At 65.1% G+C, this 57,671-nt stretch carries 45 protein-coding genes, 3 tRNA genes and 1 pseudogene (2 of these 49 cut by a window edge); 19 read left to right on the forward strand and 30 right to left on the reverse strand.

Features of this window, described 5'->3' with window-relative positions; all coding sequences use genetic code 11:
* On the reverse strand, positions 1-904 hold the beginning of the coding sequence (locus ACOGI7_RS01515) for a glycoside hydrolase family 2 TIM barrel-domain containing protein (RefSeq protein WP_419850169.1). It extends 1,589 nt beyond the left edge of the window; 904 of the gene's 2,493 nt are visible here — the first part of the coding sequence; the start codon lies at positions 902-904; the stop codon falls past the left edge of the window.
* Positions 905-983: 79 nt separating this feature from the next.
* On the opposite strand from ACOGI7_RS01515, the gene ACOGI7_RS01520 reads away from it, so the two are divergent.
* Positions 984-1,958, forward strand: a complete 975-nt coding sequence (locus tag ACOGI7_RS01520; RefSeq protein WP_419850170.1) for a Gfo/Idh/MocA family protein — start codon at positions 984-986, stop codon at positions 1,956-1,958.
* 23 nt (positions 1,959-1,981) lie between these two features.
* Here ACOGI7_RS01520 and ACOGI7_RS01525 read toward each other — a convergent pair whose 3' ends face one another.
* The 7 genes from ACOGI7_RS01525 to ACOGI7_RS01555 are packed head-to-tail and all read right to left on the reverse strand — an operon-like array spanning position 1,982 to position 7,858.
* Positions 1,982-3,001 (reverse strand): cyclase family protein, encoded by a 1,020-nt coding sequence (locus ACOGI7_RS01525; RefSeq protein WP_419850171.1) that lies wholly within the window; start codon positions 2,999-3,001, stop codon positions 1,982-1,984.
* Positions 3,002-3,009: 8 nt separating this feature from the next.
* Positions 3,010-4,011, reverse strand: coding sequence for an acyl-CoA dehydrogenase family protein (locus ACOGI7_RS01530; protein WP_419850172.1), 1,002 nt, complete (start codon positions 4,009-4,011; stop codon positions 3,010-3,012).
* Entirely contained in the window at positions 4,008-5,150 is a 1,143-nt protein-coding gene (locus tag ACOGI7_RS01535; RefSeq protein WP_419850173.1) for an acyl-CoA dehydrogenase family protein, read from the reverse strand. Before ACOGI7_RS01535 ends, ACOGI7_RS01530 begins: the two co-directional genes overlap by 4 nt.
* 11 nt (positions 5,151-5,161) lie before the next feature.
* Positions 5,162-5,434, reverse strand: a complete 273-nt coding sequence (locus ACOGI7_RS01540; protein WP_419851439.1) for a 2Fe-2S iron-sulfur cluster-binding protein — start codon at positions 5,432-5,434, stop codon at positions 5,162-5,164.
* Between the two features lie 34 nt (positions 5,435-5,468).
* Entirely contained in the window at positions 5,469-5,957 is a 489-nt protein-coding gene (locus tag ACOGI7_RS01545) for a VOC family protein (RefSeq protein WP_419850174.1), read from the reverse strand.
* Positions 5,958-5,964: 7 nt separating this feature from the next.
* On the reverse strand, positions 5,965-6,456 hold the full coding sequence (locus ACOGI7_RS01550) for a VOC family protein (protein WP_419850175.1): 492 nt from the start codon (positions 6,454-6,456) through the stop codon (positions 5,965-5,967).
* A gap of 28 nt (positions 6,457-6,484) precedes the next feature.
* A complete protein-coding gene (locus tag ACOGI7_RS01555; RefSeq protein ID WP_419850176.1) occupies positions 6,485-7,858 on the reverse strand; it encodes an amidohydrolase family protein in 1,374 nt (457 codons plus the stop codon).
* Positions 7,859-7,923: 65 nt separating this feature from the next.
* On the opposite strand from ACOGI7_RS01555, the gene ACOGI7_RS01560 reads away from it, so the two are divergent.
* Both ACOGI7_RS01560 and ACOGI7_RS01565 read left to right on the forward strand, forming a co-directional pair.
* Positions 7,924-8,949 carry a Rieske 2Fe-2S domain-containing protein gene (locus tag ACOGI7_RS01560; protein ID WP_419850177.1) on the forward strand — a complete coding sequence of 342 codons (1,026 nt, stop codon included), beginning with the start codon at positions 7,924-7,926 and terminating at the stop codon, positions 8,947-8,949.
* Between the two features lie 23 nt (positions 8,950-8,972).
* Positions 8,973-9,500: a hypothetical protein gene (locus ACOGI7_RS01565; RefSeq protein WP_419850178.1), complete on the forward strand. Its 528-nt coding sequence runs from the start codon at positions 8,973-8,975 to the stop codon at positions 9,498-9,500.
* 20 nt (positions 9,501-9,520) lie between these two features.
* Here the strand turns inward: ACOGI7_RS01565 and ACOGI7_RS01570 are convergent, their stop codons facing one another.
* Positions 9,521-10,798, reverse strand: coding sequence for an ATP-binding protein (locus ACOGI7_RS01570; RefSeq protein WP_419850179.1), 1,278 nt, complete (start codon positions 10,796-10,798; stop codon positions 9,521-9,523).
* Positions 10,799-11,015: 217 nt separating this feature from the next.
* The gene (locus ACOGI7_RS01575; protein ID WP_419850180.1) at positions 11,016-11,900 is read right to left on the reverse strand and encodes a methylenetetrahydrofolate reductase; all 885 of its coding nucleotides are present in this window, start codon (positions 11,898-11,900) and stop codon (positions 11,016-11,018) included.
* 96 nt (positions 11,901-11,996) lie between these two features.
* Here ACOGI7_RS01575 and ACOGI7_RS01580 point away from each other — a divergent pair, with 96 nt between their 5' ends.
* The 3 genes from ACOGI7_RS01580 to ACOGI7_RS01590 are packed head-to-tail and all read left to right on the forward strand — an operon-like array spanning position 11,997 to position 16,297.
* Positions 11,997-14,528 (forward strand): GcvT family protein, encoded by a 2,532-nt coding sequence (locus ACOGI7_RS01580; protein ID WP_419850181.1) that lies wholly within the window; start codon positions 11,997-11,999, stop codon positions 14,526-14,528.
* 15 nt (positions 14,529-14,543) lie between these two features.
* Positions 14,544-15,320: an electron transfer flavoprotein subunit beta/FixA family protein gene (locus tag ACOGI7_RS01585; protein ID WP_419850182.1), complete on the forward strand. Its 777-nt coding sequence runs from the start codon at positions 14,544-14,546 to the stop codon at positions 15,318-15,320.
* Complete coding sequence (locus ACOGI7_RS01590; RefSeq protein WP_419850183.1) at positions 15,320-16,297, forward strand: electron transfer flavoprotein subunit alpha/FixB family protein; 978 nt, start codon at positions 15,320-15,322, stop codon at positions 16,295-16,297. The genes ACOGI7_RS01585 and ACOGI7_RS01590 overlap by 1 nt, the downstream gene beginning before the upstream one ends.
* Before the next feature lie 19 nt (positions 16,298-16,316).
* On the opposite strand, the gene ACOGI7_RS01595 is transcribed toward ACOGI7_RS01590, so the two are convergent.
* From ACOGI7_RS01595 to ACOGI7_RS01645, 11 genes are all read right to left on the reverse strand, one after another.
* Positions 16,317-17,060 (reverse strand): IclR family transcriptional regulator, encoded by a 744-nt coding sequence (locus ACOGI7_RS01595; protein WP_419850184.1) that lies wholly within the window; start codon positions 17,058-17,060, stop codon positions 16,317-16,319.
* 65 nt (positions 17,061-17,125) lie between these two features.
* Complete coding sequence (locus ACOGI7_RS01600; protein WP_419850185.1) at positions 17,126-17,551, reverse strand: GFA family protein; 426 nt, start codon at positions 17,549-17,551, stop codon at positions 17,126-17,128.
* Positions 17,552-17,585: 34 nt separating this feature from the next.
* Positions 17,586-19,121, reverse strand: coding sequence for a trimethylamine methyltransferase family protein (locus tag ACOGI7_RS01605; RefSeq protein ID WP_419850186.1), 1,536 nt, complete (start codon positions 19,119-19,121; stop codon positions 17,586-17,588).
* A complete protein-coding gene (locus tag ACOGI7_RS01610; protein ID WP_419850187.1) occupies positions 19,118-21,187 on the reverse strand; it encodes an ASKHA domain-containing protein in 2,070 nt (689 codons plus the stop codon). The genes ACOGI7_RS01605 and ACOGI7_RS01610 overlap by 4 nt, the downstream gene beginning before the upstream one ends.
* Positions 21,184-22,086: a dihydropteroate synthase gene (locus ACOGI7_RS01615; protein ID WP_419850188.1), complete on the reverse strand. Its 903-nt coding sequence runs from the start codon at positions 22,084-22,086 to the stop codon at positions 21,184-21,186. The genes ACOGI7_RS01610 and ACOGI7_RS01615 overlap by 4 nt, the downstream gene beginning before the upstream one ends.
* Positions 22,083-22,406, reverse strand: a complete 324-nt coding sequence (locus ACOGI7_RS01620; protein WP_419850189.1) for a virulence factor — start codon at positions 22,404-22,406, stop codon at positions 22,083-22,085. The genes ACOGI7_RS01615 and ACOGI7_RS01620 overlap by 4 nt, the downstream gene beginning before the upstream one ends.
* A gap of 29 nt (positions 22,407-22,435) precedes the next feature.
* A complete protein-coding gene (locus ACOGI7_RS01625; RefSeq protein ID WP_419850190.1) occupies positions 22,436-23,044 on the reverse strand; it encodes a DUF1638 domain-containing protein in 609 nt (202 codons plus the stop codon).
* 2 nt (positions 23,045-23,046) lie between these two features.
* On the reverse strand, positions 23,047-23,748 hold the full coding sequence (locus ACOGI7_RS01630; RefSeq protein ID WP_419850191.1) for a corrinoid protein: 702 nt from the start codon (positions 23,746-23,748) through the stop codon (positions 23,047-23,049).
* A gap of 114 nt (positions 23,749-23,862) precedes the next feature.
* Positions 23,863-23,936: transfer RNA gene (locus tag ACOGI7_RS01635), tRNA-Lys, on the reverse strand.
* Between the two features lie 4 nt (positions 23,937-23,940).
* A tRNA-His gene (locus ACOGI7_RS01640) sits at positions 23,941-24,018 on the reverse strand.
* 72 nt (positions 24,019-24,090) lie between these two features.
* Positions 24,091-25,032: a haloalkane dehalogenase gene (locus tag ACOGI7_RS01645; RefSeq protein ID WP_419850192.1), complete on the reverse strand. Its 942-nt coding sequence runs from the start codon at positions 25,030-25,032 to the stop codon at positions 24,091-24,093.
* Between the two features lie 85 nt (positions 25,033-25,117).
* Between ACOGI7_RS01645 and ACOGI7_RS01650 the strand changes: the two genes are divergently transcribed.
* The 5 genes from ACOGI7_RS01650 (at position 25,118) to ACOGI7_RS01670 (ending at position 29,232) form a co-directional block, all read left to right on the forward strand.
* Positions 25,118-25,192 (forward strand) — tRNA-Arg (locus ACOGI7_RS01650).
* A 56-nt stretch (positions 25,193-25,248) separates the two neighbouring features.
* Positions 25,249-26,427: an ATP-binding protein gene (locus ACOGI7_RS01655; protein ID WP_419850193.1), complete on the forward strand. Its 1,179-nt coding sequence runs from the start codon at positions 25,249-25,251 to the stop codon at positions 26,425-26,427.
* A 346-nt stretch (positions 26,428-26,773) separates the two neighbouring features.
* Positions 26,774-27,490 (forward strand): hypothetical protein, encoded by a 717-nt coding sequence (locus ACOGI7_RS01660; RefSeq protein WP_419850194.1) that lies wholly within the window; start codon positions 26,774-26,776, stop codon positions 27,488-27,490.
* Between the two features lie 45 nt (positions 27,491-27,535).
* Positions 27,536-28,360, forward strand: coding sequence for a hypothetical protein (locus tag ACOGI7_RS01665; RefSeq protein WP_419850195.1), 825 nt, complete (start codon positions 27,536-27,538; stop codon positions 28,358-28,360).
* A gap of 17 nt (positions 28,361-28,377) precedes the next feature.
* Positions 28,378-29,232, forward strand: coding sequence for a hypothetical protein (locus ACOGI7_RS01670; RefSeq protein WP_419850196.1), 855 nt, complete (start codon positions 28,378-28,380; stop codon positions 29,230-29,232).
* 50 nt (positions 29,233-29,282) lie between these two features.
* Here the strand turns inward: ACOGI7_RS01670 and ACOGI7_RS01675 are convergent, their stop codons facing one another.
* From ACOGI7_RS01675 to ACOGI7_RS01685, 3 genes are all read right to left on the reverse strand, one after another.
* Positions 29,283-31,016: a fibronectin type III domain-containing protein gene (locus tag ACOGI7_RS01675; RefSeq protein ID WP_419850197.1), complete on the reverse strand. Its 1,734-nt coding sequence runs from the start codon at positions 31,014-31,016 to the stop codon at positions 29,283-29,285.
* 346 nt (positions 31,017-31,362) lie between these two features.
* Positions 31,363-31,689, reverse strand: coding sequence for a hypothetical protein (locus ACOGI7_RS01680; RefSeq protein ID WP_419850198.1), 327 nt, complete (start codon positions 31,687-31,689; stop codon positions 31,363-31,365).
* Between the two features lie 99 nt (positions 31,690-31,788).
* Positions 31,789-34,791 (reverse strand): fibronectin type III domain-containing protein, encoded by a 3,003-nt coding sequence (locus ACOGI7_RS01685; protein ID WP_419850199.1) that lies wholly within the window; start codon positions 34,789-34,791, stop codon positions 31,789-31,791.
* Positions 34,792-35,146: 355 nt separating this feature from the next.
* Here ACOGI7_RS01685 and ACOGI7_RS01690 point away from each other — a divergent pair, with 355 nt between their 5' ends.
* Both ACOGI7_RS01690 and ACOGI7_RS01695 read left to right on the forward strand, forming a co-directional pair.
* Positions 35,147-35,521, forward strand: a complete 375-nt coding sequence (locus ACOGI7_RS01690; protein WP_419850200.1) for a hypothetical protein — start codon at positions 35,147-35,149, stop codon at positions 35,519-35,521.
* On the forward strand, positions 35,518-36,204 hold the full coding sequence (locus ACOGI7_RS01695; protein WP_419850201.1) for a hypothetical protein: 687 nt from the start codon (positions 35,518-35,520) through the stop codon (positions 36,202-36,204). Before ACOGI7_RS01690 ends, ACOGI7_RS01695 begins: the two co-directional genes overlap by 4 nt.
* 39 nt (positions 36,205-36,243) lie before the next feature.
* On the opposite strand, the gene ACOGI7_RS01700 is transcribed toward ACOGI7_RS01695, so the two are convergent.
* The 4 genes and pseudogenes from ACOGI7_RS01700 to ACOGI7_RS01715 form a co-directional block, all read right to left on the reverse strand.
* Complete coding sequence (locus ACOGI7_RS01700) at positions 36,244-38,487, reverse strand: choice-of-anchor R domain-containing protein (protein ID WP_419850202.1); 2,244 nt, start codon at positions 38,485-38,487, stop codon at positions 36,244-36,246.
* A gap of 317 nt (positions 38,488-38,804) precedes the next feature.
* Positions 38,805-40,553 carry a fibronectin type III domain-containing protein gene (locus tag ACOGI7_RS01705; RefSeq protein ID WP_419850203.1) on the reverse strand — a complete coding sequence of 583 codons (1,749 nt, stop codon included), beginning with the start codon at positions 40,551-40,553 and terminating at the stop codon, positions 38,805-38,807.
* Positions 40,554-40,586: 33 nt separating this feature from the next.
* Positions 40,587-47,663, reverse strand: coding sequence for a Calx-beta domain-containing protein (locus ACOGI7_RS01710; protein ID WP_419851440.1), 7,077 nt, complete (start codon positions 47,661-47,663; stop codon positions 40,587-40,589).
* Between the two features lie 6 nt (positions 47,664-47,669).
* Positions 47,670-48,068: pseudogene (locus ACOGI7_RS01715) on the reverse strand (fibronectin type III domain-containing protein); the annotation flags it as partial.
* Between the two features lie 571 nt (positions 48,069-48,639).
* On the opposite strand from ACOGI7_RS01715, the gene ACOGI7_RS01720 reads away from it, so the two are divergent.
* Positions 48,640-48,936, forward strand: coding sequence for a hypothetical protein (locus tag ACOGI7_RS01720; RefSeq protein ID WP_419850204.1), 297 nt, complete (start codon positions 48,640-48,642; stop codon positions 48,934-48,936).
* Positions 48,937-49,128: 192 nt separating this feature from the next.
* Here ACOGI7_RS01720 and ACOGI7_RS01725 read toward each other — a convergent pair whose 3' ends face one another.
* Positions 49,129-49,356, reverse strand: a complete 228-nt coding sequence (locus tag ACOGI7_RS01725) for a hypothetical protein (protein ID WP_419850205.1) — start codon at positions 49,354-49,356, stop codon at positions 49,129-49,131.
* A 5-nt stretch (positions 49,357-49,361) separates the two neighbouring features.
* On the reverse strand, positions 49,362-49,532 hold the full coding sequence (locus tag ACOGI7_RS01730) for a type II toxin-antitoxin system HicA family toxin (RefSeq protein ID WP_419851441.1): 171 nt from the start codon (positions 49,530-49,532) through the stop codon (positions 49,362-49,364).
* An 89-nt stretch (positions 49,533-49,621) separates the two neighbouring features.
* Between ACOGI7_RS01730 and ACOGI7_RS01735 the strand changes: the two genes are divergently transcribed.
* From ACOGI7_RS01735 to ACOGI7_RS01755, 5 genes are all read left to right on the forward strand, one after another.
* On the forward strand, positions 49,622-50,467 hold the full coding sequence (locus ACOGI7_RS01735; protein WP_419850206.1) for a type IV toxin-antitoxin system AbiEi family antitoxin: 846 nt from the start codon (positions 49,622-49,624) through the stop codon (positions 50,465-50,467).
* Between the two features lie 89 nt (positions 50,468-50,556).
* Complete coding sequence (locus ACOGI7_RS01740) at positions 50,557-51,435, forward strand: nucleotidyl transferase AbiEii/AbiGii toxin family protein (RefSeq protein WP_419850207.1); 879 nt, start codon at positions 50,557-50,559, stop codon at positions 51,433-51,435.
* 27 nt (positions 51,436-51,462) lie between these two features.
* Positions 51,463-51,879 carry a hypothetical protein gene (locus ACOGI7_RS01745; protein WP_419850208.1) on the forward strand — a complete coding sequence of 139 codons (417 nt, stop codon included), beginning with the start codon at positions 51,463-51,465 and terminating at the stop codon, positions 51,877-51,879.
* Between the two features lie 501 nt (positions 51,880-52,380).
* Entirely contained in the window at positions 52,381-53,637 is a 1,257-nt protein-coding gene (locus ACOGI7_RS01750) for an ATP-binding protein (RefSeq protein ID WP_419850209.1), read from the forward strand.
* On the forward strand, positions 53,634-57,671 hold the 5' portion of the coding sequence (locus ACOGI7_RS01755) for an NACHT domain-containing protein (RefSeq protein WP_419850210.1). The gene runs 114 nt beyond the window's last position; only the first 4,038 of its 4,152 coding nucleotides appear in the window; it begins with the start codon at positions 53,634-53,636; the stop codon falls past the right edge of the window. Before ACOGI7_RS01750 ends, ACOGI7_RS01755 begins: the two co-directional genes overlap by 4 nt.

The raw sequence follows: 57,671 nt of genomic DNA on the forward strand, positions 1-57,671 counted from the left end.
TGGTGGCGGCGCCGATGGGACCGTTGTCATGGTGGACGCAGGCGCCCCGCAGCTTCACCGTCTCGCCATTGATCCGCAGGCCGTGGGCGGGGTCGAGCTGAAGCGACCGAATGCCGAAGGCGGTGACATCGCGGTCCAGCTCGGCAGATCCATCGTCGGTCTCAGCCAGGGTGGTGGTGCAGGAGTAGAGGTCGGGTTGGTCGGTGCTCCACCGGGCCGGGTTGGACACCGCCAGCCGCTGGCGGGCGATCACCGTGGTGTGGGGACGCAAGGTCACCGGGATGTCTCCCCGGGCCACCGTTTCGCCAGCCGCGTCGCGTACTTCGCAGGCCATTCGCACCGTCATCGTGTGGGCGGTGTCGTTTTGCACCTCGGCGGCCACCTCCACCACCGCGCCTTGGTCGTCGATCTCCGGGGTGGTGATCCATACGCCGTCGATGGCCAGGTGTACCGGGTTCTGCACCCAAAGGTGCACGGGCCGGTAGATGCCCGCCCCGGAATACCACCGGGAATCCTCGCCGGCCCGGCAATCCACTTTGATGGTGTTCTCCTCGCCGTAGCGCAAGAACGGGTTGAGGTCGACGATGAACTCGGCGTAGCCATTGGGCTCGGAGGCCGCGAAGTCGTCGTTCACATAGACCATGGCGTCGCGGTACACGCCCTCGAACTGAAGGGCGACCCGGCGATCGCGCCACTCGGCCGGGGCTTCAAACCGCCTGGAGTACTCCCACACCCCGCCGGGGAAATAGGCGATGTCGTGGGAAGCGGAGGGATCGCGCTGGGTGCCGATCATCGCGTCGTGAGGCAGCGTCACCGGCTCGGGCGCGCTCTTTGCGCCCGTCAGCTCCGAGAACGGGTTCTGTTTGGGTCGCACTGCCCAGCCCGCGTTGAACGACGATCTCATCGGTACCTCCAGTCGGCACAGAGTAGGGGAAGGCCCCTCCAAAGAGCGTGCCCGCCGCTGGCAGAAGTAGCGTCCGGCCATGACCATTCGATGGGGAATCGCCGGGCCAGGAGGCATCGCCGTTGGGTTTGCCAACGGGCTCCAGTTGCTGGACGACGCCGAGATCTACGCCATTGGCTCGCGCTCGGTCGACCGGGCCAGGGACTTCGCCGCCAAATATGAGGCCCCAGCGGCCTACGGCAGCTACGAGGATCTGGCTGCCGACCCAGACGTGGACGCCGTGTATGTGGCCACACCCCAGTCTCGTCATGAGCAGGACACGCTCATGTTCTTGGAGGCCGGCAAGCCCGTGCTGTGCGAAAAGCCGTTCGCCCTCAACCAGGCCCAGAGCCAACGGATGATTGATGCCGCCCGAGAGCGGGGCCTGCTCTTGGTGGAGGCCATGTGGAGCCGGTTCCTCCCTGCCTATCGGGTGTTGGTCGATCTGCTGGGTGAGCAGGCCATCGGCCAGCCCCAACTAGTCGAGGCCGACTTCGGGTTCCACCAGCCGTTCGACCCCGACCACCGGCTCTACGACCCCGAGCGAGGCGGCGGGGGGATTCTCGATCTGGGGGTGTATCCCGTGCAGTTCGCTTCGCTGGTGCTGGGCACCCCCACCACCGTGGCGGCCCAAGGCCGAATCGGCGAGACCGGGGTGGATGAACAGGTGGCCGCTGTACTCGGCCACGCCGGCGGCGAGCTCGCAGTGGTGAAGGCGGCCATCGCCACTAACCTGGGCTGCACCGCTCGCATCGCCGGAACTGAGGGCACAATTGAGATCCCCGCGTTCATGCACTGCCCCGGATCGCTCACGGTCGTGCGGGGGTTTGAGCGAGAGGAAATCGACGGCTCGTGGGAGGGGGACGGCCTCCGCTTCCAGGTGGAGGAGTTCCACCGCTGCTTGGCCGCCGGTGAGCTGGAGAGCCCGGTGATCTCCCACGCCGAGACACTGTCGATCATGGGCACCCTCGACCAGATCCGCGACCAGATCGGTATGCGGTTCCCGGGGGAGTGAAGTGCGAAGCGTCTGTTTGGCGCCTACTTGATAGCGATCGGATTGAGGGGTGATCCGACCGCGCCGGGGATATTGAGCGGCGGGGCAACCAGCATGAATTCATAGCGGCCGTCGGCGGCGCAGTCGGCGGCCAGCTCGTCCAGCACCCAGAACTCGCCCAGGGGGAGCCCCCGATCCACCAGCGCCCCGCAGTGGACGGGATGTTTGCGGTCCTCGGGGTCTTCGGGCACCAGCACCTCCACGCCAATGGTGTCGGCCGCCACCGCGGAGATGTCGTTGCGGTCACACCAGTTGAGGGCATCCACTCCGAAACCCGGAGACCCGTTGAAATACTCCATCTGCTGCTCGGGGGTAAACGCCGGATCCCACAACGCGAGGTGTCCGGTGCGGATCAAAGCGATGTCCCCGGCTTCAACTGAGCTTTCCTGGCGTTCGACACAGCGATCCAGCATGGCCGAGTCGATGACCGTAACCGGGGCCAGCGGGTCGCAGCCCTCAGAGCGAGGCAAGTCCAACAGCACCGCTCGGCCCACAAAGCTCTCCCGGTGGTTCTCGATACCCAGCACCGATGCGCCCCCGAAAGCGGTGACATTGCCGGCCCAATAACCGTTGTACATCGTGTCCCGGTAGATCACATGGCCGAAGCCGTCCCACTGGGTTGAGCCCTGGAGGGGCATCTGGAACATGTCGTCGTTCCACTGGAAGTCGGGATCGGCGGCGCTATACGGGGAGCCCACCACCTGGTCGGACCCGGCCATCATGAACCAGTGCAGCGGGGCCGGCCGGGTATGGAACCGGGGGCCGCTGGCGTCGATAGGAAGGGCCAGCGAGAACACCTTGCCCGACTGGATCAGCGAGGCGGCCCGAACTCGCTGCTCGGGGCCGATCAGATTCTGGGTGCCGATCTGGTCGTCGTCGCCCCAGCGTCCCCAGTTGTTGGGCCCTTCGGGCTCATAGCCGCCGACCACCTTGCCGTTGTCGTCCACGGAGTAGTCGGGCGCCGACCAGCTCGTGGCGTATCGGGCGTAGTCTTCTCGACCCATGGGTCCTCCTAGAGCTGGATGAGACGGGGCACGGTCCCATGAATCAACAGATCGCGGCCGATCTCGGTTGAGAGGTACCTGGCGGAGTCGAACAGCGCATCGAGCACCAGCATCCGCTTGAGCCACAGGTGGAACCGGTGCTCGGCGGTGAAGCCGATCCCGCCCAGCACCTGCTGGGCGTGGGCCGCCGTGGTGAGGGCGGCCTGGCCAGCCAGCGCCTTGGCCAGCGCGGCCAGCATCGGGTCGGGGTCGCGCAGGCACGCTTCGGCCACCGATGCCGCCCCCTCGATCAGCACCAGCGAATCGGCCAGCTTGTGACGGATGGCCTGGAACGACGCCACCGGGCGGCCGAACTGCTCCCGGTCTAGGGCGTGCTGGCGCGCCTCGGCCAGCATCCTTCGGGCCCCCGCAATGAGCTGGTGGGCCAAGGCCATCCGGGCGGTGGCCATTGCCGCGTCCCAATTGCCATTGTTCTCTATCGGTGTCATCAACTCGGTCCGGATTCGGGTCGACAGATGGCGATAGGCGTGGGCGGGGTCGACTCCTGTCGCCTCCCAATTTCGAAGGAAGCCAGCCTCGAACGCTCCCAGCACTGGGCCGGAGCCGTCATCCAAGGCCACAACCACTGCGGCTGCCTGGTTGATCCGCGACGACACCAGACCATTGACAACAAAAGGGTCTTCCTGGAGGAGGATCTTGGGATCGTCTGGATGCGGGTCCGCCGGGTTGTTGTGGAGGGTGGCGGGAAACAACATGCAGATTTCAGGGGTTATGGGAAGGCCGAGGGCATGTGCCACCACGTCGTCGAGCAGGGTGGCAGCCGAGCCGGTGGTGCCGAGAGCAGTGAACGCCATCGCCGCCGCCGGGCCGGGAGCCGCGTCCAACAGGTCGGCCCAGCCCAAGTCGTGGAGCGCCCGGTCGGCCTCGCCTGGACCGGGCGCGTCGGCCATAACGGCTTCGAAACTGGCAGAGAGCAGCGCTAGGTCGTCGGCGTTGATGGACTCGCTCATGACTCCGGCCCCAGATCAAGCAATCGTCGGGCGACGATGTTGCGCTGAATCTCGGCGGTGCCCCCGTAGATGGAGGCCGCCTTGGAGTACAGGTAGTCGGTGCGCCACATTTCCGCATCGCGACCCTCGTCGAACTCGATGACACCGGGCAGCAGGTCGCGGGCTGTCTCAAACAGCTTCTGCTCAGCCGATGTGATGAGGATCTTGTCGATCGACGTCTCCACGCCGAGCTGCTGTCCCTCAGCAAGCCGATATTGGGTATCGCGGGATCGGCTGCGGAAGGCAAGGATCGACAGGAGTACCTGGCCAACCGCCTGGGCTGAGGAGTCACTGAAATCGCCCGCATCCGCCACCTGGGCGACCAGGTCGGAGAAGCGCCGGTGCAATAGGGCGCCCCGGTGCCAGAACGTGGTGGACCGCTCGTAGGGAAGGATGTCCATGGCCACCTGCCAGCCACCGTCTTCCTCTCCGAGTAGCCGGTCTTCGGGGACGAACACGTCGTCGTAGTGGACCTCGGCGAAGTCGAGGCGACCGTGCATGGTCTCGATCGGGCTGTAGGTGATGCCCGGTGAGTCCACATCCACCAGCAGGGCGGTAATGCCCCGGTGGGCGCTGTCCGGCTCGCCGGTGCGGGTGAGCAGCACGCAGCGCTGGGAGTATTGAATGAAGCTGGTCCAAACCTTCTGGCCGCTGACCACCCAGCCGCCGTCGGTCTTGACCGCCCGGCACGACAGCGAAGCCAAGTCGCTGCCCGCGTCGGGCTCGGAGAATCCCTGGCACCACATCTCGTCGCCCCGCAAAAACGGCGGCACAAGACGGGCGGACAATTCCGGTGGGGCCAAGTCGATCACGGTGGGGGCCAGCACTTCGATCATCGTCCAGGCGTTGGGATCGGCAAGCCCTCGGAAGTTGATCTCTTCGCCCACGATGGCCCGCAGCAGCGGCGAGCCGCCGAGCCCACCCACCGACTCCGGCCATCCATAACGGCCAAACCCGGCATCGAACAGGGCCCGCTTCACTTTGGAGTAGTGCGCCATCTGCTCGTCCATCGAGGCGATGCCCGCATATGGCGGGGTGAGCTCGCCAGCGTTGGCGTCGAGCCACACCCCCAAATCGCGGCGGAAGGTCTCAGGATCCATCACAGTGTGGATTACAGACTGTCGTAGTCCACGACGGAGTCACAGTCGGGGACCGACTGGCAAGTAAGGATGAATCCCTCCTCCACCTCGTCGGGCTCCAACGCCTCGTTGGCCCGCATGGTGACGCTGCCCTCTTGGAGAAAGGCCATGCAGGTGGCGCAGTTCCCCGCCTCACAGGAAAACGGCGGGTTGAGCCCGGCTCGCCGGGCCGATTCGAGCACCGTGTCGCCCTCGACGTAGTCCATCGTGCGGCGCTGGCCTCTGAAGATGATCGTCAAGCTGATTGGGCTGCTCACTGGAAGGGAAAAGGCAGGTGCTTCAGCTTTGCTGCTGGGCGAGTTGGCGGGCGAGGGCGTAGACGCCCTGGTCGTAGGAGAACTCAACCATGTTCCCGTCGGGGTCGGTGAGCATGCAGATGTAGCCGATGGGGGGCGGCATGTCGGTGGGGGGCATGGCCAGACATCCTTCGGCGCTGCCCCTGGCTGCGGTTTCCTCCACCGCCTCTCGGCTGGTCAGCTCGATGCCCAGATGGGCGAAGGGGGCCAGCTTGGCCATGGGCGAGTCCTTGAACGGATCGGTCTCGGGGAAGAACTGGGCCAGCACCAGGATGAACGGCGAGTCGGCGGAATCGCCGTGGCCCAACCAGGCCCCGTAGCCCATGTGGTCTTCTCGCCGGTCGAGCAGCCGCATCGGGGTGTGGGTGGTGTACCAGTCGATGGTGGCGTCCATGTCGGCCACCCGCAGGGCGATGTGGGTCCAGCGGGGGCCCGGGGGGTGGACGTCGTAGACGGGGTCGTGATCGGCCACGGCAGCCTTACTCGTCGGTCCAGCCGTCGGGGATCTGGGGGTCGTCGCCGCCCTTGGTCCACAGGATGAGCGTGTTGCCCCACGGGTCTTTGAATGCGGCGTTGAACCCGTTGAACTCGGCCCAGTAGTGGTCGCGCCACAGCTCGGTGGCCCCTCGGGCTGTGGCCCGGCCCATGATGGCGTCGGAGGAGTCGTCGTCGCTCACCAGGATCCAGATCCGCACGGTGCGCCCGTCTTCGGACAGGCCCCGGGGCTCCACGCCGGCGGGGTCGGGGTGGGGACGGGCGTTGGCCGCGTTGTGGATCCCCATGTGCAGGTTGCCGATTTCGCTCTGGGAGCCGTCGTCGAGTTGGAAGTTCTGGCCGGGGACGATGCGGTGGAACACGCCGGCGGGGCGGGGCTCCACCTCCCAGCCGAATACCTCGTGGTAGAAGACGGCTGACGCCTCGGGATCATCGGAGGGGAAGTCAACGAAGATGAGAGTGTTTGGGTAGGTCATCGCTTCTATTTCTAGTTGATGTTGTTGGCTATCGCATGGGCCAGCGGGAACGGGGGTGGATGCCGGAGCGCTCAATGAGAGACTGTGCGGCCTGGCGGGCCTCGGAGCGCAGCGAATCGGCGTCCACTGTGGTGCAGCGGCCGTCGGCAATCACGAGTTGGCCGGCGACGAAGACGTCGGTGACCGAGCGGCCTCCGCCCGCCCACACCAGCTGCAGGATCGGGTCGGGACTGGGCGGCTGCCATTGGATGCCGGATCGGTCGATCACCACGATGTCGGCGGCTTTGCCCGCTTCCAGAGAGCCGATTTGGTCGGCCATACCTACCGCCTCGGCGCCCGCGATGGTCAGCAACTCGAAGGCGTGATGGGCGCCAAACTCGGTGGGGTTGGCGGCGGTGTCTTTGGCCAAACCGGCGAACAGAGCGGCGGCCCGCAGCCCGTCGATGGCATCGCTAGCGTTCTCGGTATCACAACCCAGCGCCAATCGCCCGCCCTGCCGCCACAACTCCAGGTGGGCGAAGCGCTCGGTGAGCCCCTGGCCGAGGCGCAGGTAGGCCCACGGGCAGGAGGCCACTGCGGTACCGGTGCGTACCAGGGTTTCCACTTCGGCGTCGTCGACGTGTACGGCGTGGCCCACCAGCACATTGGGGCCGAGCACCCCCAAACGGTCGAGGTGTAACAGCGGGCGCATCCCGGTGCGCTCCAAATAGCTGGCTGAGTCGTCGGGGGTGGGGGAGATGTGGAAGCTCAGCCGCCGCCCGGAGGAGCGGGCCAGATCGGCGGCCGCCACCACCAGGCCGTCGGACATCAAGTCGTGGCCCACCAGCGTGACCGACGCCTCCACCAGGCCGCCGGGGGGATATCGCTCGATGAGATCCCGCTGGGCGTCGATCACCTCGTTTACCGGACCTGACTGGGGCAGGCCGTCGGCGTCCGACCCCCAGCGGGCGACGGCGCCCCGTACGCCCACTGCGTCCATGGCCTGGGCCACCCGGTCGGGGTGGGCCACCGTGCCGGCGTCGATGGTGGTGGTGATCCCGTTGGCCGCGGCCTCCACCAAACCCAGGGTGGCGGATAGCTCATCATCGTCGCCGGTGACGTGCTCGTGGACGGGCACGATCCACTCGAAGATGGCCGCGCCGGGGGGCAGGTCGTCGGGGATGGCCGAGGCCACCAGCCGGTCGGCGGTCAGATGCTGATGGGCATTGACGAATCCGGGTACCACCAGTGAATCAGCGGAGCCCCGTTCAGGAGCATCCGGGTACCGCGCCCTGATGGTGTCAGCCTTGCCCACCGCGGCGATCTTGCCGTCGGCCACCGCCACCGCGCCGCCCGAGATGATGGCGCGCTCGGCGTCCATGGTCACGATGTCGCCGGTGATCACCCAGTCGGCTGTTGACACGTCAGTTGACGTTACCGGCGCTGTGTCTGGGAAACAGGAAAAGGGTTAGGCGGTATCATCGGCCCATGAGTGGGAACGGCGCCTCCAACCAGCTCGTCGGCCAGCCCGCACTGGACCACCACTGGTATCCGATCGCTCTTGTCGAAGACATCGCACCGGGCCCAGTCGGGATACAAGTGCTGGGTCGCCGCTATGTGCTGTGGCGTTCCGACGACGGATCGCTTACCGCGGCTCCCGACCGCTGCCCCCACCGCGAGGCCCCGCTGTCAGAAGGGCGCATGGTGGACGGCTGCTTGGAATGCCCCTACCACGGGTGGCGGTTCGGCGCCGGGGGCCGTTGCCAGCTGGTGCCCTCGTCCCCGCCGGGAACCCCGGTACCGCCCAAGGCCCACTTGGAGTTAGTCAACGTCGAGGAGCGCTATGGCCTGGTTTGGCTGTGCCCGGGCAAGCCCTTAGGTCAGATCCCGGAAATCCCCCAGGAGGACAACCCCGAGTTCCGCCGGCTCAATACGCCGTTCCAGCAGTGGGCGGTTTCATCCACCCGGATCACCGACAACTTCATGGACTTCTCCCACTTCCCCTTCGTCCACACCGCCACCTTCGGTTTGGCCCAGGAGACAGTGATACCGCCGCTGGAGATGGGCGACCTGCCCGATGGCTATCGGGGCTACGTGTACGAAGTGAACGCCAACAACACCAGCGACGCGGGCCAGACCACCACCGGTCAAGACGATGATGTGCTGCACCGCCGGATGACCACCGGATACGTGCTGCCGTTCTCAGTGCGCAGCACCATCGCCTACGAGTCCGGCCTCGAGCACATATTGCTGCTGTTGACCACTCCGATGGACGACGTGAACTCGCTGTTCAACTTTGTGGTGTGGCGCAACGACGACTTCTCGGTGTCCGCCGAAGAGATCATGCAGTTCGACCTGGCCATCGGCGCCGAAGACAAAGCCATGCTCGAGAAGCTCGAAGGCGTCCTCCCCATGGACCTAACCGCCACCGTCAGCGTCCAATCCGACCGCCCCTCAGTAGAATGGCGCCGCAGCCTCGCCGCCCTCCTCGCCGAAGGGGCTTCGGGGGGCTAAGAGCAAGGACAATCAGCGTTGAGATGTTCGCTGAGTTGAGAGCGATTTCTGCCGTCAGTGCCATAGTGATCTGTACAGCCATGCTTCTGTCATGCGGCTCTGATTTGAACGGAGGCGACGATAGAGCCAATCAGGCCGAAGAACAGCCAGCTCTTGCCGGTCATCAAGCCCCTGAAGTGACTGACGTCGAGTCCATTGACAGGGCAATTCGAGCGAATAGTGAAGTTGAGGCAGTGCTAGACGAAGCTCAGTTCACCATCGAAGGTCACCGCTTGGCATACGTCGAGAACGAGCTGTGGGGCGTCAGCGCCACGCTCAGGCTTGATGAAGCAACGAGCCTTGATGGGCCATGGATCACTGTTGATGATGAAGCGCTTGCAGAAACTGATGAGGTAACTGCTGCCAGCTATTCCACTCGTACCGATATGTACGAGATCAATACAGAACTCATCCTCGTGACGATCCAGCCGGAATCCGGGAAGATACTCACTCTTGTCCCCTTTGAAGAGCCGCCCAGTCCATTGCCAGCGGGCCCGAGTGGTCGACCATGACCTTGGGCAGTTCATCGGGATTATGGGCCGAGGGTGGTGAGGGGAATGACGGCTACTCCGTCGGGGCGCATGTGGGCGGTTTTGGTGGCTGTGACTACCGCCATTAGCGCGAGCTGATTGGCGCGCCGCTTGTGGGCTTTGTCTCGGAGTCGCTTCAGGGCGGTGGCGGCTTCCTCGATTTGCCGGGGACCTGAGTTCAGCTTGACTTCCAATGCCGCCCAGGTGCCGTCCAGGCCCTGTATCACGATGTCGGTTTCCAGCTCGTCTGAGTCGTGGTAGTGGAACGTGTCGAAGCCCAGCGGCTGGGCGTACACGCGCAGGTCCCGCACGGCGAGCGACTCGAACAGGCTGCCGAACATGGAGAAGTCGGCCATCAGGCCGTCTGGGGACGCTCCGACCAAGGCGGCAGCGAGCGACGGGTCTACCAGATGCCGCTTCGGGGCTTTCCTCACGGTGGCTTTCGACCGCAGTGCTGGTGACCAGGCGGGGAGGTCTTCCAATACGAAGATGCGGTGCAGCGCATCCAGATATGAGGCGAGGGTCGGGGTGGCGGGTGGCGACGCCGGGTTCATGTCTCTTCCCAGTTTGGCGGCCGACACCGGCGAGGCCAGGTTGTGGGCGATGAGCCGCAGGAGGCTTTCGAGGGCGTCGGGGTTGTGGCGGACGCCCACCGCGTCTTCGATGTCGGTTCGGACAGCCTCTTGGATGTAGTCGCGCACGGCGGCCACTGCTGCGTCTTGAGGGAGGTCAAGGCCGGCTGGCCACCCGCCGCGGCAGACAGCGTTGGCCACGTCCAGCAAGGTGGCGCGACTCTCCGCCGCGGGCCTTGCGTTCCCAGCTAGCACATCGCGTAGCGACACCTCTCCGGTGGACACTCCCGTTTCAAACAGCGTCATCGGTCTCATCCTCAACCGGGTGATGCGCCCGGTGCCGGTGTGGCGAGTGATGCTGTCTGTGGGTCGGGCAGAGCCGGTGAGGATGAAGTGGCCGGTGCCGGGCCGGTCGTCGCACGCTCGGCGTATGCGGTCCCACAAGGCGGGGGCGTGCTGCCACTCGTCAATCAGGAGCGGAGGGGGACGCGACAGCAAATGGTCTGGGTCGGTTTCAGCCAGAGCCAGCATGTCGGGGTCGTCTAGCCGCACTTCTGAGCAGGCGTGATCGCGGGACGTCCATGTCTTGCCGGTGCCTCTCGCCCCCTGAATCAAAACAGCGCCTCGGCGCCGTAGGGCAGCCTCGACTTCGACTCCAGCTACTCGCTCCCGGTAGCCGGGCATCGACAGGGTATTTGCCCCTCCCATGTGCCCATCTTAGCAATTAGGGGAAATTTATCTTCTAGTTTATGGAAAATCTACCTTTCATTTTGTGGGAATTTTGTCTTCGGTTTTGGGGTCATGGCGAGGGTGCCTCGATGTTGGGTGGGGGCAGTATGGCACCTAGCGGTTACTGATTGCGCGTGTAACCGTTCGCCCACAAGAGTGACTTGTCGTCGCAGCGCCCTATAGGGATGCGAAGCGGCTAGCTGTGGAGGAGGGCCTGGCGCCAGGCGGCGGTGGTGGCCACCTGGTTGAAGGTGAAGATGTGCAGGCCGTTGATGCCCAGGGGAGCGAGCTGGCTGCTGAGGGCTTCCAGGAGATCGGAGGGGTCGTGGGCTGACGAGCCGAGCAGCTTGGCCATGGAGCGGCGATTCTTGCGGAGATAGCGCAGCGACTGGCCGACGCCGAGGCGGGCGCCGATGGTGAGCAGCTTGGTGCGCTCCACTGCGCCGGGGATGCCCAGATGCACTGGTAGCGTCAGTCCGTCGTTCCGCTCGGCCTTGAGCCAGGCGATGATCTTGGCTGGGTCGAAGCACATCTGGGTGCTGCAATAGCCGCGCAGGCCGGCCTCGGTCAGCAGTTCCTGCTTGGCGAACAAGGCGCTGCGGCGCATGTCCTCGCCGATGAGGGGGTGGCCGTCCGGGTAGGCGGCAATTCCAACCGTGTCGAGGCCGTGGTCGTGCTCGAACAGGTCCTTCATGAAACTGTGGGCATCGTGGTAGGCACCCGGCTCGGTGGCATCCCCGCCGATCACGAAGGCGGTGGTCACGCCGTTGTCCTTGGCCCAGTCGGCCAGATCCTTGACTTGGCCGTGGTCTCGCATCAAGCGGGCCGAGAAATGGGGGATGGCATGGTGGCCCCGCTTGATCAGCTCTTCGGCCAGATCCAGCGTGGCGTTTTGGCCTTTGGTGGCCGATGCGGTGACCGAAACCCGTGAATTCGGGGGCAGTGCATCGATGGCTTCTGGGGCGCTGTTCAGGGGAATGATCTCGAAGACTGCGCCGCGAATAAGCTGCTGAACGTCGGGATTCGGACCGGTCGGTTGGGGCTCCTCCCACCGCGATAGACTGGCCGAGTCGTTCCGCATAACGGAACTGTACCATAATACGGACCAGAAATGCAATACTTGCAGGCAGCACGGCCTGTTGAGGAAGCGAGTTGGGCATGACGATGGAGGCAGGACATGGCTGAGGTCCCCGAAAAGGCCAAGTGCGTTGTTATCGGCGCGGGAATCGTGGGCAACTGCCTGGTCGGGCACCTGAGCAAGTTGGGGTGGACCGATCTGGTGCTGCTGGACAAGGGCCCGCTTCCCAACCCCGGAGGATCCACCGGCCACGCCTCCAACTTCATCTTCCCCGTGGACCACAACAAGGAGATGTGCCTGCTGGGGGAGCAGAGCGCCAACCAATACCGCGACCTGGGGCTCTCGGTGGACTCCGGGGGCATCGAGGTGGCCCGCACCCAAGAGCGCGTCGACGAGCTCAAGCGGCGCATGACCTCGGCCACCGCCTGGGGCATCGAGGCCCACCTGCTGACCCCCGAAGAGGTCAAAGAGCTGGTGCCGTTCGTGAACACCGACATCGTGTTGGAGGGCTTCTACTGCCCCACGGTCTCGGTGGTCGACTCGCTGGAGACCGGCACCCAGATGCGCAACGTGGCGGTGAACGGAGGCTGCCATGTGGCGGCCAACACCGAGGTGCTCGACATCATCACCGAAGATGGCCCTAACCCCGGCGACCGCACGGTCAAGGCGGTGGTCACCGACAAGGGCACTATCGAGACCGAGTATGTGGTGATCGCCTGCGGGGTGTGGTCGAACCGGGTGGCCAACATGGCCGACGCCTACATCCCGCTGGTGCCCGCCGTGCATCAGATGGCCGACGTCGGCCCGCTCGACATCCTGGCCGAGACCAACAACGAGATCGGCTATCCCATCGTGCGGGACATGGACACCTTCTGCTACGAGCGCCAGTCGGCCGGCTCCATGGAGGTGGGCTCGTACGCCCACCGGCCCATCTTCCACCACCCCGACGACATCCCCTCCAACGAGGAAGCCGCCCTGTCGCCCACCGAGATGCCGTTCACCGCCGACGACTTCGACCTCCAGATGGAGCAGGCCATCGAGTTGATGGACATGCTGGGCGACGCCGAGATCAAATACGCCATCAACGGCCTGCTGTCGCTCACCCCCGACGCCATGCCGTGTCTGGGGGAGCTGCCCGAGGTCCGCAACCTGTGGTCGGCGGCGGCCATCTGGGTCAAGGAGGGGCCGGGCATGGCCCAGGTGGTGGCCGAGTGGATGACCTTCGGCTATCCCCGGGTGATCGACGTCCACGGCGCCGATGTGTCCCGCTTCTATCCCGAGGAGCGGGGCGACGACCACATCTGGGCCCGTTCGGCGGAGCACTTCAACAAGACCTACGGCATCGTCCACCCCCAAGAGCAGTGGGAAAGCCGCCGCAACCTGCGGGTGAGCCCCTATTTTTCCCGCCAGCAGGAGCTTCAAGCCGAGTTCTTCCAGGCCCGCACCTGGGAGCGGCCCCAGTGGTTCGAGTCCAACGCCGATCTGGTGGACCGCTACGAGGTGGAGGACCGGGAGGTGGAGTGGGACGCCCGGTGGTGGAGCCCGATCACCGTGGCCGAGCACCTCAACCTGCGGGAGAACTGCGGGATGGTCGACCTGAGCGCCTTCCAGATCTTCGAGCTCACCGGGCCGGGCGCGGTGGCCTATGCCGACTATCTGGCCGTCAACAAAGTGGACGTGCCGGTGGGCCGCTCCATCTACACCCCGTGGCTGACCCCCGACGGCGGGTTCCACTCCGATCTGACCATGATGCGGATGGGCGACGAGCGGGTGCGCATCGTGACCGGCGTATTCGACGGCGGCCGCGACGAGTTCTGGGCCCGCCGCCATCTGCCTGTCGACGGCTCGGTGAGCTTCGCCAACATCACCGACCAGATCACCACCCTCGGGGTGTGGGGGCCCAACGCCCCCCATGTGATCGGTGTGCTGACCAGCCAAGACCTCAGCCAGGCCGGGTCGCCCTACGGCTCGCTGGTCGACGTGGAGCTCAACTGCAGCGGTCGCACCATTGCAGCCACGCTGTTCCGCATCTCCTACGTGGGTGACACCGGCTGGGAGATCTACGCCGCCTGGGATGACGGCCCGGTGCTGTGGGACACCCTCATGGCGGTGGGCGCCGACTACGGGCTGCGGCCCACCGGCGGCGGGGTGTACGGCACCTCCGGACGCCTGGAGAAGGGCTATCGGCTCATGGGGGCCGAGCTGGAGAGCGAGTACAACCCGCTGGAGGCCGGCCTGGCCCGGCCCAAGGTGAAGGCCGCGCCGTTCATCGGCAAAGAGCCCTACTTGGCTGCCCGGGAGATGGGCGACCCCGAGGTCTCGATGTGCGTGCTCACGGTGGAAGACCTGACCGACGGCCAGGGCCGCAAGCGCTACATGCAGGGGGGCAACGAGCCGATCCTGACCCAGGACGGCCAGCGGATCACCGACTCCCACGGGCGGGTGTCGCGGGTGACCACCGCGGGGCCAGGCCCGTCGGTGGGCAAGCACCTGCTGATGGCCTATCTCCCGGCGGAGTTGGCCCAGCCGGGCACCGACCTCCAGGTGATGTACATGAACGAGCTGTTCCCGGTGAAGGTGGCCAGCACCGGCGCGGTGTTCGACCCCGAAGACACCCGTTTGAGGGGCTGAGGAAGCGAATTGGCCATGAGGATCTTGTGCTGCGTCAAGCGAGTGCCGGCCCCGGGGGCCAAGATCAACGTGACCGACGATGGGCTGGCTGTGGACGCCTCCCATCTGGGCTTCGCCACCAGCCCCCACGAGGAGTGCGGGGTGGAGGAAGCAGTGCAGATCACCGAGCGCCACGGCGGCGAGGTGACCGTGCTGACGCTGGGACCGCCCGAGGCGGCCGATCAGCTTCGCTATGCGGCGTCGGTGGGGGTCCACCACGGCGTGCTGGTGGCCACCGACGGCTCGGCCTGGGACCCCCAGCGCACCGCGGTTGCGCTCACCGACGCCATCCGGGGCTTGGAGGCGGCTGACGGCCCCTTCGACCTATTGGTATTCGGCAACGAGTCGGCCGACTCCGGGGGCTTCCAGGTGGGCGTGCGGGTGGCCTATGCCCTGGGCCGACCCATCGTCAACGGCATCAAGGGCATCGAGGTGGATACCGAGGCCGGAGGCGGCGTGGTTCGAGCCCGACGGGAGATCGACGGCGGCTTCGAGGTGTACGAGATGCCCATGCCGGCCGCCGTCGGGGTAAAGGAGGGCATCAACCTGCCCCGGTACCCCACCATGCGGGGCCGGCTGGCGTCCAAGAAGCTGGAGATCGCCGAGCAGGGCTCCGACGCCGAACCGGGTGGGCAGTCGTTGGTGCGATTGCACCGGCCGAGGGAGACGGTCACTGAGACGGTGATCCTGGGGAATAGCCCCGAGGCGGCTCCGGCCGTGGTGGACGTGCTCGAAGAACTGGGAGTGGTGTGATGCTGCTCGTGATGTTGGAGCACGACCGGGGCACCATGGACGAGGCCGCCCGGGAGGCGCTGACCTTCGGGCGGAAGCTGGCAGCCCAGATGGGTGCGCCGCTGCATGCCGCGCTGATCGGCGCCGACGACGCTGAACTGGTGTCTGAAGCTGGCGCCTTCGGTGCCGAGGCGGTGTACACCGCCGTCCACGACGTGCTGAGTGACTTCGGCCCCGAGGCCTGGGGCGAAGCCGCAGCCGAGATGATTCGACAACTGAATCCGGGGGCAGTGCTGGCCGGAGGCAGCGAGCGGGGCAACGAGATCATGGCCCAGGTAGCCGCCCGACTCGATCTGCCCATGGTGGCCAACTGCCTCGAAGTAGACCTTAACGGCGGGGCAGGGGAGTGGGCTATCACCCGCCAGCAATGGGGCGGCTCGCTACTGGAGGACGCCCGGCTAGTTTCCGAGCGGCCCCTGCTAACCAGTGGCCTGCACACGCTGGCCGCCGAGCAAGCTGAGGCGGCAGTCGAAGCTGTTGCCCAGGCGGTAGAAGTCGACCTGGACCCGTCGCTGGCTCGCACCGTTGTCAAAGATCGGGTGGTGCTCGAAGCCGGGGTCACGCTGTCGACCGCTCCGGTGGTGATCGGCGGTGGCCGGGGGGTGGGATCGCCCGAGGCATTCGCCCCGCTGGAGGAGCTGGCCGCCATGTTGGGAGGCCGGGTGGGTTGCAGCCGTGCAGTGACCAACAACGGCTGGCGGCCCCACTCCGACCAAGTGGGCCAGACCGGCACCCGCATCACCCCCGAGATCTACATCGCCTCGGGCATCTCCGGGGCCATCCAGCACTGGGTGGGGGCCAAGGCCAGCAAGCACATCCTGGCCATCAACATCGACCCCGAGGCCAACATGGTGGTCAAGGCCGACTGGGCCGTCATCGCCGACCTCCACGAAGTAATCCCCGCCATCACCGAAGAAATCAAGCGCCGCCGGGCCTAAAGATCAGGGACAGTGTCGGTCAGGCGCTGAGCTGGGAGGCGAGGCGGTTGGCAGCGGCGACAACGGCCAATCCGTGGTCGTGAGCCAGGTCGGGGTCGGGGAAGCGGTAGGCGGGGCCCTGAATGTGGAGGGCGGCCAGCGGCTGGCCGTCTTCGCTGAGCACCGGGGCGGCCACCGAGTTCAGGTCTTCCACGAACTCCTCGTAAACCCAGGCGTATCCCAGGCTGCGCACTTGGGCGAGGCGATCACGGATCGCATCGGGGTCAACCACCGTCCACTGGGTGCAGGCCTCAAGAGATTGGGCAAGGTACTTTTCCTGCTGGTCAACGGGGAGGTGGGCCAGCAGGACCAGCCCCGAGGCCACGGCGTGCAGCGGGGAATACTCGCCGGTCCAGTCTCGGATTTGAATGTCGGAAGAGATATAGGTTTGGTCCAGGTAATAGGCCTGACCGCTGTCGACAATCGACAGGCCAGCCACCTCGTGCAGCGCGTCGGTCAGCTCCAGCAGGTGGGGACGGGCCGCAGTTATGAGGTTGCGGGTGCCCGACGCCGCTCCGGTTATGTCGATCAGCCCGTCGCCCAGTTGATACGCACCCCCGGCCTCCAGTTGGGTTACCGCGTCCTCGGCTTCCAGCGCGGAGAGCAGCCGGGCCACAGTGCTCTTGGGCAAGCTCACTCGATCGGATAGATCGGTTACTCCGAGCGGTTCCTGCGACAGCGCCCGCAGCAGCATGAACGCTCGCTCCACCGACTGCACCGCCATGGCCTCACCCTACCCCGGTGCTGAAACAGTTCCACGATACGGAACAGGAAATTCTGGCCGAATTGCTAGTCGCGGTCCAGAGTCTCGATTCCGGGAGTGATCGTGTGGTAATCGGATGCGTCCTCGGCGTAGATCACCCGCTCGGTCGACAGCCCGGTGGGCGGGTCGAGAGTTCCGGCCCAGATCCCTATGGTGTCCAGTTTGTGCTCCGACTCTCCCGGAGGCGGGGCTATTACCTTCCAGAACAGCGAGCTGCCGCACCGCCGGCAGAAGCCGTAGGCCACATCGGGCCATTCTTCGGGGTGGTACCACTCCAGCGTTTCGTCGGCGATCAGGCGAAGGTGGTCGCGACGACAGCTGGTGGCGGCGGTGAAGTGCCCCGTCCAGCGCCGACATCGTTCGCAGTGGCAGTTCCACACTCCCCGGGCCGGCCCGTCGATCACATACCTCACGGCCCCGCACATGCACCGCCCGCTCAACGATTCAGTCATGAGCTCCTCCTCCTGTTATTGGTGAGTAGTCACCTCACTCCGATTGACTGGAGATCTCGGCTTTGCGGCGGGCGATGAAGTCTTGGAGTTCGGAGTTGATGGCGTCGTCGATGGGGGGTGGCTGGTAGTCGGCCAGCAGTTCTTTCCAGCGGGTGTTGGCCCGCTGGGCGGCGGTGAGGGAGCCCTCTTCGGACCACTGCTCGAAGCTGTTGTTGTCGGCCACCTCGGAGCGCCAGAAGGCGGTCTCGAAGTTGGCCAGGGTGTGGGCGTTGCCCAAGAAGTGGTCGCCGTGGGTGTTGGTGCGAAACGCCTCCATGGCCTGGCCGTTGTCGGTCAAGTCCACCCCCCGGGCGTGGACCTCCATGGCGCCGAGTTGGTCGGCGTCCATGATTAGCTTCTCGTAGCCGAGCGTCAGGCCCCCCTCCAGCCACCCGGCGGCGTGGAGCACGAAGTTGACCCCGGCCTGCACGGTGGGCAGCAGGGTGTGGGCCGACTCGTAGGCCGCCTGGGCGTCGGCGGCCTTGGAGGCGGTGAGCTGGCCGCCGGAGCGGAATGGCACCCCGCAGCGCCGGGCCAGCGCGGCCATGACGAAGATGGCCTGGGCGGCCTCGGGGGTGCCGAAGGTGGGGGCACCGGTGGCCATCGACATCGACGAGGCGAACGTGCCGAAGACGACGGGCGATCCGGGCCGCACCAGTTGCAGGTAGGCCATGCCCGAAAGCGCCTCGGCCAGAGCTTGGGCGCACAGCCCGGCCACGGTCACCGGCGACATGGCCCCGGCCAGTATGAACGGGCTGATGATGCTGGCCTGGTTGGCCCGGGCGTAAGTGGTAGCCGCCCCTAGCATGGTGGCGTCCCAGCGCATGGGGGAGGAGGCGTTGATCAGCGAGGTCATCACCGTGCGGTCGGCCAGGTCGCCACCGAAGGCGATGCGGGCCAGCTCCACCGAGTCGGCGGCCCGCTCAGCGCTGGTCACCGAGCCCATGAAGGGCTTGTCGCTGTAGCGGAGGTGGGCGTACACCATGTCGAGGTGGCGCACCTCCACCGGCACGTCCACCGGCTCGCACACCGTGCCCCCGCTGTGGTGCAGGTGGGGGAGGCGGTAGGCGAGCTTCACCACGTTCTCGAAGTCGGCCAGGGTGGCGTAGCGCCGCCCCTGGTCGAGGTCGGTGACGAACGGCGAGCCGTAGTTGGGGACGAACACGGTGGTGTTGGCCCCGATGCTCACGCTGCGCTCGGGGTTGCGGGCGTGCTGGGTATAAGTGGCGGGGGCGCTCTGGGTCACGATCTGGCGGCACAGTCCCCGGGGGAACCGCACCAGTTCGCGGTTCACGTCGGCCCCCGCATCCCGCCACAGGTCCAGAGCTTCGGGGAAGTCCTGGAAGGCGACGCCCACCTCGGCCAGGATGGTCTCGGCGTTCTCCTCGATCTGGGCCAGGCCGGCCTCGTCGATGATCTCCACCGGTGCCAGGCGCCGCTCCAGCACCGGGGCGGCCACCACCTGGCTGGCCGCCCGGGCAGCCTGGCGGCCGGCCCGACCACCGCCCCGCCTTCCTTGTCGCTCGCTCATCGCTGCTCCTGGGTCGCATGCTGCCGGCGGGCTGGTCTGCGCCGCTTGGGTCCGGCAGTCTCGCTATCGGTTGTTGATCGCGATGGCAAATCCACCGCTTGCATCAAGTGGGGGGTGGGGGCGGTCTCATGAGGCAGCGACATGGCGGCCACGAACAACTCCTGGAAACGGGCCTCGGTGGCGGTCTCGATCTTGACCACTTCCCGGGCGGCGTGCTCGGTCTCGGCGCGCTGCGATCCCGAAACCAGCATCCGGGCCGCGCCCGCCCCCGAGGCGTTGCCCACCCCTTTGACCCCCTCTACCGGCCCGTCGGGCACCAAACCCAGCACCATGGCGTGAACCGGACTGATGTGGGCGCCGAACGCTCCGGCCAACCTCACATCGTCCACCTCGGCGATCCCGGCGTGCTCCAAGAGCAGATCGATGCCGGCCCGCAGCGCGGCCTTGGCCAACTGAACTGCTCGCACGTCGTTTTGGGTCACCAATAGCGGTACCGGCTGGATTTGAAGCACATAAGAAAACGTACGACCGTCGGCGATGATGCGGGGGCTGCGCTCGGCCAACTCACCGCCGATGACACCTCGGTGGTCGATGATCCCGACGAGGAACATCTCCGCAATCACCTCGATTATTCCCGAACCGCACAGCCCGGACACCTCCAGAGAGCCCAACGCGTCTTCAAAGCCGGGGTCGTCGGACCACAGGTCGCAGCCGATCACCTTGAAGCGGGGCTCCAGCGTGGCGGGGTCGATCCGCACCCCTTCGATTGCCCCGGCGGTGGCTCTTTGTCCGCAGCTGATCTGGGCGCCTTCGAATGCGGGCCCGGTAGGACTCGACGCCGCCCACACTCTCTGGCCGTCACCCAGCACGATCTCGGCATTGGTTCCCACGTCCACTAACAGCTGAGGGCGGGGGGACCGGTGCGGCCCTTCGGCCAGCAGGGCCGCCGCCGCGTCGGCTCCCACATGGCCGGCGATACACGGCCCCACATAGAGGGATGCGGCGGGCAGGTCCACGCCGATGTCGCTGGCGTTGGCCCACACCCCGTCGCGCACGGCCAATGTGAACGGGGCTGCGCCCAGCGGGGTGGGGTCGATGCCCAGCACCAGGTGGTGCATGATCGGATTTCCCACCACCACGAGATCGCAGACGTCGGTTCGGTCGATGGCCGCGGCCTCACAGAGCTCGCCGATCACGTTGTCGATGGCCGACCGCACCGCCGTGGTCAGCTCGGCGGTGCCGCCGGGGTTCAACATGGCGTAGGACACCCGGCTCATCAGGTCCTCGCCGAAGCGGATCTGCGGGTTCATGCGCCCTGCGGTGGCAGCCACCTCACCGGTGGCCAAATCCAGTAGGTAGCCGGCCACGGTGGTCGAGCCCACATCCACCGCCACGCCGAATTCCGCATCGGAATACCCCGGTCGCACCGTGAGCACCCGCCGCTCGACCACTTCCCCGTCTTCGGCATGTGTTGAGTACTGCCGTCGGGTGTGGACCACGGCGGTGACCGCCCCGTTCCCCTGTGCGATCGCCGAAGACAAGGCGGGCAGTGCTGAAGCGGGAACTTCAACGCCGGACAGGTCCCAGTCGTCGTCCAAAGCGCCGACCAGCCGTTCGGCATCGGAGATCTCGTCGCCCAGCACGGCGACGGGCAGCTCCAGATAGTGGAGGGTCACCACCGGGTCGAGGGTGATCTCGCCCAGATCGACCGCCTTTCGCACCACCGGGCTGTGTACTTGGCTCTGAGGCGGGACGTCGATCACCACGTCGCCCAGCACGGCGGCCTGACAGCTCAGCCGATGGCCTGCTTCCAACGGGCGGCGTCCTCGGTAGTCGAGCTCGGTGGGCCCGGGCGCGGAGAGGGCGTCGTCAGTGCTCGTCAGCCCCCACTTGGCGAACTGGCCAGTGCTGGGGGACACCTGGCAGCGGCCGCACAGCCCCCGGCCCCCGCATACCGAGTCGATGTCCACCCCGGCGGTGCGGGCCACATCCAGCACCGTGGACCCCTCCGGGGTTATTGCCACAATGCCGCTGGGCGTGAACACCACGCGGTGCTCGGGGCTCATACTGCGGCCCGGCGACGTCCTCCTCGACGGCGAGCTGCCCCCTCCCCGGCGGTGGTCGGGTCCCGGTTCTCGGCGATCCACGCCATGCAGTCCTGATCGTGGCCGGCCAGCACGTCGGCTGCCATCACCGCCTGCTTCACCTCGCCGTGCAGCGGGTTCATGATGGCCGAGGTCATCCCCGCGCCGATGGCCATGGCCAAGAACGTGCCGGTCACCGCGTGGCGGTTGGGAAGGCCGAAGCTCACGTTGCTGGCTCCGCAGGTCGTGTTCACCCCCAGTTCGGTGCGGATGCGCCGCACCAGGCGGAACACCTGCTGGCCCGCGGTGCCCATGGCCCCGATGGGCATGACCAGTGGGTCCACCACCACATCTGAGCGGGGGATGCCGTGGTCGGCGGCCCGCTCCACGATCTTCTGGGCCACTTTGAAGCGGACGTCGGGATCCTCGCTGATGCCGGTCTCGTCGTTGGAGATGGCCACCACCGCGGCGCTGTGGCGGGCCACCAGGGGAAGCACCCGCTCCAGCACTTCTTCCTCGCCGGTGACCGAGTTGATCAGCGGCTTGCCGTCGTACACCGCGATGCCCGCCTCCAGCGCCTCGATGATCGACGAGTCGATGGACAGGGGCACATCGGTCACCGACTGCACCAGCTTGATCGCCCGGGCCAGCAGCGCGGGCTCGTCGGCCAGCGGGATGCCGGCGTTCACGTCCAGCATGTGGGCGCCGGCGGCCACTTGGGCCAAGGCGTCGGCCTCCACCCGGCTGAAGTCGCCGACCTTCATCTCCTCGGTCAGCAGCTTGCGCCCGGTGGGGTTGATCCGCTCGCCGATCATCACGAAGGGGCGGTCAAAACCGATCACCACCTCTTTGGTCGCCGAGCTGAGCACGGTTTCGGTCACGTTGTCGCCTCCTGGGGACTCACGGTTGCATTGTCCGGGTCCCAGCCCCCGGTGGCTACGAATTCCTTGAGCCGCTCCCGCGGGAAGGCAGCCTCAAGCTCCTCGGCGGCCCGCAGGGCGGCACCCTCGGGGTCGTCGGGGTCGCCGGGGATCACCTTGCGGCGCCACTCGCCCACGTACTGCGATGCCTGGGTCTTGCCTGCCACCATGGCGGCTTCGTCGATCGCGCGTTGGAAGCGGCGGGGGAGGATGCGCTGGATTTTCGAGGATCCCGAGCCGGCGTTCACCTGAGCGGGGATGTCCCGCCAACAGATCACCACTAGGTTGCCGTTACTCCCCCGCCGCCGACTCACGCGGCTCGCTCCCGGATCTCTACCAGCGCATCGACCAAACCTCCATAGCCGGTCGCCATCTTCTCGAAGCGCAGCCCCAGGCGGTCGGCCGCTTGTCGGGCCAACCGATCCAGCTCGGGGTCGGGCTCCTGAGACAGGTGCACCAGCCGGGTGTAGTTCTTGAAATAGACGTCTTGAAGTTCGGGGTGGTCGAGGATGCCCAGCCCCTCCAGAATCAGGCGTTCGAAATGCCGCACCAGATAGTCGGTGAGGTACAGCGTTCCCAGCTCCTCCTCTTGGAGATGGGTAAAGCCCTCGGTCCCGGCATACAGCTCATAGCAGTGGGGGCCAGGGAGGCGCTCCACCCCTTCTTCTCGGCACACCTTGTCGAGCAGGCCCCCGGTGCCGCAGTCGGCGTAACCCACCAGGATGGTCTGGTAGCGGCCACGGGCGGCCCGCACCCGATCCCGCACCGCCTCGGGGATCAGCTCCGGGCGGTTGTGCAGCTTGGCCGGCAGGCACTCGAGGTCGATGCCGGGGCCGCCCCCCTCGTTCTCGAGGGCCGAGATGAGGTGGCGCAACTCCTTGGCCAGCGCCCCGCAGGCCACCACGAGCACTTTGGACATGGTCAGACCGCGGCTCGGCGGGCAGCTACGAGTTCCTTGGCGGTCTCCGCGGCAACCGCTGCGTCGCGGCAATAGGCGTCGGCGCCGATGGCCTCGCCGAACTCCTCATTGAGGGGAGCGCCGCCCACTAGCACGATGAAGTCCTCCCGCAGGCTCTTCTCCACCAGGGTGTCGATGACCACCTTCATGTAGGGCATGGTGGTGGTGAGAAGCGCCGACATGCCCAAGATGTCGGGCTGGTGCTCGTCGAGGGCGGCGATGAACTCCTCCACGTCGGTGTTGATGCCCAGGTCGGTTACCTCGAACCCCGCGCCCTCCAGCATCATGGCCACCAGGTTCTTGCCGATGTCGTGGATGTCGCCCTTGACCGTGCCGATCACCACGCTGCCGATGGGCTCGGCGCCGGTCTCAGCCAGAAGCGGCCGCAAGATGGCCATGCCCGCCTTCATGGCGTTGGCGGCCAGCAGCACCTCGGGCACGAACAGGATGCCGTCGCGGAAATCGATGCCCACGATGCGCATCCCCTCCACCAGCGCCACGTCCAGCACCTTGTCGGCCGGCCAGCCCCGGTCGAGCAAGATCCTGGTGCCCTCATCGATCTCCTCGGCCAGGCCGTCGTAGAGATCGTCGTGCATCTGCGCACAGAGGTCTTCGTCGTTCAGACTCGACAGATCGATGTCGTCGATCTCGGGCGTGTCAGTCATTCGACACACTCCTTCTGTGGTGCTGGACCCAAGGGCGGGTTCCATACTGTGGACCAGTACCGCAATGCGGAACAGTGTCACTGTAGCACGAAGAAACGGCGTTTGCCTGAGTTGTACCCCCCCTGGGACTTGAACCCAGAACCTGCGGATTAAGAGTCCGTTGCTCTGCCAAATTGAGCTAGAGGGGCTTGTTGGGCGGACCGAGGGGATTTGAACCCCCGACCTCCGGGACCACAACCCGGCGCTCTAACCTGACTGAGCTACGGCCCGCACGGCTCAGTCAGTCTAGGGGCAGACTTGAAAGACGGGGAAACCGTTTGCCTCCCCCGTCTGGAGGCTCGGTCAGGACAGCCAAGCAACCATGGCCTCAGCTAGCGCGGGACCCTGGTCCTCTTGGATGAAGTGGCTGGCCGGGCGGAACTGGTCGTGGGGCTGGCCCGCCGCGCCGGGGACCCGCTCGGTGAACACCGCCTGGCCCCCGCCCAGGACCGGGTCGTCGGGGGCCCAGAGGGTGAGCACCGGCTTGGTCCAGCGCTCGAGCACTTCCCAGGCCGCTTTGTTAGCGGGAACCGCGGGGTCGTCGGCGGACACCGGCACCAGCAGCGGAAAGTGGCGGGCACCGGCCATGTAGAGCTCGTCGGGAAACGGTGCCCGGTAGGCATCCTGGACGGCCTCGCTCACCTCGGTTGCCGTCGCGTTGTCCACCAGCCGTCCGCAGTCGAGGAACTCGACGTCTTGGCTGAACTGCTGCCAGAACTCGAAGCCCGCCCCCGGCGACTGGCCCTCGGGCAAGCCGGTGTTGGCCAGGATCAGCCGGTCGATCAGTTCCGGGTTCTCCGCGGCCACCCGCAGCCCAATGAGCCCGCCCCAGTCCTGGCCGAACAAGTGCAGCGGCCCGGCGCCCCGCTCGGCGGCGGTGACGGCCAAGAACTCCCGCATCCACGCCACATGGCCGGCATAGCTATAGGCCGACCGCTCCACTGGCTTGTCCGAACGCCCGAACCCGATCAGGTCGGGCACCACCACCCGGTACCCACCCGCCACCAGCGGCGGAATCATCTTGCGGTACAGGTACCCCCAAGTCGGCTCCCCATGCAGCAGCAAAACCGTGCCCGTCTCATCACCCACGTCCACCGGCTCATCCACCACATAAGCCATCCGCAGCCCATCAACGTCCACATAGCCCGGCTCATACGGATAATCCCCAATCCCCGAGAACCGCTCATCCGGCGTCCGCACAAACCCAACACCGCCCGCTGTAGTCAACACCTCAACATCACCCATCCCGTTGCCTCCCTCGCCTAATCCTGTCATGGCCCGAACTCAACAGCGCAATACACTCGACATTGACTGGCGAGCCCGCCAGCACGCCCCTGTAGCTCAGTCCGGACAGAGCAGGTGACTTCTAATCATCAGGCCGCAGGTTCGAATCCTGCCGGGGGCGCTTGGCTGATTCAAAATTGAATTTTGAATCAGCCAAACTCGTCTAAGCTTCGGGCTGTGACGGTATTTCGGGACTTGGCTCCGAGGTTGGAGAAGGCGGCGAAGACTGCTCCGGCGGTCACGCTCACCGGTCCTCGCCAAAGCGGCAAGACCACCCTTTGCCAGGCGGTGTTCCCCGAGCATCCCTATGTCAGCCTGGAAGCGCCCGATGTGCGCTCGTTCGCCACCGACGACCCCCGGGCGTTTCTGGCCCAGTTCCCCCAAGGGGCGATCATCGACGAGGTCCAACGGGCACCGGACTTGCCGTCATATCTCCAGGGTCTCATCGATGCCGATCCGACGCCGGGGCAGTGGATCCTCACCGGCTCTCAAAACTTCTCGCTGGTGGAGTCGGTCAACCAGTCCCTGGCGGGCCGCACCGAAGTCCACCACCTGCTGCCGCTGAGCCGGGGAGAGGCGATCCGCTTCCCCCGTTACCCCCAGAGTTTGGAGGGGACGCTCTTCACCGGCGGCTATCCCCGCATCTACGACCGCGGCCTCGAGCCAGCCGACTGGATTGGCTCCTACATCGCCACCTACATCGAGCGCGACGTGCGAACGCTGCGCAATGTGGGCGACCTCTCGGCATTTGGCCGGTTTGTGCAGCTCTGCGCGGGCCGCACCGCACAGCTCGCCAATCTTTCATCCCTGGCTGACGACTGCGGGGTGTCGCAACCCACGGCGAAGGCATGGCTCAGCATCCTGGAAGCCAGCTTCGTGGTGTTCTTGCTTCCCCCCTTCCACACCAATCTCCGCAAGCGGCTGGTGAAGATGCCCAAGCTGCACTTCTACGACACCGGGCTCGCCTGCCACCTTCTGGGCATCCGCACTACCGAGCAGCTTGTGTCGCACCCGCTGAGAGGGCCGATTTTCGAGACGTGGGTTGTCTCTGAGATCTACAAGCAGCGCACCCACCATGGCCGCAGCGGCAGCCTGTCGTTCTACCGCGACCGCAGCGGAACCGAGGTTGACCTCGTCATCGAGCACCCCGAAAAGCTGACATTGGTAGAAGCAAAGTCAGCCAGCACACCCTCCTCCAGGTTCCTCGGCGCCGCTCAAAAGGTGGCCGCCTACCTCCAAGGCCAGCGCCCTTGCGAACTGTTCGCAGTGTACGGAGGCGACCAACACCAATCCCGCGACCAGGGAACACTGGTGCCCTGGTCGCAGCTGCAAGAAGAGGAATGGGAGAGGCCCTGATCTTCAATCAAGCAATGAGCGACATCGAAGCAAGCTAGACCCCGACTGCTGTACGTATTTTCATATAAATAGAAGTCAAAATACTGTAGTTTTCATAGGATTTATCTGGTACCATTCGCTCGGTCACAGAGGTGATTGACTCTGAGGAATCGGAGGGCGCGATGTCTACAGGCAAGACCGTTCGACCAACGCCGATAGCGGCCAGAACAGCTTTCCTCCCCCCCCCCCCCCCCCCCCCCCCCCCCCCCCCCTCCTAGCTGTCGTTGCGGCCGTAGCGCTTGTTGCTGCGCTCACCCTGTTCTCTTCTGCGCCTTCGGCCCACGGCCAGGGAGATGAGCGATTCACCGTGGAGTTCCAGACTGGCACCACGATCTCCGACAAGACCTATACCGCAGGGGCCAGGGTGAACCAGGAGTTCACCAGCGCCTTCGACCAGGGGCTTCCCACGCTGCCGAAAGTCACCATCACCACGCCGGAGCCGGGGGACACCATCTACCCCCGCGAGGTGACCTACTCGATCGCCGGCCTGCCCGCAGGGCTCTACATGAACCACGACCGCGTGATCCGCGGCATCCCCGAGGCGGCCACCAGCGAGGCGGTCACCGTCACCTACACCGCCAGCGTCGACATCGATGAGTACATCCTGAGCGAGAGCAAACTCACCGAGGACGTATTCTCCGGCTCGGCTTCTCTCACCTTCAAGGTCACCGTCAACCCGGCGGTGACCTTCGGCGAGGCGGCCACGACCTTCCTCGACTCCAAGATCATCACGTGGGTCGACGGGGGCTGGAGGGATGCCGGCGCTGACGGCACGATCACCTTCCCGGAGGCGTCGGGCGGCACCGGGACCATCACGTATCGGCTGATTCACAACAAGTCGCAGCAGCCGCTGGCCGACGTGGCCAACGGGATCACCTTCAACACCACGACCCGCAAGCTCGGTGGGACGCCGGAGGCGTCGGCGCAGAAGCAATGGGGCGTCCGCTACTGGGCCGAGGATGAGAACGGCAGCCGCGCCGGCCACTCCCTCGCCATACATGCCGGCGGCTGGGGCGGCCTGTAGCCCGCGCCGGCCCACGAACCAAGCACGAAGCAAGGAGGCGAGCAGATGACTGCAACCAAGGCCACCACAATCACAACCGGGAGAGCCTGCGTCGCCGTGGTTGCGGCCGTTGCGCTCGTTGCCGGGCTGACCCTGTTGGTGTCTGCGCCTAAGGCCCAGGGCCAGGGAAACGGGCTCGTTGTGCAGTTCAAGGCTGGCACCAGCATTTCCGACAAGGCCTACACCGTGGGCGCCAGGGTGGACGAGGGTCTCCCGGAAGTCACCGTCACCTACACCGGAGACATCTTCGAATACGACTTGACCTACTCGACCACCGGCCTGCCCGCAGGGCTCTCCACATCACAGTCCATAGCACACGGCCGCATGATCTACGGCACACCCGAGGCGCCCACCAACGGGCCGGTCACCGTCACCTACACCGCCGAAGTCACCACCTATGTGTACGACGAGAACACGGACACCGTCGTCGAGCAAGACACCGCCTCGGCTTCTCTCACCTTCAAGGTGACCGTCGACCCGGCGGTGGCCTTCGGCGAGGCGGCCACGACCTTCCTCTCCAGCAAGCTCTTCATATACGACGCCGACCAGGGGTCCTGGAGGGACTCCGGCGACGACGGCAAGATCGAGTTCCCGGCGGCGTCGGGGGGCACCGGGACCCTCACGTATCGGCTGGTGGATAGCGATTCGAATAGGCCGTTGGCCGAGGTGGCCAGCGGGATCACCTTCGACACCGCAACCCGCAAGCTCGGCGGAACGCCGGCGGCGTCGGCGCAGAAGCAATGGGCCGTCCGCTACTGGGCCGAGGATGAGAACGGAAGCCGCGCCGTTTTCTCCAGCACGGTGTATGCCGGCGGATTCGGCGGCCTGTAACCCGCGCTGCTGCTGCCGTGAGACGAACTCTCCTCATCGCCATTGCCGCGGTGGCCGCGGTGGCCGCCCTTGTCGCCGCCTGCGGGAACGGTGATCCGGAGCCGGCCCCGCCCAAGTCGGCCCCGGCCGAGTACACGCAGTATGTCGTGGAGAGCGCCATCGCCCGGTACGAAGACCAAGGCCTCGACGCCACGCTCGCCCACTACAACCGAGCCGAGAGCATCGACGGCCAGTGGTACGTGTTCATCATCGACGAGGGCGATCTGGTGATCGCACACCCCGATCCCGGGCGACTGGGGTTGGACGTCAAGGGATGGGTGGGCACCGACGTCAACGGCTATGAGTTCGGCGCCGACATGCTCTCGGCCACCGAAGAGGGCAAGTGGGTGTCGTATGTGTACCAGAACCCCGAACACGGCGGCTTCAGTTCCGGCGGCTTCGAGTTGAAGCACGTGTGGGTGGACAGGCACGACGGGATGCTGTTCGCCTCGGGCTGGTACATCGACGCCGACGCATTCACGCAGCAACTCGTGTCCATCGCGGTGGACAAGTACCGGGAGTCGGGGCTGGAGGGAACCGTTGCCTACTTCGCCGGCCCCGGCAGCGCCGTCGCCGGTTTGGAAGCGGCCGTCGACTATTACAACACCGCCGAGACCGTGGACGGCAGGTGGTTCGCCTTCATCGGCGACCCGGGCGGCAAGGTCGTGGCCCACTCCGACCCGTCGAGGATCGGACAAGACGTCGGGGAGATGTTGGGAGCGGCCATCGAGGCCGACGAGAACGGCCAGTGGGTGGCCACCGAGACGCGGCGGGTGTGGGTGGCCGGCTACGACGGTTTCGTCTTCGGCTCCGGCTGGACCCAGGACAACTAGGCAGGGCATCGCCGGCGCTGGCGCAAGCCGGTCGAGCGTCCGGGCCGGGCTTAGCTGGCCAAATAAGCGCGGATGACTTCCAGCAGCTCCGAGTAGGTGATCTTCTCGGCGGCGTAGTCCCCGGTAGCCTGCCACCATTCCGATGGGTCGATGGCGCCGTCGTCGTTGGTGTCGTATCGGGCCACGGTGGCGGACTGGTGCGATGCGTCGACGGTCACTTCGAACTCGTCGATGGCCTGGTTGCCGTCGGTGTCGTGGGCCGCAACGGTGATGGTGGCCGTTCCCTCGGCCACTCCTTCCACCGTCAGCGTGGAGTGGTCTGCCGCCACCGACACCGTGGCAACGGCATCGTCGTCGGATGAAGCGCTGATGGTCAGGCTGTCGCCGTCGGCATCGCTGAACACCCCGGAAAGGGTCACTTGCTGTGTGCCGCTCTGGGCGATAGTGATATCGCCCAGAGCGGCAGAGACAGCGGGTGCCTGGTTGGGCGGATCCTGTTGTTGCTGGTTGGGCGGATCCTGTTGTTGCTGGTTGGGCGGATCCTGTTGTTGCTGGTTGGGCGGATCCTGTTGTTGCTGGTTGGGCGGATCCTGTTGTTGCTGGTTGGGCGGATCCTGTTGTTGCTGGGTTTGTTGCTCCTGCGGTGGCCGTTCGATCACCCCGAGCCGCAGGCCTCGCTGGCCCGAATTGGCAGTGGTGGTGACTAGGACTGAGCTCCAGCCGCTGTAACAGGCTGTGATGGTGCGGGCGTTCAGTCGCACATGGTAGGTCGTAGTCGGCGAGAGGCCAGAGATCGTCTGCTGGTACTTCGCGGGCTCATACGCCTCGGCGATCGGGTGCAACACTTGCCCGTTTGAATTGTCAGCCTCCGTCACCAAGAGGATGAAGTTCGTGATCATGTCCTTCCTCCCGGAGGCCTGTGTGCCGTAGGTGGGCGAATTCCAGCGCAGGGTGATGCTGTTGTGGGTTGGCGTGAAGCTGGTGATCACGGGCAGACCGGGAGGCGTGGCCCCTGCAAATGCAAAATGGCATCGGCCTGGGTTGTCGGTCGTGGAGCCCATCTGCGGAACGGCCTGAAGGACCCTTGAACCGGCCCCGCGCACGTTGCCGACATACGCGTGGACCCACAATTGGTACTCAACGCCTGGGGTGAGCCCGGTCACCACGAGGGTCGTCGTGTCGGCGTCGACGACATCTGTGGACCGAGAGGTCCACTCGCCCTGCTCGTTTTCCCAGCGGTATCTCACCGCGTATCCGGCCACAGTGATCCCCCTGACCTCGGGTCCGGCCTCCCAGGTGACCGTCACCTGTCCGGGTCCGGCCACGGCCGAGTGCAGGATGGGCGGATTGGCTTTGTCTATGCTGAAGAGGGTCGCGGTTCTGGTGTCGCGGCTGTCACCGATGGGCGTAGTCCACGCGCTTTGCGTACCGCCCTTGGTCGCCCGGATGCGCCACCGATAGTTGGTGGCGTGGGTCAGCCCGGTGACGATCGCGGGCTGCGCGGTGCCGCTGTAGGAGACGTCGGTCCACTGGCCCCAAGTGCCGCCGCTTTGCGAACTGATCTGGATGTCGTAGCCGGTCGCTCCCGGCGACTCATCCCACCACAGATAGAAGCCCAGGTGCATCAGTTGCATCTGGTTGGTGTCGGGCGCGGGGAGTCCCTGCGCTTGGGCGGGTGGGGCATCGTGGGCGAGCAAGACCGCCAGCACCGCCAGCGCAGCGGCAACTAGCCACAGCCGAATGACTAAGAGCGAGGAAAGCCCGCGGGCCGAACTAAAACGCATGGGGGGGGGGGGGGGATTGCCGCTCCCGTCAGGCCGCGCAGCCTCTGTTCTTCGACTTCGTCCTTGCGGCATGACACCCTGCCTTTCCCACCAGAAATCACGTGTGATTGCCGGGCAGTTTAGCGAAGAAGCCTATTGATTCTGAGTACGTCGAGCAATTGACCTATTGATTTTTGTATGACCCTGCAACAGTGGTGATCTCGAACTTGGTCCACTTGCCGCCGCCGGCTAACAAGGCGGTCAGGGGCGCCGTTTGACCAGGTCTGAGAGCCGGGTGCGGGCTGTGGCGACGAAGGCCCGCAGCTGCGAATAGTCTGAGGTGTAGACGTTTGAAGATCGGTGAGCATTACGGGGCAGCGACGAGCCCCCGTTGGGCGAGCCAGCGTCCCCACGCCTCGCGTACATGCGGGGACAGATACAGATCGTCCCAAACCTCCACCAGCACATCGAGGTCTATGAACCTGCGCACATCGTCGTCGAGCCCCTCGGTCATGACCCGCGCATAGCAGCGCCGCAGGCTTCGACGGTTGCCGAGGTCGTAGGTGTAGGGCGGGCTCCACGCGATATGCGCCGGCAGCCTCACCACCCCCGACGCCTTCGCCAGTCCCCGATTCTCCATGTCGTCGGGAATCGACACCGGCATCCGGCTCAAAGGCCTCGCCCGAGTTTCCATGGCAGTATTCTACGCCCCTCACCAGACCGGCCACGCAAAACTGAACCTCCCCGGCTATTGCGCAGTCTGCATAAAATCCGGGGAGCTTCCGTTCGCTCCTCAGGTGCGGGGGAGGGTGATGGTGGTGGTGTAGGTTCTGGGGCCTTTGCCGTGTGAGTTCTTCGCCCGCACGGAGACCTGGTAGGACTGGCCTGGCTCCAGGCCTCCGAAGGTGACTTCGGTTTTCTTCGCCTTCGGCCGTTTGATCTTGCCCTTGGTGCCGTCCATGGGCTTGACGTGTACGACATAGCCGGTGGGGGACGCCCCGGTGTCGGGGGCACCCCAGCTGACGGTCAGGCCGTAGGACGTTGCCGACAGCTCCACGTCTACCACCGGGCCGGGGAGCTTCGGGTCGGGGCGGAACACCACCCCGACCGGGTTTTCTTCTTGCGGGCTCGACGGCGGGGCCTGGTTCACCTGGGGCGGCGCGGGCACTGTGACCTCGAAGGTGTAGTCGCTGACCGACCCGCCGGTGTAGCCGGGGTCGGAGCCGGACACTGTGTAGGCGATGGTGGCGGTTCCGGCGCCCACCGCGGTAATGGTGAAGGTCTTGGGGCTGTAGTCGGCGTTGGGGCCGAACGTGGCTGACGCCGGGCTGACTGTGGCGACGGCGGGGTCGCTGCTTGAGGCCGTGACGGTCACCGTGTGGGTTTGGTCGTAGTCGTAGCAGTCGTCGGGGCTGGCCCCGTAGACCGGGGCGGGGTCGGTCGCCGGGTAGACGATGTTGCCGGCTGTCGCTCCTTGACTCAGCTCCAGGTCGGTGGCGGTAACCACCTCCGGGTCCAGGTCGGTCACCACCATCACGCCCGCCAGGTGCTTGTCGGCCACCGCCACGGTCACCGGGTCGATGGTCACCAGGTCCACGCCCACCGGCACCTTGGTGTAGGGGTCCACGGCCAGCGGCTCGTTGGTCACCGGGTCCCGGTCGACTCTTTGGTAGCCGGGGGAAAACGGCGCCTCGAGCCGGTGGGTGATCACCACCTCCTCATCGGCGGCGTCGTCGTCGAGCTCGGCGCGCGCCCACACCGTTTGGGGCACGTCCCAGTTCCTCGGAGTGAACTCCACGAAACCTCGCGACTGGGTGCCGGCGGGGAAATGGGTCCGAACCCGACAGGGCATGGCGCTGTCGGGGTAGATCCGCACCCAGCTCTCGGGCTGCGAGCTCAGCACGATCGTGTAGGAGCCGCTGGAGCCCTCGGTGGTGTGCACCTTGTCCGCCGTCTGGCTCACGCCGTCCACCACTATGTCCGGGAGGGTCACCACCACCCCGGGCTCCGCGGCCACGTCATTGTCCACAATGGTGACCACCGCCTCGGGGATGTCACCTCTTTGAGCGTTCCAGCTCATCGGGAACATTTTCAGCGTGAAGCTCTCGTCGCCCTCCGCCTCATCGTCGTCCTCGGTACGGATGTCGTAGGTGAACGAGGTCTCCCCCGCGGGGATCTCCACTATCAGATATCCGACGCCGAATTTGCAGTTGGCCGCCTCTTCCCGCTCCTCGTCGCTGATCGAGTCGTCATTCGGATCAAGCTGCGGACACTCGCCCAAGCTGTAATCGGTGTAGAAATCGGCGACGCTGTCATAATCCGGCCTCAACTGGAAGCGGACAGCCTCGGTCAAAGCCTCGGCCAAGCCCAACTCCACAGTCACCGTGTCGCCCTCGGCCACGCTGTAGGCCGCCGCAACCACCGTATCGCCGTCGACCGTCACAGTCGTCTCGGTCTCCGACTGGAAACTGACCCCGCCTGCCTGCCCGAGGGGGGTGCCGGTGTCGAACGCCCATGCGCCCGCCCCCGCCGCGCTCTGCGCGCGTATCCGCACCCGGTACTCGGTGCCGTTGTCCAAGCCGGTGATCGAGTGCGACGCGGCGGTGCGGGTGTGGGAGGCGTCCACCCAGCCCGAAGCGGCGGCGCCGGCCCTCACCGCGGCGGTGTCGGTGACCGCGCCGTTGCCGGTCGTGGGCGCAGAGGTGTAGTGCACGTCATAGCCCGACAGCACGCCGTCCGGGGCGGTCCACGACAGGCCCAGCGCCGTGTCGGCGGCGGTCACCGTCACACCCGTCGGCTTGGCCGCGGTGTCGTCGTCGGTGATCGTCACCGTCAGGGCCGGGCCCGCGGCGAACCCCTGGGCCGACGCGGTGAGCACCACCGTCTCGTGGGCCTCGACTGCGTCGTCGCCCACCGCGGCCAGGGTGGCGGTGCCCGTCGTGGCGTCTCGCGCGATGGTGATCGTGGCGGCCAGCGTGTAGTCGGCCGTCTCGGTGGCGGTGCCGGCCCTGGCCAAAGACACCTCCACACCATCCACCCCGGCGGCCTCGTTCAAAGTCGCGGTCACCACAACCGACCCCGCCGACTCTCCCACAGAGCGGACGGCGCCAGAAGACAGCGCCACCGTGGGCACGATGGTGCCCGTCACGGCGATTTCGACGATGGGGGGATCGTGCTTGGTCCAGCTCGAGGGGTCTTGGGGATTGGAGCCGGCCTTGCCGTACTGGCTGCCCTCGATGGACCAGCCGGCTGCCGCCCCGGCGTTTACGTCGGTGGACCGTGTCGCTATGAAGTCGGCCGTGGTGAAGTCGGTGGTGTACAGCACGAGGTAGTAAGTGGTGTTGGCGGCCAGTGCGGTGTTCTCCGGTGCCGCGAAGGACACCTTGCCCGCAGACAGGCTCTCCGGAACCGTCAGGCCCGCCAGCCGCGAGCCCGGCCCGCCGCCCGATGCGGCCGACCACAGCTCAGCCCTGAGCTTGCCCCTCTGTCCCGCGCCGAGCCCGTTCATCAGGCGAGCCTCGATGCTCGCCAGCGTGTAGCCCGCGAAGCTGGTTCCCGCCGTGAAGCCCTGGGCCAGCACAAAAGAGCCGCTCACACTGTCGCCGGTGCCGAGGGTGCGGCGACCGTCGCTCATCCCCACATTGGACACCAGCGTCGGCGCGCCGACCTGCGTGCCGGTGTCGCCTTGGGCTGCGGCGGTGGGCGGCGCCACCACCACAGACGACGCCGCCAGCGCGGCGGCCAGGAAAACGGCCAGCGGCGGCCGAGGGCGGGGCGAGGAGAACGCGAACCTCATGCCGGGAGCCCCGTCGATTCTCACGAGGCGAAATCGGTGGGGGGGGGGACGCTCCGGTCAAACAGCGAAGCTACTTTTGATCGACCTCGTCTTTGCGACATGACACCCCCGTTTTCACTACCAAGGTCGCATGTGAACTCAGAATGGTCAAGGAAGTACGCATATCAAGGCTGAATCTATTGAGCGATTGACCTATTGACTTTTGTGTGGCACGGCAACGCCGGCGCTGTCGGCACGGACTCCTTCGAGCTTGCGATCCCATTCGCCGGCTATCTGCATGGTGCGTTCCGCGAGCGGAAGCAAGTAGATTGATGGCAGGCATGGACTCACAGAACCAGAGCGAGAATCGCCGATCGTGCAGACAGCAGCAGAATCCTTTCAGATTGCCCTGAATCATCGTGAGCGGGTGCTTGCCTCGTGGGATGACCCGACTGATTGGGCCATCCTCGCAACATTCGGCTTTTACTGCCTGGAAGCATGCGTTGCCGCGGTTGCATTGCACTTGGGGCTTCCTCGTCCCAGAACCCATCCCCAGAAGGCGCAGGACGCTCGACAGTTTGCCTCGGAGCATGGCCTGCCAGATATCGGGGATTTGCTGTTTGACCTGAACGAAATGCGCAAACACGAGGCTTACGGAGACATTGATCCGCCCGAAAATCTCGATCCTCAAGACGTTGCTGCTGAAATTGACGAATACGTCGAAGCCGTGAACAGGTTCCTCACGCAATGACACGGCAGTTGGCGGCAGAAAAGATGGCAGACGCCCCAGAGGTATCGACTGATTGGTTAACCGCCGTGCAGAGGTGGCCCGATGATGCTGCGCGAGATTGGACACTCGGCGCCATCAAGCAGGCGATGGCTGATGAGACCATTGAAGCCATCGTTGCCACCGGATCTTCTGTTCGCGATGTCGAATTCAGCGAGGACCTGGATCTGGTGTATGTGTACCAGAAATGCCGTCCGGCACTGCCGAGGCCTCCGATCTCAATAGATCTTCGCGGATACGAAGAAGCCGAAGTCACACAGAAACTGGCAGAAGGCCACGATTACCTGTCGTGGACCGTTCGATACGGCCGGATTCTGTTTGAGCGGGGCTGTTGGTGGACAAACCTCAGAGCAGAATGGAACGACCGCCTCTCCCTGCCTTCAGTGTCTGAGGCCTGTTCACGGGCTGAGAAGGCCAAGTTCCTTTCGATGGAGTTACGCGAGGCTGGAGACGAAGACGCCGCTGATGAATTGCAGCTGTCGAGCTTGACTCACACTTGCCGGGCTGCACTGAGTCGAGCTCACATATTTCCGAGGTCGCGCCCAGAACTCGACGGTCAGTTGCGCGAGATCGGCGAACATAGCCTTGCAGATCAACTCGTCGGCGCACTGGAACGCCGTCGGGCAAGACAACGCATCCAGCCCTAGGTGGTCCAGTTCAACTAGGGCTCAAGAACTTTGTTCGGATCAGGTGCGGGGGAGGGTGATGGTGGTGGTGTAGGTTCTGGGGCCTTTGCCGTGTGAGTTCTTCGCCCGCACGGAGACCTGGTAGGACTGGCCTGGCTCCAGGCCTCCGAAGGTGACTTCGGTTTTCTTCGCCTTCGGCCGTTTGATCTTGCCCTTGGTGCCGTCCATGGGCTTGACGTGTACGACATAGCCGGTGGGGGACGCCCCGGTGTCGGGGGCGCCCCAGCTGACGGTCAGGCCGTCGGACGTTGCCGTAAGCTCCACGTCTGTCACCGGGCCGGGCAGCTTGGGGTCGGGGCGGAACACCACCCCGACCGGGTTTTCTTCTTGCGGGCTCGACGGCGGGGCCTGGTTCACCTGGGGCGGCGCAGGCACCGTGACCTCGAAGGTGTAGTCGCTGACCGACCCGTAGGCGGGGTCGGAGCCGGACACTGTGTAGGTGATGGTGGCGGTTCCGGTTCCCTCGGCGGTAATGGTGAAGGTCTTGGGGCTGTAGTCGGCGTTGGGGCCGAACGTGAACGACGCCGGGCTCACCACAGCGACCGCGGGGTCGCTGCTTGAGGCCGTGACGGTCACCGTGTGGGTTGCGTCGTAGTCGTAGCAGTCGTCGGGACTCTCCCCGTAGACCGGGGTGGGGTCGGTCGCCGGGTAGACGATGTTGCTGGCCGTCGACCCCTTGATCAGATCCAGGTCGGTGGCTTCCACCACCTCCGGGTCCAGGTCGGTCACCACCATCACGCCCGCCAGGTGCTTGTCGGCCACCGCCACGGTCACCGGGTCGATGGTCACCAGGTCCACGCCCACCGGCACCTTGGTGTCCGGGTGTACGGCCAGCGGCTCGTTGGTCACCGGGTCCCTGTCGACTCTTTGGTACCTGGGGGAAAATGGTGCCTCGAGCCGGTGGGTGATGACGACTTCCTCATCGGCGGCGTCGTCGTCGAGTTCGGCGCGCGCGTACACCGTTTGGGGCACGTCCCAGTTGCGCGGGGTGAACTCCACATAGCCGCGGGACTGGGTGCCGGCGGGGTATTTGGTGCGAACCTTGCACTCCATGGCGCTCTCGGGATAGATCCGCACCCAGCTCTCGGGCTGCGAGGCCAGCACGATGGTGTAGGAGCCGCTGGAACCCTCGGTGGTGTGCACCTTGTCCGCGGTCTGGGTGACGCCGTCCACCACTATGTCCGGGAGGGTTACCACCACCCCGGGTTCCGCGGCCATGTCATTGTCCACAATGGTGACCACCGCCTTGGGCACCACACCCCGCTTGGCGTTGTAGCTCATCGGGAAGATGTTCAGCGTGAAGCTCTCGTCGCCCTCGGCCTCCTCGTCGTCCTCGGTGCGGATCTCATAGGTGAACGAGGTCTCCCCCGCCGGGATCTCCGCAATCACATACCCCACGCCGAACCGGCAATTCGCCGCCTCCGCCCGCTCCTCGTCGGTGATCGAGTCGTCATTCGGATCGAGCATCGGGCACTCGCCCAAGCTGTAGTCGGTGTAGAAATCGGCCACGCTGTCATAGTCCGGCACCATCTGGAAGCGGACAGCCTCAGTTTGGGCCTCGGGCAAGCCCAATTCGACAGTGACCGTGTCGCCCTCGGCCACGCTATAGGCCGCCGCAATCACCGTGTCGCCGTTGACGGTCACTGTCGTCTCCGTCTCCGATCGGAAACTGATCCCGAAATCCTCCCGCGGCGGCACATACTCCTCGGCGTACACAGCTATGCGCATGGCGTTGTTGCTCGTGCTCCAAGAAGCGGAGTCGTCCGGCTCGTTGCGGCTCGACTGGAAATGCCGTCTGTTCGCTATCGACCAGCCGGCTGCGGCCCCGGCGTCCTCGTTGTCGGAATTGGTCACGCTCGGCCTGAGATTGGTGGCGTCGGTGGTGTAGACCACCACGAAGTAGTCCGTGTTCGCCGAGAGCGTGGTGTCTGCCGGCGCGGCGAACGACACCGTGCCCGCTGACAGAGCCCCCGACGGGACCGTAAGGCTCACCACCTTCGAGTCCGGCCCGCCGCCCGTCGCTGCCGACCACAACTCAACCCGAAGCTTCGCAGCCTGGTCGGCAGTCGCACTCGAGCCTAGGACAACCCCAATGCTCGACAGCGTGTAGCCCTCGGAGTGGCTGCCCGCCCTGAACCCCTGGGCCGGTACAGAACGAGAAGTACGGGTGAACGTCGTGCCCGACTGCCCCGTATTGCTCACCAGCGCCGTGTCCTGCGCCGAGCCGGAGGGCGGCGCCACCACGACGAGAGACGCCGCCAGAGCGGCGACTAGGAAGGCGGTCAGCAGCAGCCGAGAAAATGCGGGCTTCTTGCCGGGGCTCCTTCGGTTGTCACGAAGCGAAATCGGTGGGGGGGGGGGGGGGGATTGCCGCTTCTGTCAGGCAGCACAGCCTCTTGTCTTCGACCTCGTCCTTGCGACATGACACCCCGCCTTTCCCACCAGAAATCGCGTGTGAATCCAGGTCAATTTAGCGAAGATATCTATCAATACTGAATCTATCGAGCAATCGACCTATTGATTTTCGAATGATACTGCGCGAAACGTCGAATTCCTAGCCTCTAGGCCTTGGGAGGAACGGTGACCTCGATCTTGGTCCACTTGCCGCCGCCGGCTTCGTTCTTGGCCCGCACGTAGATGGTGTGGGTTCCGGCTTTGACCTTGCCGAAAGTCACGCTGGTGGCGTCGGCGTCGACTCGTTTGATCTTCGCCTTGCCCTTGTTGGGGGTCTTCAGGCGAACGACGTATTGGTCGGGCTCGCCGCCGTCTTGGGGCGCCGACCACGTCACGGTGACCCTCTTGCCGTCGATGGTTGCCTGCACGTCTTGTACTGCGCCGGGCTCGGCCGGTGGCTCGGGGGCCGTCGCCTCCTCAGCCGCCGGCGCTTGTTGCTGTTGCTGTTGTCCTCCGAGCACCTGATTTTGGGGATTTTGGGGCGGGCTGCCCTGCATCTGCGCGGGGGTGCCTCGGATGGTGGGCGACCAGTAGCCCCGGCCGAGGCCGTTGAAGGCCGCCACCTGCACTTCGTACACCTGGTCGTTGGTCAGGCCCTCGATGGTGTAGGTCACCACGTCGCCCACGTCCTGGCTCTGAGCCTCAGACCACGGGCAGCACGGGTCGTCGGGCAGAGGCCGCCAGCGCACCTCATAGCCGGTGATGGCGGCGTTGGGGGCACCCGTGCTCTCCGGCGGGTCCCAGCTCACCACCAGCGACGCGTCGGCCGACACTGCCAGCACGTTGGGCGGCCAGCCGGGCGTTGTTTGCGTATAGAAAGTGGCGGTGGCCCACGCGCCGGTGCCGGAGTTGTTCTTGCCCGCCACCCGCACCGCGTAGTCCACGTTCTGGCGCAGCCGGGCGTGGATCTTGGCGCCGCTGGTGGTCAGGCCGGTGACGCCTTCGGTGCTCCACTGCGGCGCCGACTCCCCGCTGCTGATCTCGCGGTACTCGAGCACCGCCTCGGTGGCGCCGGTGGGCAGGGTGTAGGTGAGCGTGATGAGGTGCTTTTGGTCGGACGCTTCCTGTTCGAGCGCGAGGCCGGTGGGCGCCGCCATGCGCCCGCTGGGCCCGGCGCGCACCACGTTGAGGTTGTAGCCGCGCATGTTCCCGTATTCAGACGCCACGAGGATCTCGAAGTAGTTGGGCCCGACGGCGAGGCTGATGGCGTCGCTGGCGGTGCCGCTGGCCACCTCGGCGCCCTTGTAGGTGATCGTCGCCTTGTCGTTGTTGGCGGTGGGGGTGAACGTGACGCTCGACACCGAGTTGGCCACCGTGGCCGTGTAGACGACGTCGCTCCACTTCTGGGGCTCGAACGCGGGCGAAAGCGTGCCCGACGACAGGGTCAGCGACTTCAGGCTCGAGTCGGTGGAGGCCAAGGCGGCGGTCTTGGTGAGCGACACCCAGTCGCTGTAGGCGCCCAGCGACTCGGAATAGGAGCGGACCTGGAAATCGTAGGTCTCGCCCACAACCAGCCCGTCGATGTTGTAGTAGTTGTAGTCGGGGGCGATCCCGCCCTGCTCGCTGGGCTGCCACGCCCCGGCCGGCTGGCCGCTCTGGGCGGCGACACGCCAGCGGACGTAGTAGCAGCTTATGTCTCTGCGGTACTCCGGGGGCTCCCACTGCACATACGACTCGATCAGCCGAACGATCTCGCCCTGCGAGTTGCGGGTCCGATGCTCCGAGCTGAGCGCAACCAGATTCGACGGCTCGTCGGGCTGTGATCCGGCGGCTGCGGGCGCAGCCGGCAACACCAACAGCGCCGCCAGCAGCACAGACGCCAGCGCAGACGCCAGCCATTTCCGGGTTGTTCGCATTCCTGGGACCTCCTCCAGAGTCGGGTTTTTCGGCTATTGGTCTTCGGTGTCGGTTGATTCTTCGGTGTCGGTGTCGGTGATGGAGCAGTGGTCTTGGGCGAGGGCGGCGGGGGAGTCGCCCAAGTCGAGGGCGTCCAGGGAGGCGCAGGCGTCAGCGAGGGCGGCGAGGAATTGGGGGTGGTCGGTGAATGCGGCCCTCAGGGCGTTGTGCCGGGCGACGGCCTCTCTTCGGGTGTAGGGCAGGGCGCAGACGTCGGCCACTCCGTCGCCGTCGCTGTCGAAGGGATAGGTGGTGGAGCCGCCGAGGCTGTGGTTGACGCAGAACTGCGGGCTGTCGATCGGCCCGGAATAGAACTGGCGGGCCGAGGCGGCGTCCACCGGGTGGGGCACGGGCGACACGTCGGATATGTCGTCGGGGTCTTGCGCGTGGCGGCCGCAGGCGTCTTCGGCGAGTTGCTCTTCGGTGTCGCCCAGATCAGTGGGCGCCGACGCGCAGGTGCCGGCGGTGGACTCGTCGACGCCGGCGGTGCGGGGATCGTCGCGCATGCCGAACAGGGCGTCGCGGAACAGGCCCTGGTTCTGGTCGGCCAACTGCTCCAGGGCCTGTTGGCGGGCGACGGCCTCCCGGCGGGTGTAGGGCAGGGCGCAGACGTCGGCCACTCCGTCGTCGTCGCTGTCGAAGGGATAGGTGGTGGGGCCGCCCAGGCTGAGGTTGGTGCAGTAGTCGGGGCCGTCGATGACCCCGGAGTAGTACCGATCGCCAGTGTCATCGTCGGTGTCGTCGGTGTCGTCGGTGTCATCGGTGTCGTCGGTGTCATCGGTGTCGTCGGTGTCATCGTCGGGGCCGGGGCCGGGGCCGGGTCCAGGTCCAGGGCCAGGTCCAGGTCCAGGTCCGGGTCCGCGGGGCGGCGTCCGCGTGGTGCCTTCGTCGTCGTCGATGGTGATGGTCAGCGGTCTCGTGCCGGCTTCGTCGACTCCGGGCGGCAGGGTCCCCAGCGCCACGGTGAAGGTCTCGTCGATGGCGTCGTCGTCTTCATGGGTTTCGATCTCGCCGGTGCCGCTGGTGGCGCCTGCTGCGATCGTGATGCTCGCCAGTGCGCCGCGGTCGGCGTCTTCGGCCGTGCCGTTGGTGATGGTGAGGGGGATGACGACCTCTTCGGACAGTGCCGCGGTGAGCGTGGCCGTGATGGTCACGGCGTCGCCTTCGGGCACTGGGTTGGGCGACGCCGAGAGCGACACGGCGTTCCTGTCGGGGTCGGTGATGGTCACGACCACCGAGTCGGGGGTGCCTCTGGTCACCGAAGACGGCAGCGTGTCGCCGAGGGCCACGGTGAACGTCTCGTCTTCCGTGTCGCCGTCGTCGGTTGTGGTGATCGTGGCGGTGAAGGTGGTCGACACGTTGTCGATGGGGATGTTCGCCAGAGCGCCGTAGTCGCCCGGCTCGGCCGTGCCCGCCGTCAGCACTATCGGGATCGTCTTGGTGGGGATGTCGAGCCGCTCCGACAGCGAGATGGTCACGGTGACGGCTGATCCCTCTGTGACGGGGGAGGTGGCCCCCAGCGACACGGTGGGCAGCGCCGACACCGTGACGGCCACCGAATCGATGGTGAGGCCGGTCGGGTAGCCGGTTTGCGCGGTGCTGATGGTGTGGCTGATGGTGGCCGTGCCGGCGGCCACGCCGGTGACGGTGACCGTCTGGGGCTGGTTCCAGTTCCCCGTTGTGAAGTCCAGCGAGGACGGGCTGACGGTCGCCTTGTCGGTGGCGTCGGAGGCGAGCCCGATGGTCACGGTGCCGCCGGGCTGCGCTCCGTCGAGCTTGACGGTGTAGGTGACGGTGCCGCCGGTCGCAACGGTGACCGCCGACCGGTCCACGACCACGGCGCCGTCGTTGTCGTTGATGGTCAGCGTGGCCTGCGAGCTGTTGCCGCTGGGGTCTCGGCGGTAGTGGTCGCCGAGGTCGTCGACTGGGTTGTCGGCGGCGGCGAGGCGCAACAAGATCGTCTCAGCGCCCTCGACGTCGGAGTCGTCGGTGATCGCCACCGACACGTTCTTGGTGGTGGACGAGTCCGAAGGGCCGAAGGTCACCGATTTGGTGGCGATGGTGTAGTCGGCGCCCTCGGCCGCGGTGCCGGTGCTCACCACCTCGATGCCGAACGTGGTCTGCGCTTTGGGCAGCGCGCTCACGGTGACGGGCACCAAGAGCGTGCCGGCCCCCTCGGCCACGTCCGCGGTGTAGGTGGCGGTAGCGTCGGCGGCGTTGCCGAAGGCGATCTTCGCGTCCTCGGCGTCGGTGTCGGTGATGGTCACCTTGGCGCAGGTGGGGATCTCGTCGCAGGTCTCGTAGTCGGGCTCGACAGAGTTGTCGGTGGGCACCGCAGCCCACCCGGCGGTGCTGGTGGAGATCGTGACGTAGTAGTGCTCGGCGCCCTCCACGCGGTCGTCGTCGGCGAGCGGCTCGCTCAGCGTCGCAGTGCGCTTGCCCGCGGCCACGGTCAGCGTGGCCGGCGGCGAGTCGCGGTCGGCCGCGTTGGCCAGCCCGGCGTCGGCAGACGGCTGCGGTCTGGGCACATTGGGGGGCAGCGTGCCGACGTGGATGCGGCCCGCGACGCGGCTGCGGTCCACTGCGAACTCCAGCCCGCCGGTCGGCGCTATGTCGCCCAGCGTCACGGTCAGCTCGGCGTTGCCGCCCTCTTCGCCCGTCGCCGACATCTGGATCTGGTAGTTCTTCACCGCGGTCTTCACGGTGACGTCCACCGAGCCGAGCTGGGCCAGCGACCCGTAGGTGGTGTCGTCGGAGGCGATCGCGTGGGTGATCGTCGCCGAGCCGGCGGCGACGCCGGTGACCGTGAACATCTGCGGGGTCTGATAGTTGCTGGAGTCGAAGGTCAAACTGGCCGGCGCGACGGTTGCGATGGTGGTGGTCCCGCTGGTCGGCGTGATGGTCACATCCGCGGTCGGCGCAGCGCCGCGCAGGCTCACCGTGTAGGTCGCGGTCTCGCCGGGCACCAGATCAGACGCCAGCGCGCCCACGGTGACGCCCACTGCGGAGTCGTTGATGCGCAGATCCAGCGTCTCGGTGGTCAGCGTCTCGTCGTCGTCGGTGCTCCCGTCGCCATCAGCGTCGCGAACCGCATCGGCGCGCAGAGCAAGCTGCTCCTCTCTGCCGCCGTCCCGGCTGGGAGGGTCGCTGTTGATGCGCAGCGTTCCCGTCGCCGTTGTCTGCCCCTCCTCAATCGTGAACGTGGCCGGCAGCACATAGTCGTTCGGACATGCGAAGACGTTGTAGTTGAACGGGGAGGTGCCGCATTGCTGGTTGATGGCCATGCGGAACCTGCCCTCGGTCACATGGACATTCTCCGCCGTGACCTGCCAGCCGCGCGGGCCCACGGGAATGTCGGCGGTCGCCGTCACCGTCACATCGGTGCCCTCGACCACCGGGTACCGCAGCGCGCCCGACGACCTGTCGCCCGTGCGATTGATCGACAGCGTCACCGTGCTCACAACGTCGTCGCTGACGATCGTGGCCGTCGCCTTCGACCCGTTGGCGTCGCGTGCGTAGTAGTCGCCCAAGTCGTTGACCGGGCTGTCGGCTGCCGCTACCGCTAACTCGACGGTCTCGTTGTCCTCCTCGACCGTGTCGTCCACAGTCGCCAAGGTCAGGAACGCAAGGTGGGGCCCGGCACCACTGAATTCGGCCGGGTCGAACGTCACCTGCCTGGCCGCCACGCCAACGGACTGCACGTCGTAGTCCTTGGGATTGCCCGCCGTGTTGGTCGAATCGGCGCTGTCGCGTGCCGGCCCGGACAGATCAATGGCGAACGTCACCGCGCTCTCGGGCAGGAAGTTGATCGCGAAGGTCAGCGTGGTCGCCTCGCCCTCGTTCAGACTCAGCGCCGACTTCGTGGTCGAATCCGGCAGCACCGACAAATCGGTCAGGCTGATGGCGATCTTCGCGTCGTCCTGCTCGTCGTCGTCGATGTCGATGTTCGCAACCGACGAGAAGTGATGGCGTGCGTAGTGGTCGCCCAGGTCGTCGACTGGGTTGTCGGCCGCCTCGATGTTCAGGGTGATCGTCTGATCGTTCTCGACCAGCTTGTCGTCGACGAGAGTGATCTCGAGGTTCTTGGTCCGCGAGCCCGAGTCAGTGAACTCGAACGACTTGCTTTTGATGGAGTAGTCGGTCTTCTCCGTCGCATCGCTCGCAACGTTGACCGTGACGGTGAACGTCACAGCGCTCTCGGGCAGAGCGCTGATCGTGATGGGCACCTCCAGCTTCCCGCCCGTCAAGTCCTCATCCACATTACGATAGAGGAAGGCCGTCGAGTCCGGATCGCTGCCGAACGCGATCTTCGCCTTGGGCCGCTCGTCGTCTTGGATCGTGACGGTCGCCTCCGATGCCACGCCGTCGGTATCGCCATTGCTCGCCGTGTTGCGCATGTAGTAGGTGCCCAGATCGCCGCTCGAGTCGTCGATCTGGAGCAGGATCGTCTGGTCTTCCTCCACCAAGGCGTCGTTGGTGATCGTGATCTCCAAGTACTGGGTGGTGTTGTCGGTCGGGCCGAAGGTCACCGAACTGGTCACGATGCGGAAATCGCCATCCACCTCGGGCGGCCCGGGGGCGTAGGGCGTGGCCGTGCCGCCGGGGCTGGTCCGCAAGCTGACCGTGAAAGTCGTGTTGGTCTCGGGCCTGTGGCTGATCGTGATCGGGACCGACAGCTTCCGCCCGCTCACGTTCTCCACCACCGACGGCGTCAACTCCGCCGTCGCCGCAGGGTCGGTCCCGAACGCGATCTTCGCATTGGCCGGTTCGTCGTCTTGGATCGTGACGGTCGCCGTCGACCCGCTGGCGTGGCGGGCATACAGGTCGCCCACGTCGTTGACCGGGTTGTCGGCCGCGGCTATGCGCAGCTTGATCGTCTGGTCGCCCTCCACCAGATTGTCGTTGGTGAGTGTGACCGTCACGTTCTTGGTGTATTTGCCGCTCGAATTGGCGGTGTCGCTCGGGCCGAAGGTCACCGACGACGGGATGCTGTAGTCCGTGTCCTTCGTGGCCGTGCCCCCCGTTACCTCTACGGTGAAACTCGTGGAAACGGCAGGCCGCGCGCTAACCGTCACGGGCACGTTCAGCGACGTGCCGTCCTCCGCCTTCGACGGCGTCAACGCTGTCGTGGCACTTGCATCGCTCCCGAACGCGATCTTCGCCTCGGTCTGGTCGTTGATCGTGACCGTGGCGGTGGCCGTGCCGGAGGGCGCAGCGTTCCATCCCGTCGCACTGGTCGAGATCGTGACGGTGAACTTCTCGGTGCCCTCCACCAGCGTGTCGGTGGCGAGCGGCACGCTCAGCGTCGCCGTCGTGTCTCCCTGGGCGACCGTGACGCTCGTGGGCGGCGAACTCCGGTCGGGAGCAACGGCATCGACATCATCGCTGGCAGTCGTGGCGCCGTAGGCCACGCTGAGCGTGTGACCAGCGGAGTCCGTCGGCGCCCGTCCCAGCGTCACCGTCAGATCCACGGTGTCGCCCTCGTTCCCCGACGCTGTCGAGGTGATGGCGAACGTCTTGGTCGACGGGTTCACCGTCAACGCGACCTCGCCGATGGCCAGCGTCTTCGGATACTTCCCGGCAGCGTTGCCCGTCGTCACCGCGTGGGTCACCTTCAACCCGGTGCCCGCCGCCTTGCCGGTGATCGTCACGGTCTGGGGCTGGTTCCAGTTGGACGTGGTGAAGGTCAGCTTGTTGTTGGCCGCCGCGGTCGACACCGTCGCCTTGGCCGTGTTGCTGCTCGTCGGAGTGATCACCACGTTGCCAGTCGGCTGCGAGTTCAGCTTGACCGTGTAGGAGGTCATCTCGCCCACCTCCACCGTGCGCGCCGTCTGGCTGATCGTCACCCCGCGGGTGTCGTCGTCGACGATGGTCACCGTCAGCGACCCCGACGTGTGGCCCGTCGCCGTGGCCTCCAGAACCAGCGTCTCGTTGTCCTCGTCCACCTTGTCGTCGGTGATGGTCAACATCGCCGTGCCGGTGGTCTCGTTGTTCGCGACGGTGATCGTCCCTGCCAGCGTGTAGTCGGTCATATCGGTCGCCGTGCCCGACTTGGCCAGCGTCACCGTCACCCCGCCGGTGCCTGCCGCCTCGCTCAGCGTCGCGGTGATCGTCTTCGATCTGTTGCCCGCAGCCTCGCCCACCGTGCCGCTGGAGATCGTCAGCGTCACCTTCGGCTTGCGCGTGATGGTGACGGTGTAGGTCTTCGTGGTCTCCCCGTCCTCCGCGGTGACCTCGACTTCGAGTTCGTTGGCGCCCACGTCGAGGGCGATGGCGGTGCTGTCCATGCCGCTGGTCACCGCCGTGCCCTCCACCGTGACCGACGCCGTGCTGTCGTCCACCGTCGGCCGCAGCTTCACATGGGTGCGGCCGTTCTCCACCGTGGCCGTATACGACGTGGTGTCCTTGTCAAAAGTCGACGGGCTCAGCGTCAACGCCTCGAACGTCGCGCCCGCACCGGTGGCGCTCTTCGCGGTCAACCCGCTCAGATCGGCGTTGGTGGAAACTATTGCCTCGCCGTTGACGCTGATGAGCAAGGTGTGGCCGTTGGTTGCGGCAGCCCATGTGTTGGAGCCCAGATTGTCCGGGGCCGCGCCAACAGAGATGTGGCCGTCGGCAAGGCTCCATCCCGCGGCACCGCCTTCGTCCTCGTCATCATCGTCAATGCTGGTTACCTGGAATACGGAGTTTTCGTTAATGGTGTATATGACCAGGAAGTAGGTCGTGTCTTTCGTGAGCGTGGAGTCGTCAGGGGCTTGAAGCAAAACTTTGCCTATTTCGAAGCTGGCCGGAACCGTCAGGTCAAAGGCTTTCGTGCCCGGTGTGCCCTGAGCATTGGCCTCCCACACTTGCGCCCGGATCCTTCTCCGCTGGGTTGGAGGCGGTTTGTTCTCGGCGGTCACTTCGATGTCCGACAGCGTGTAGCCCGCGGCATTGGATCCCGTTGTGAACCCTTGGGCAAACGTCACATTGCTGGCGGTCGAAGCGGTACCCGTCGTAGACGAGGTTTCTCGCTGCGCCGTGTTGCTCACCAATTTGGCGTCGGTGGAGGTGACTTGGGTGGCCGTCACCCAGTTGGTCCAGTCGCTGGATGTATGTCCGGAGTGCCCTGTGCTCCGTACCTGGAACTCGTAGACAGAGCCGGACGTCAGCCCTGTGACGGTCTTGCTTATTTGTGCGCCACTCTCACCTGAGTAGGTCTGGGCACTGGGGGTGTCGGTGCTGCCCTGCACGCGGTACTCGAGCCGGTAGTTCTGTGCTGCGGGAGTCCCTGCCCTACTCCAAGACACCGTCGCGCTGGTTGAGCTTGCCATCGTCGCTGTGAGGCCTGTCGGCGTTTCCAACTGGTGGCTGGCCTGCGCGGGAGGGGGGGTGCCGTCGCCGATGAAGAAAACCGCCAAGAGCACCAGCGTGGCGACCAGGAGCTTAATCCAGTGGTGGGTTCGGGAGCAGGGCAACTGAAGCTGATCTTCCATGTCATTCCGCCTTTAGCTGGGGGGGGGGGGGGCCGTCTCCATCAGGCAGGACAGCCGCTTTCATCCGACCTCCCCCTTTAGACCTGACCCCCTGCCATTCCCCGCCAAATCGCATAGAACGGCAGGTAACTTAGCCGAGCTATCTATTGATGCTAAGTTCTTCTAAAGATTTCTCTATTAATTTTCATATGAAACTACAGCCGCGAGCCCTCCCGCAGCCGGGGACTGACGAGGGCGCGCCGAATGGGTTAGACGGCTTCGGCAGGGGGTCACGCCAACACAGCAAGGCCCAGCACAGGCGCGCAGCGCCCGCCGCCAACGTCAACAGCAATGGCCGCGCCCGCGCCCGCAACCGGGAGTGCCTGGCTAGAGCAGGGCGCTTCATGAACTCGTCGGCCAGGCTTCCTTCCAGCTGTAGACGATCCGAGCGGGGCATCATGCTGACCGGGTTGCGAGGCGTCGGCAAACGGCCGCCGACGGCTACCCCTACTTTCTCCAGGTATTCGGCAAGAAGATATGGGACTTCGCCCCCGGGCCCGACTCGATCACCGCCGACGACGCCATCGCAGGAGTGGCCGCCGCCCAACGCGAACTCGACGAGGGCTTCTACGGATCCCGATGGGAGAGAGCCACCCGCGCACAGCGCCGCTACCTCGCGGCGATGGCCGCAGACTCCCACCGCGATGCCCCCGTCGCCACCCGCCGGATAGCCGAGCGCCTCGGCGAGAGCCACCGCAGCCTCAGCCCCCATCGCAATCAGCTGATCCGAAAAGGCCTCATCTACGCCCCCGAGCGCGGCCAAGTGGCCTTCACCGTCTCGGGCATGGGCGACTACATCAACAGACTCACCGAAGACACACACGCATAGCCCAGCTACGACGCTGCGAAGATCGCCCTCGCCTGGTGCCGCCCTTTGATCGGCCGCGGATCGGTCACCCCTGAGCTGGACGCATACTGGCGGTTACAAGACCTGATTTCAATGCTCGGCCCAACAGCCAGCGGCGATGCCAACGCCGAGCTGGGGAACCTCATCGACAACCCCCGGCGCGTGTCTGTGCTGCTACGACCCGATCGAGATGTCGACAGGTGCAACAGGCTGGATTCCAAGCTCCGCGCAGCCGTCGAGATAGACATCGACTGAGGTGCGGAACTCCCGCTCAATCCCCTCCACATCAGTTGCCTCAGCATTTGCTATGGAGTAAGGGCCGCTGTTGATGACCCTGGCGTGCAGCACCTTGGCCTCATCGTCGTACACCACCTCGCCGACGTAGCCCTTGTGCTCCAGCATCAGCCCTACCCTATTCGCTCGATGAACTTGGCGATGTCACGAACGGTATCGCGCCTAGTCACAGGTCGGGGATGGGGCCTGTGGACCACAATCGACTCTGAATCCTTGACCAGCTGAACTCTGGAACCGGCCCGTTCAACCACAGCGACTCCCAGCGCCCCCAACAACGATTCAATCTCCGCCCATTGATTTTACAAGTCCGGCCGAATGGATGTCGTCGTCTCAATTAGGGTACAAATGACAGTAAATGTGATACGATAGCTGCATGGAAGCCGCCAGCGAGTTGTTGGAGAACCTGAGGGGTATCCCTGGCACTGCCGCGCCTCCAGCGGACTTGGTGCCGGCAGTGAATCTGCTCTTTGAGACGAACGCCGAGGTTGCGACCCTGGACGAGATTGCTTCGTTCAGCGTGTCCCGAACCCCCCAACAGGCAGCCCGCGCTTTGAGAGAGCGGGGCTGGCTGTTCCCGCTGCCCGTCAACGGTGCCTGGGGAGTGACTACGGGTTTCCCGGCTCCGCACATGGGTGGGTTCCTTTCCCTGAGGGCGAGGCTTCAGGTCAAGTCCGGAACCCCCGCGTGCATTGGAGGCAGGTCAACCGCAGAGGTGCGGGGTTGGTTGCGCCGACCGACCTCGCCGGCCATCGGATTCCCCGACGAGGCCCGGCTGCCCCGAAGCCTGTCTGAGTACTCTGTGCTGCGCTGGCAGCCCCGCATTCCGCTGGACACGCTCCACGGCCTGCCGGTGTGGAAGCCCGAGACTCTGCTCGCGTATATGGGCACTCGTCCAGGGCGGTTCCCTTGGACGGACATCGCAGAATGGCTGTGGGAGGCCTGCGAGGGTGTCGACCCCGCACTGATCGCAGCCGAGCTCGAAGGCCGCCCCCCTGGCGCTTGGGCACGCACGGCCTACCTGATACACCGTGGCGAGCAGCCCGATATAGCCGCTGCTGTCGTGTCATTGGGGCCACCCCTCGACAACGGGCCCTACTACTTCGGCCGCGGCGTCCCAGGCCTAGATGATCCGATGCCCTGGCTGCCCGTATGGTCCCCTGAATTCAATGTCGTGGACTATGCGCTGGAACGACACTGGGCATACGACTGGGACCTGTGAGCTAGATGCCTGAAGCGGCAATAAAGCGGGACGACGTTCTCAGGGCGTACCCAGCGGCCGCGAGGTCAAGACAGGTATTGGAAGCCGCTGTGCTTGACGCAGCCTTCGACGTCCTTCTTTCGGAAATGCACAAGCAGAGGCTCTTTGAGGAGTTCCGCATCGTGTTCAAGGGAGGCACCGCCTTGCGGAAGCTTCGTTTCGGGCACAAGAGCCGGTTCTCGTTCGACTTGGATTTCGATGTCGAAGAAGGGGCTGATGAGATCATCGCTGGGGAAATCACCGGGCACGCGTCCTCGGGCTTCTCTTTTGAAATCAGCGAACGCAGGGGCCACAGCTATCTGCGGATCACTTCGGACCTACTTCCCAGTGGTGCTTACGACGTGAAGGTGGACTATTCCAACCGCGGCTGCTGGCTGCCTTCAGAGCAACTGAGACCCCTCGTTTCGCCAGCCTTGCCCGCAGGCATCTGGGACGAGCAAGCCACGATCCCAACTATGAGGCTTGAGGAGCAGATTGCAGAGAAACTGAGCCGCTGGCAGTCGAAGCGATTGGTGCGCGATCTCCACGACATCGCAACCGCGTACCACCTCATAGAAGACGAAGCACTGGTGGCGAAGATGTATGTCTTGAAGTCGCACAAGAGCTGGTCGGCGATGCTCGCCAGCCGCAGGCCGCAACAAGCAGCTATGCCCCTTGGAGAGGTAACAGCAGCCACGCAACCGAACCATTTGGCATTGGACGACCTGGTTCACCCATCGATGCACTCGGAAGCAGACAAGCTAAAGAAGATAAAGGCCGATCTGGCGGTCATGGCCTCGGTATCCAGGGCCATCGACCAATACATAGCAGGGAGCCCGCTAGAAGAGCTGTCGGCCGATGCCGGCAGGCTGGAATGGAAAACAGATGCAGAGATCGCAGCGTTGAAGAGCGACCACGCCGCCAACCCCCCAGTCGCCCATGACGAATAAGCGAAGCGAAGGATAGGCGGCTACGAGATGGCGATGCGCTTCGGGCGGGATTTCACAGTGAGCCGCTCCCATGCCGACGACTCGCTGTCGACGCTGTCCGCTTATCTCGTCGCAAACCACCAGTCCACGCTGGACAGGGCAAAGGAGATGGCGGCGGGGATTGTGTCGGCTGCCGAGCAGACCGTGGACGCTCTGCCCGCCCAACATCAAGTGCCGCCGCTCGAAAAGATGCTGAAGCGGCTGAACAAGCGTGCCGACGAGTGTTCGGACACTGTTGAGAAGGCCGTCAGGCGCCATAGCCCCGCCGCGCCAGCAGGCAAACACCTTCCGAGGCAGACAGAACAACAGTGGGCCATTTGGGAAGCCATGTTCATGCGCCCAGCACGCGATCTGCCAGGCCTGCGCGAGTTCTTGTCTCGCCCCCCAGTCTTCCAAGACGAGTGACCTACCACTCCCCGAGGCTGCTACGAGCAGACGACTCTCTTGACGACTTCGTCTGCGCCTCAACAGCTCAGACCGACTGGTTGGTGAGGCATGCCAGACAAGCTCACGCGGCGGGCACCACCAGAGTCTTCGTCGTTACCGAGTCCAAGGCCGACACGATGGCCGCCTACTACGCGTGGTGCATGTCCTCGCTCGCCCTGCCAGTTACGCCGAGGCGATGGCTTCGGCTCGGGCCAGCGACGAGCCCAGGCAGTAGTAGGCCCCCAGGCCGAAGCCATTGTGCTGGCTGGCGTCTCGGTTGAGGTTGAGCCGGTCGGGCTCGGGGAACGCCTCGGGGTCGCGCAGAAGCTGATTGGAGTCGGCGTGGCGGGTGAAAACCCACGCCTCATGGAGGATCGGGTTGTGGGTCTTGTGAATCGGGGCGGCGTCCCGCAGGGCTTGTTGGATTATGCTATTGAGTGATTTTACTCAATAGCATAATCAAAGCTGTATACTGCGGATATGGCCGAATTCCGGCGTTCGCACGTCGACACTCTTGTCCAGCGGCTGTCTGAGCCCCCGCAACGGCTCATTGCCGTCTTCGGCCCCCGCCAGACTGGAAAGACAACCGCTACACGACAAGGGCTCCAGCAGATCGGCCTGCGACACCGCTACGAGGCGATAGACGCCCCGGAACCGAGGGCTGAACTGGCGCCGGCCGCCTCAGAAGCCGACTATGCGGTGTTCGGTCCCATTCGACGAGATGCCCGATGGCTGCAAGAGGTGTGGGAGCTGAGTCGGCGCCAGGCGTGGACCTCGCCGCAGGGTTTCGTCTTGGTTCTCGACGAGATCCAGAAGATCGAGCAGTGGTCGGAAATAGTCAAGGGCCTCTGGGACGCCGACCGAGCCAGCGGTTGTCCCCTCCATGTGGTTGTTCTCGGCTCGGCGCCGATCTTGATGCAGGCGGGTTTGAGCGAGAGCCTGGCCGGCCGTTTCGAGCCGATCCACGTCAGGCACTGGTCTTATCCTGAAATGGTCGACGCCTTCGGCTTCAGCCTCGATGAGTACGTGTACTTCGGCGGCTATCCGGGGGCCGCGTCTTTGTCCCGCGACCAAGAGCGCTGGCGGGCCTATATCCGCGGCGCGCTGGTGGAGCCCAACATCGAGCGGGACGTGCTGGCGATGACCAGGGTCGACAAGCCAGCGCTGCTGAAGCGGCTCTTCGAGTTCGGAGCGCTGTACTCCGGCCAAATCCTGTCGTTCAACAAGATGCTCGGCTCCCTGCAAGACGCGGGGAACACCACCACGCTCACGAGGTACCTGGACTTGCTCTCCCAGGCAGGTTTGCTCACCGGGCTGTCCAAGCACACCGAGCGCCGCGTGTCGGCCAAGGCCTCGATACCCAAGCTCAATGTGCTCAACACGGCTCTTATGTCGGCGGCCTCGGGATACTCCTTCGAGGAGGCCCGGGCCGACCGCACATTCTGGGGCCGACTGGTGGAGAGCGCAGTGGGAGCGCACCTGGTCAACACGGCCTCGCCGGCCACCGAGGTCAAGTACTGGAGAGACCGGAACTACGAAGTGGACTTCGTACTCCAAAGGGGACCGCAAGTCGTCGGCATCGAAGTCAAGAGCGGCCACACGCCGACCGCCAACCGCGGACTGCTGGAGTTCGAGCGCCGATTCCAGCCCCGAGCAACCGTCGTTGTCGGGGACTCCGGCGTGCCCCTCCATGAGTTCCTGTCCGAGCCCGCCGACCACTGGTTCGAGTCGACATGACCGCCCCAGTCGACCGCACCTGCACCGAACTGGCAGTTGACGAGGAACGCGGCCTCATCTTTACCAGGTCCCTCCCGCTGAGCGCATTTGACATTACTCGTGCCTATGTGTTGTTGGGCGATGCGGGGTCGGGCAAGACAACCGAGTTCAAAAGGGAGTTTGAATCGCTGGGCGACGCTGCGGAGCTACTGAGTGCTCGAGATTTTTCGACTCTGGATGTGGACTCCCATCCCGAGTGGCGAGAAAAGGTCCTCTTCATCGACGGTCTCGACGAGATGCGCGCTGGCACAACCGATTCGCTTGCTCCATTGGATCAGATCCGCAGTCGGCTTGATCGGCTCGGGTGTCCTTGGTTCCGGATCTCCTGCCGAGAGGCAGACTGGCTTGGCACCAACGACCGCAAGAATCTGGCCACCGTTTCTCCCGATTCTCAGATCACCGTTCTGCGGCTCAATCCCCTCGATGACGATGGAATCAGAGCACTGTTGACCTCACTGGATTTCGCAATCGATGTGGAGGGGTTCATCAACCAGGCGAGACAACAAGAGCTCGGCGCCATTCTGCGCAACCCGCAAACCCTGAAGCTGTTAGCTGAGGCCGTCGAACAGGGTGGCGAGTGGCCCAACAGCCGAAGGGAGACCTTTGAGCTGGCTTGCCAAAGGATGGCATCGGAGTGGAACGAGGGGCATTTGGAGAGAACCGAGTTCCTTTCGCCGGATGTCGCTATGGATGCCGCTGGCTATCTGTGTGCTTTGCAGTTGTTGGCCGGATATGAGGGTTACTCGATGACTCCCCTGCTTGACCACCCCTTGTTCCCGTCAGTTGATCGGCTACAGAACCAACCACGCCGACTACCCCAAAGCAGTCTGAGGCAGGTATTGGCCACCAGGCTGTTCACCGGCGTGGTCGAGCGAAGGGTCAGCCCCATCCACCGCCACGTCGCAGAGTTCCTTGCCGGCCGGTACCTGGCAAAGCTGCTCGATGGAGGTTTGCCTGTGGACAGGGTCCTCGCGCTGATGACGAGCCCCGGAGATGGACGAGTCTTCACAGTGCTCCGAGGACTCTCGGCCTGGCTGGCCGTACACAGCCGCGAGGCACGCGCGCAGCTGATAGGGGCCGACCCGGTCGGCTTCGGCCTATACGGTGACATCGAAGGTCTTTCTCCCGAAGAAAGGCAGCTCCTTTTAGAGTCAATGGAAGCGTTCGCCGAGCAGGGTCCGCTCTTCGGCCACGAGAGAACCGACAGCGGCGGCTGGCACCGGCGATCCACCGCTCAAGCATTCCGGTCGCTGGCCTCGGCCGACTTGATGAGTGCCATCAAAGAAGTCCTGACGAGGTCGGCATCTGGAACCGGTGAACACCGGGCTATCGAGTTCGTCCTCGAAGTCCTGTCCGAAGCGAAAGAGTCGGAATTGGACCGCCTAGCCGAACTGGCCTCTGACGTATGGGCGATCGCCCGCGACCCTGCGCGGCCACCAGATACCAGGGGCTTTGCCCTGGAAGCGTTCTTGCATGTCGCCCCCCCTTGCGACGCAAGGACACGCCAACTTCAGCAACTCCTTGAAGAAATCCGCAGCAGCGTGCTCCCCGACCCAGACGGGCAACTTCGGGGAATCCTGCTCAACAGCCTTTACCCAAATCCCCTGGGTCCTTCCCGGGTGTGGCAGTACGCCTTGCCCTTCAACCCGCACGACCTCGACTACCGCCATAGGCAGTTCCTATACAAAGACCTGGTTGAGGAATCATCCAGCCAGCAGGTATTGGAGCTGCTTGACGCCCTGCACGAAGACGCTTCGAACCTCATGCCCGCCCTCAGCGCGTCAATGGCCGACGACTTGCCGTTCAAACTGCTGGCCCGTGCCCTAACTGAGTTGGGAGAAGATGTCGAGCTGTCCCGCCTGTACAACTGGCTCGGCCTTGTCGCTGAATTCATGGAGAGGTTTAGTTGGATGGAAGACCAGCTTCGCCCCATTCAAGAGTGGCTGAATGCTCGTCCTCAGATCCAAAAGGCCCTGTTTCTGGCTTGGCTCAAGCAGGACGAGCAGGAACGCTTCTCGATGCTCCACAATTGGGAATTCTGCGAAGTGCTGCTGAGATGCGCTCCTCCCGCAGATTTTGGCCAATGGTGTCTGGACAAAGCGGTAGAGCTGGCAGACGCTGAGCCGCTTGCGGCTCGTTACTTCCTTGTGGAGTCGTATCGATCACTACGTAACACGGCGATCAGCAACGGCCTATCGCTTGATGTGCTGCGGGCCCGCACGCGGGGGCACCACGACCTGGAACAACGACTCGAGGAGCTCTGCACACCGCGCCCTCCTGATCCTGAACTGATCGAATCCCAGCAACGGTGGCGAATCCGAATCGCCGAGCAGGAGGAAGAAGAGCGTCAAAGACGGGAAGGCTGGGACGCTGAACTGCGGTCGCATGAGTCGGAGCTGCGGGCAAACCGGTTCCATCCCCCGAATCTCCACACCTTGGCCCGGGAGTACTTCGGCGAACTCGGCCGGGCTGATGAAGACGCTGATCCCCGCCAACGAATCTGCGAGTTCATTGGAGGCGACCCCGACCTCGCCGACGCGGTCATGGTGGCCTTACGGGATGCCGTGTGGCGTGATGACATCCCCGAGGCCGACGAAACGATCTTGTTGTCGCTGGAGTCGAAGCGCTCCTGGTTGGCGTATCCGGTGATCGCGAGCCTCGACTTGCTCTCTAGGGAAGACCCGGCGTTGCTGGACCAACTCGACGAGACGCAAAGGCGCAACACCCTCGCCACCTACTTCTGTGTCTTCTCCCCGTTCGCAAATCGCCCCAATCTGACAACGCTCTGGTTCGACCGATGGCTGGAGCAGGACCCCGAATCAGTAGCCGAAGTTCTCTTCAAGTGCGCCCGCGCTGCGATGCGAGCGGGCGAGCAAATCCTGCCTGGGCTCAATGAACTAGAGCACATCGAAGGCACACACCCCGACCTCGCCCACAAACTGACTACAAGGCTGCTGAGCTCGTTTCCCGTACGCGCTCCGAAAGACCAGATACCCCTTCTCAACCAGTTGCTGGACAAACTGCTTCGGGCTGGCAGGCCCGACCTTGAGCAACTCGTTGAACGGAAGCTCTCCTTGTCCAGCATGAACGTGGCTCAGCGGGTTAGGTGGCTAGCGGCTGGCACAATGCTGTGGCCTGGGCATCACCTGACCGCGCTTGAAGACTACGCAGGCAAGAACCAGGCGAGAGTCCGACACCTGGCCGAATTCCTCTGCTACCGCGCCCGCAAGAACAGATTTGCCGTCGATCCACTGGTCGAAAACCTCGGTACCCAGGCGACCGCCGCGCTCATCAGGCTCATGGGCCCCACATTCGAGCCATTCGAAATGAGCGGCCGCGGATATGTCACCCCTGAGCTAGACGCATCCTGGCGGTTACAAGACCTGATTTCAATGCTCGGCTCAACAGCCAGCGGCGATGCCAACGCCGAGCTTAGGAACCTCATCGACAACCCCCGGCTCTCCCGGTGGCGAGACCAACTGAGTTGGGCAGAAGAACAACAGCGCGTTCTGCTTCGAGACGCCACCTATAACCACCCCAGCATCGAGGAAGTCCAGCGCACACTCGCCGGTGGGTTGCCAGCCAACGCGACAGACCTGGCCGCACTGCTGAATGATCACCTCGCTGACATCTCCGAGAGCATCAGGGGCAGCAGTAGCAATCTGTGGCGCCAATTCTGGAATGAGAAACCAGAACTCACTGCGAAGCACGAAGATGCCTGCCGCGACGCCCTCCTTGCGATGCTGCAAGCCCGCCTTCCTTCAGAAATCGACGCGACACGCGAGGGGCATTACGTCTCAGACAAGCGTGCCGACATCCGAGTGAGCTACGGCGGATTCAACGTGCCCATTGAGATCAAGAAAGGCTCCCACCGCGACGTGTGGAGTGCCCCCCAAAACCAACTTGTCGACCAGTACACCATCGATCCCGCAACCTCCGGACGTGGTGTCTATCTTGTGCTCTGGACCGGTAACGACGAAGTTGGGCGAAGGCCA

The sequence above is a fragment of the Candidatus Poriferisocius sp. genome (assembly GCF_965204145.1).
Classification (GTDB): domain Bacteria; phylum Actinomycetota; class Acidimicrobiia; order Acidimicrobiales; family Bin134; genus Poriferisocius.

Coding starts and splice junctions, on each gene's coding strand:
- ACOGI7_RS01630 (WP_419850191.1), bottom strand. CDS start 23,748: ATGACTGACACGCCCGAGATCGACGACATCGATCTGTCGAGTCTGAAC.
- ACOGI7_RS01675 (WP_419850197.1), bottom strand. CDS start 31,016: ATGCGTTTTAGTTCGGCCCGCGGGCTTTCCTCGCTCTTAGTCATTCGG.
- ACOGI7_RS01725 (WP_419850205.1), bottom strand. CDS start 49,356: ATGCTGGAGCACAAGGGCTACGTCGGCGAGGTGGTGTACGACGATGAG.
- ACOGI7_RS01695 (WP_419850201.1), top strand. CDS start 35,518: ATGACACGGCAGTTGGCGGCAGAAAAGATGGCAGACGCCCCAGAGGTA.
- ACOGI7_RS01585 (WP_419850182.1), top strand. CDS start 14,544: ATGAGGATCTTGTGCTGCGTCAAGCGAGTGCCGGCCCCGGGGGCCAAG.
- ACOGI7_RS01680 (WP_419850198.1), bottom strand. CDS start 31,689: ATGGAAACTCGGGCGAGGCCTTTGAGCCGGATGCCGGTGTCGATTCCC.
- ACOGI7_RS01745 (WP_419850208.1), top strand. CDS start 51,463: ATGGCGATGCGCTTCGGGCGGGATTTCACAGTGAGCCGCTCCCATGCC.
- ACOGI7_RS01645 (WP_419850192.1), bottom strand. CDS start 25,032: ATGGGTGATGTTGAGGTGTTGACTACAGCGGGCGGTGTTGGGTTTGTG.
- ACOGI7_RS01535 (WP_419850173.1), bottom strand. CDS start 5,150: ATGGATCCTGAGACCTTCCGCCGCGATTTGGGGGTGTGGCTCGACGCC.
- ACOGI7_RS01580 (WP_419850181.1), top strand. CDS start 11,997: ATGGCTGAGGTCCCCGAAAAGGCCAAGTGCGTTGTTATCGGCGCGGGA.
- ACOGI7_RS01705 (WP_419850203.1), bottom strand. CDS start 40,553: ATGCGAACAACCCGGAAATGGCTGGCGTCTGCGCTGGCGTCTGTGCTG.
- ACOGI7_RS01750 (WP_419850209.1), top strand. CDS start 52,381: ATGGCCGAATTCCGGCGTTCGCACGTCGACACTCTTGTCCAGCGGCTG.
- ACOGI7_RS01600 (WP_419850185.1), bottom strand. CDS start 17,551: ATGACTGAATCGTTGAGCGGGCGGTGCATGTGCGGGGCCGTGAGGTAT.
- ACOGI7_RS01590 (WP_419850183.1), top strand. CDS start 15,320: ATGCTGCTCGTGATGTTGGAGCACGACCGGGGCACCATGGACGAGGCC.
- ACOGI7_RS01530 (WP_419850172.1), bottom strand. CDS start 4,011: ATGAGCGAGTCCATCAACGCCGACGACCTAGCGCTGCTCTCTGCCAGT.
- ACOGI7_RS01520 (WP_419850170.1), top strand. CDS start 984: ATGACCATTCGATGGGGAATCGCCGGGCCAGGAGGCATCGCCGTTGGG.
- ACOGI7_RS01610 (WP_419850187.1), bottom strand. CDS start 21,187: ATGAGCCCCGAGCACCGCGTGGTGTTCACGCCCAGCGGCATTGTGGCA.
- ACOGI7_RS01605 (WP_419850186.1), bottom strand. CDS start 19,121: ATGAGCGAGCGACAAGGAAGGCGGGGCGGTGGTCGGGCCGGCCGCCAG.
- ACOGI7_RS01560 (WP_419850177.1), top strand. CDS start 7,924: ATGAGTGGGAACGGCGCCTCCAACCAGCTCGTCGGCCAGCCCGCACTG.
- ACOGI7_RS01685 (WP_419850199.1), bottom strand. CDS start 34,791: ATGAGGTTCGCGTTCTCCTCGCCCCGCCCTCGGCCGCCGCTGGCCGTT.
- ACOGI7_RS01625 (WP_419850190.1), bottom strand. CDS start 23,044: ATGTCCAAAGTGCTCGTGGTGGCCTGCGGGGCGCTGGCCAAGGAGTTG.
- ACOGI7_RS01525 (WP_419850171.1), bottom strand. CDS start 3,001: ATGGGTCGAGAAGACTACGCCCGATACGCCACGAGCTGGTCGGCGCCC.
- ACOGI7_RS01550 (WP_419850175.1), bottom strand. CDS start 6,456: ATGACCTACCCAAACACTCTCATCTTCGTTGACTTCCCCTCCGATGAT.
- ACOGI7_RS01565 (WP_419850178.1), top strand. CDS start 8,973: ATGTTCGCTGAGTTGAGAGCGATTTCTGCCGTCAGTGCCATAGTGATC.
- ACOGI7_RS01575 (WP_419850180.1), bottom strand. CDS start 11,900: ATGCGGAACGACTCGGCCAGTCTATCGCGGTGGGAGGAGCCCCAACCG.
- ACOGI7_RS01595 (WP_419850184.1), bottom strand. CDS start 17,060: ATGGCGGTGCAGTCGGTGGAGCGAGCGTTCATGCTGCTGCGGGCGCTG.
- ACOGI7_RS01665 (WP_419850195.1), top strand. CDS start 27,536: ATGACTGCAACCAAGGCCACCACAATCACAACCGGGAGAGCCTGCGTC.
- ACOGI7_RS01570 (WP_419850179.1), bottom strand. CDS start 10,798: ATGGGAGGGGCAAATACCCTGTCGATGCCCGGCTACCGGGAGCGAGTA.
- ACOGI7_RS01735 (WP_419850206.1), top strand. CDS start 49,622: ATGGAAGCCGCCAGCGAGTTGTTGGAGAACCTGAGGGGTATCCCTGGC.